The sequence below is a fragment of the Novosphingobium sp. genome, assembly GCF_040079535.1.
GTDB lineage: Bacteria > Pseudomonadota > Alphaproteobacteria > Sphingomonadales > Sphingomonadaceae > Novosphingobium.
In genome coordinates this window covers 1-55,382 of the sequence record NZ_JBEBKB010000006.1, presented here as the reverse complement: position 1 = coordinate 55,382, position 55,382 = coordinate 1, and the positions used below count along the sequence as shown (strand labels likewise).

The window sequence follows — 55,382 nt, the reverse complement described above, 5'->3', positions numbered from 1 at the left end:
GGCGCGATGCCTCACCATGGGCTGGATCCGGTGCCAGTGGCCTGCGAAGTGGTGATGGCCCTGCAAGCGCTGGTGGCCCGCCAGTTTGATGCCCACGATCCGATTGTTGCATCGGTCACCCAGATCGAAGCCGGCACCGCGCACAATGTGATCCCCGATTTTGCCATGCTCAAGGGCACCTTGCGCTCGCTCTCGGCGCGCCACCGTGAAAAACTGCATGCCGCGCTGGCGCAGCTCGCCAAAGGTATCGCAGCGGCCCACGGGGCCAGCGCTGCGGTTGAAATTATCCCAGGATTTCCAGTCACCTATTGCGATCCACGGGCGGTCGATCTGGGCGAAACTGTGGCGCGCGACCTGTTTGGCGTAGCCGCATTTCGGCGCCTTGACCAGCCGATCATGGGCGCGGAAGACTTTTCCTATGTGCTGGAAAAGATCCCCGGGGCGATGTTCTTCCTGGGGGTGGCGCACGAGGGGGTCGATTGGCACAACTGCCCGGCAATCCATTCGCCGCGGATGATGGTTGATGAGGCCGCCCTGCCGCACGGCGCGGCCTTGCTCGCAGGATGCGCGGTGCGGTTTCTGGAGCAAGGCTGGGAGTAGTGGTGCACCCGACAGGATTCGAACCTGTGACCCCTGCCTTCGGAGGGCAGTACTCTATCCAGCTGAGCTACGGATGCGCTGCGCTGGCGGTTAGCAGCGAGTTGGGTGATGCGCCAGAGGGTTTGTGCATTGCGGCGAACCGCAGTTAGCAATTTGGCAAGCGAACCTGCGCTATTGGATTGGACCATGAACGCACATCCCAGCTTTTCCGCGCCCGTCACCGGCTCGTTGCCCACATCTGGCCGGGCAGAATTTGGCCAGGCTTCGGCCAGCGCGATGAGTATGAAGTGGTCGGCACTGCACGATGCCGTCGGAGTCGCCGGGATGCTGGCGGGAATCGCGGCTGAACCGATGCGCGCCGAAGTACGCAATTTTCCCGCGGTAATGCGCGATACCGGAGGCTGGCGCCGCCGGCAGGCCGAAGAGGCGATCGACGATCTGGCCGCGATCATGGAGCCGGGGCTGGCCGCGCTGCTTGGCGTGAACGCCCGCGGTGTCAATCCGGCCGTCCCGGCTTTGGCATTGTGGCAGGAATTCCACGCCGCGCGCTCTGCGTTGTTGGCACTAACCCCGCCGCCCAGCCCGCAAAGCCCGCGGCGCTTCGCGTAGTTTTGTGGCTGACGTCCGGCTGGTGTTGCAAGCTGATCGCCGAGGCGATCAGCGCACCCAACAAACAATTGCAAAGTTCCCATTATGTTCCTAGGCTGGCCGAATGTCTGCCGCGCTGCCACTTCCCGATGACGCCGATCTGAAAGCCGCGCAGGGGGTGGCCCGGGGAATTTGCCGGTTATTTGCCCGCAACGATATCTGGTGCCTATCTGAAATGCCGCTGCGCAATTCGCGCCGCGCCGATCTGATGGGAATCGATGCCAAGGGCCATCTGATCATCGTTGAGATCAAGGTTGCGCGGGCCGATCTGCTGGGCGATGCAAAGTGGACCGACTATCTGGACTATTGTGACCGGTTCTATTGGGGCCTGGCTCCGCAGCTTGATCTCAGCTGCATGGCAGAGGCCGCTTTCATGCCGGAGCGCTGCGGCTTGATCGTGGCCGATGCCTATGATGCCGAGATTTTGCGGCCCGCACCCACCGTGCCGCTGGCCGCCGCCCGCCGCAAAGTTGAAACCGAACGGCTGGCCCGCGCGGCCTTGCGCCGCAACCTGGCGCTGCTCGATCCGCGGATCGGCGCAACTTAACGCTTAATTTACCATGTTGCGCCAGAACCGGGTTTGTAAGGGACACCGGGGATACCACATGGATACTTATCGCGGCAATTTCGGCGATTCTGAAGATCAGGGCGATGATTGGCCCGAGATCAGTTTTGGCATCGATAGCGAAGGCGATGATGATCTGCACGAAGTGCCGCCCAGCCCCGTAGGCCAGGACGAGCGCCGGATGCAGGTACGCGCCTATAACCATTGGGCCAGCCTGCTTGACGGCCGCAATTTTCCTTCGATCGAAGATCTGGACCCCGAGGATTTGCCCGATTTCGGGCCCTTTAGCGTACTTCTCGATTTCACTGGCGGGATCGAAAACCCGTCTATCCAGTTTCTGGGCGATCAGCTGGGCATCGAATGCGGCGCTGACGGCGACATCGAGACTTTGTCCGATGTCCCCGCACGCTCGTTGCTGTCACGGATCACCGATCATTACATGCAGATCATCGCCAATCAGGCCCCGATCGGGTTTGAGGCAGAATTCGTCAACCAGCGTGAAAGCACCATTCTCTATCGCGGGATCCTGCTGCCGTTCTCAAGCGACGATGACACGATCGACTTCATCTATGGGGTGATCAACTGGAAAGAGCTGGCTGACCAGCAGACAACCGATGAATTGATGCTCGAAATCGATGCTGCGCTGGATCAGGTAAGCGCCAAGGGCGCGCACAGCGATCTGCCGCTGACCGACTGGGCCGATGGCCCAGCCGACAGCGGTCAGGAGCCTGATGGCGCGTTTGCCGCACCGCAAGACAGCGCTGCGGAACCGTTCGATCTGGCCGGTTTTGATGCCGAAGAATTCCCCGAAGAAGCTGAAGCAGTGATGTCGGCCGAAGCCGATGACGACATCTACGATCTGGTCATGCCAGAAGGCGATGTGCTTGATCTGGAGGGCGAGGCCGAGCTCGGCCACTTCACGGCCGCCGATCCGGCTGACATGGAATTGGCCGACTGGCTGGCTTCAGCCCGCGAACTGGCCGATGCAGCACGCGGCAGCGAAGACCGGACCCGCAGCGCGCTTTATGCAGCAATCGGCCAGGCCTATGATTTCGCGCTCGCAGCCGAAGCCGCGCCTGAAGACTTTGCCGAACTGGTCGCCGATTCGGGCCTGACCGTGCAAGACCGCGCCCCGATGACCCCGGTGGTCAAACTGGTGTTCGGCGCAGAATACGACAAGACCCGCCTTACCGAATATGCCTCTGCTCTTAGCCATGCCCAGCGCATTGGCCTGCCGCGCGGCGAACTGGCCGCCTATCTGGGCCATGCCGCAGGCGGACTTAAGGGCGTGGTTGCCGAGGAACGCCGGCTCAAACGGATCGAAAGCGGCAAGCCCGACGTGGTCCGCGACGAACCACGCGAAGCGCTGGCCCGCAAGCTGCGCAAGCTTGAATATGCAGCGCTGGATAGTATCAGCGCCGATGGCAGCGAATTCACCCTGCTGGTCGCGCGGCGTTTGCCAAGCGGCGAAGTGGTACTGCTGGGTGAAGTGTCTGATGATATTGCGCTGCTTGAAAAGGCTGCCCGAAAACTGGTTTGAATTTCAACCGAATCTCCCCTCCTCGGGCGCCTGCCGCAGGGCATGGCGCCCGTCTTGTTTGAATGATAGAACCCCCGGCGATGGAATGGCGACTGGGCAAAATGGGCATTACTCTTGTCATTCTGGCGCTTGTCGTAGTGGCGGCGCTGTTGGCCGGCCGCTGGGCAATCAGCAATCATGGGCCAGCCCTGCTTGATTGGGGCGATCGGCAATTTGGCGGCAATTCGGGATATCGGCTGGCTTTGGCTGGCGGCAGCTATGGCCCCGATCCAGCGCACAGAATCGAAGTCATCGTTCCGGCGCAAACCGAAGCCCGGCTGCGCCCGGTGGTGGTGTTCTTTCATGGTGGCGGTTGGGATTCGGGCCAGCCCGGCAACTATCGGTTTGTTGGCCGCCAATTGGCGCGCGAGGGCTATATCGTGGTGTTGCCCGGCTACCGGCTGGGCTCGGCAGGCCGCTATCCCGCCATGCTTGAAGACGGCGCGCTGGCGCTGGCCTGGGTTAAGGAAAATGTTGCCCGGTTTGGCGGCGATCCGGCGCAGGTGATGCTGATCGGCCATTCCGCCGGGGCCTATAACGCGGCAATGCTGGCGCTGGAGCGGCAATGGCTGGGCCGCGCCGGGGTAGAGGATGGATTTATCCGCGGGGTGATTGGCCTTTCGGGCCCATATGATTTTTACCCGTTCACCTCTGCATCGGCCAAGGCCGCGTTTGGCGCGGTGGCAGATCCTGCGATCACCCAGCCAATCCATTTTGCCCGCGGCGATGCGCCGCCAATGCTGCTGATCACCGGCGACCGGGATGAAACCGTCAAACCGCGCAACAGCGCGGCCTTGGCCAAGGCGTTGAGCGCAGCCGGTGCGCCAACCCGGCCGGTCATCATCGCCGGGCTTGATCATGTTGATCCAGTCAAGCTGCTGGCCGCGCCGTTCAATCGCGATCGCCGGGTGATTGAACCGGTGCTGGCGTTCCTGGCCAGTCGTTGCCGACCTTCAGCGCCGGTTCAGGCTGGCGGACGATAGACATGGCAATGGCCCGAAAATTGACCCGCTTGCTGTCTGTCTGCATTGCCATGCTGGCGGCCCTGGCGCTTGGCATAGAACCAGCGCTGGCCCAAGGCGTGCTGCGCGACACCGAAACCGAAGCCCTGCTGCGCGATCTGGCAACACCGCTGGTCGCGGTGTCCGGGCTGGATCCCGATAATGTCGATGTTGTCCTGTATGGTGAGCGGTCGATCAACGCCTTCGTCGCCGGCGGGCAGGTTATCTATATCAACGCCGGGCTGATCGAAGCGGCGGATACGGCTGAAGAGGTCCAGGGCGTGATCGCGCATGAATTGGGCCACATCACCGGCGGCCATGTGGTCAACGATGGCGGCGCCTCTGCCGCGGCCAAGATCAGTATCCTGTCGCTCATCCTGGGCGGAATTGCCGCCGCCGCCGGGGCCGGTGATGCCGCCATGGGCGTAATGATGGCCGGCCAGCAGGCTGCGCTGGGCAAATACCTTGCCTTCAGCCGCGCCCAAGAGGCCACAGCTGATGCAGCCGGGGCGCAGTTTCTTTCCAAGGCCGGGCTTTCCGGACGCGGATCGATCGCTTTTTTCAAGAAGCTGCAAAACCTTGAAATGCGCTCTGGCTTCAGGCGCACGGCCGATAGCGAATTCTATTCCAGCCATCCGATGACATCAGACCGGATCGCGACACTGGAGGATACCTATCGCCTGGATCCGGCCTGGGCCAGACCAGCCGATACCGCAATCGAAGCCCGCTTTCAGCGGATCAAGGCCAAGCTGCTGGGCTATACCGCAGAACCATCGCGGACCTTTCAGGCCTATCCGCAAAGTAACCAATCGGTGCCGGCCCATTATGCCCGGGCCTATGCCTGGCACAAGGAAGCGTTTCTTGATCGCGCCCTGGCAGAGTGCGATGCACTGCTGGCCGGAGCGCCCGATGATCCCTATTTCCTTGAGTTGAAGGGCCAGATCCTGCTCGAATCGGGGCGTCCGCAAGAAGCCTTGGCTTCGCTGCGCCGGGCCAGTGAGATCACCGGCTTTTCGCCCTTGATCGCTACCCTGTTTGGCCATGCCCTGATCGCCACCGAAGACCCTGCCAATCTGGCCGAAGCCGAGCGTGTGCTCAAGGCCGCGCTGGCCCGCGACCGGGACAATCCGTTTGGCTGGTACGAGCTGAGCGTGATTTACGGCCAGCGGGGCGATATGGCCCGCGCGCGGCTTGCTGCGGCCGAACAGCAGGCGCTGCAATTCAACTTTCCGCAGGCGCTGCAAAGCGCCGAGGCAGCAGAGGCAGAACTGCCACCGGGATCACCAGACTGGTTGCGCGCACAGGATATTGCCATGCAATCGCGCGCGATGATTGAACGTTCGGGCAAACGCAGGTAGCGAACCACCGATGGCCGATCCTGCACCGCGCACCACCAACCTGCTCCTCTCGCTATCCGGCCTGCTTTTGCTGGGCGCAGGCGCGGCTGCGGGCTGGGCCTATGAACGGGCCAGCGGCGGCGGACAGGAAGCGTTTGAACAGCGGGTTCGATCCTATCTGGTTGCGCACCCCGAAGTGCTGGCCGAAGCCGCCGATGCCTATCGCAAGCAGAACGAGGGCAAGCAGGTTGCCGATGTTGCGGACCGGCTGGAACAACCCTTCCCCGGCGCGGTTCTGGGCAATCCGGGTGGTAAGCAGGTTCTGGTTGAATTCACCGATTTCGCCTGCACATACTGCCGCACCAGCGTGCCGGTTATCGAAGCCCTGATTGCCGCCAATCCCGATCTGAAAATTGTGATCCGCGAACTGCCGATCATTGCGCCGACCAGCCCCGATGCAGCGCGCTGGGGCCTGGCGGCTGCCCAGCAAGGCAAGTATCCAGCATTTCACAACGCGATGTTCGCCGCCGGCCGCACCGATATGGCCAGCATCGAAGGTGCCGCCCGCGCAGCCGGGCTTGATCTGGAAAGCGCCCGCACCTTTGCCGCTTCGCCCACCGCCACCGCAGAACTCGCGGCCAACCTTGATATGGCGCGCAAATTGGGGATTGACGGCACACCCAGCTGGATCGCCGGAGAACAGCTGGTAACCGGCGCACTGGGCCAGGCCGAACTGGCCAAATTGATCGCTGGCGCCAAGGCCGAGTAATCCATTGGCGGCGCCAACCAGTTTTCTGCTAGGATAGCGGCACCATGGCCGTCCTGCCCTTTCGCCCGATCCCGTTTTTCGCCAACAAGAGCCAGGCCTTCTGGCGCTTGCAGATGGCCGGTTGGGGCGGCGCGCTGTTGCTGCGGACGATGTCGGGCCTGGCCAATGCCAAGACGCTGTCGTTCCTGGTGTTGGTGCTGATTTCAACCATCACCGGCCTTTCGCTGACCTTGATCCTTTCAGTGGTCTATCGCGCACTGATCAATCGCCGCCCGCTGGTGACCTGGGGCGTGACCACTTTGGTGCTGGGCATCGCTGTGGCGCTTTATGCCTTTATCGATGCCTGGGTGAACGGGCTTTACAACGGCGATCAGACGATCGATGTCAGCCGCGTAATCGGCTTGATCTACCTGGATGCCACGCTGCTTCTGGCCTGGTCTGCATTGTATTACATGATCAACTTCTTCCTCCAGATCGAAGAGCAGAACGATCAGCTGATCCAGCTGGAAAACCAGGCAACGCAGGCCCAGCTGGCGATGCTGCGTTATCAGCTCAACCCGCACTTCCTGTTCAACACGCTGAATTCAATATCAACTCTGGTGCTGCTTAAGCAAACCGAGCCTGCCAATGCCATGCTCAGCCGGCTATCCAGCTTTCTGCGCTATACCCTAGTCAACGAGCCGACCGGCCGCGTTACCGTGGCGCAAGAGGTTGAGACGCTAAAACTGTACCTAGAAATTGAACGGATGCGCTTTGAAGAACGGCTGCGCACAGTATTTCGGATTGATCCAGAAACCGAAAAAGCACTGTTGCCTTCGCTGCTACTGCAACCGCTGGTCGAAAATGCGATCAAATATGCGGTAAGCCAGCAAGAAGCCGGGGCGGAAATTACCATCGCAACGCAGCTCGTCGGCCAGAACCTTCGCATCACCGTCTCCGACACCGGGCCGGGATTGCATTCGGGCAGCGCCTCCAACAGATTGAGCGGCGTGACTTTCGACGGCGGCGAACAGGTCTCAACCGGTGTGGGCCTGGCCAACATCCGGGACCGATTGGCCCAGGCTTACGGCGAAGATCACCGATTCGAAACGATGGAGCCGTCCGAAGGCGGCTTTACCGTGTTGATCGAGCTGCCGTTTGAACGCCGTGAAGCTGCACCCGCGGGCACCCAGCCCGAAAAACGCCCGGTATTGGCCGGCTGAACAGGATAACGCCCCATGACCATCCGCACGATCGTCGTCGATGACGAAAAGCTTGCGATTCAGGGGCTGATGCTGCGGCTCGAAAAATTTCCCGATGTTGAGGTAATCGAAACCTGCGCCAACGGGCGCGAAGCGATCCGCAGGATCAAGACCGAAAAGCCCGATCTGGTGTTTCTTGATATCCAGATGCCGGGGTTTGACGGGTTTTCAGTGGTCAAGGGCCTGATGGATGTTGAGCCGCCCTTGATCGTGTTCGTCACTGCATACCAGGAACATGCGGTTCGCGCGTTTGAGGCCAATGCGGTCAACTATCTGATGAAGCCGGTTGATGAGGACAAGCTGGCCGACACGATGGAACGCGTGCGTACCCGTATCGCTGAAAAAGGCGCTGCCGGAGAAGCTGAAAAACTTAAAGCGGTGCTGACCGAAGTTGCCCCCGATGCCATCGAGGCAATGCCGGACGAGACGGATCATGCGGGCCGGTATGAAAAGCTGATCAACATCAAGGATCGCGGTCAGATTTTCCGGGTTGATGTCGATTCGATCGAGCGGATCGAGGCAGCCGGTGATTACATGTGCATCTATACTGCCGACAACAGCCTGATCCTGCGCGAAACGATGAAGGATCTGGAACGGAGGCTTGATCCGCGGGTATTCCAGCGGGTCCACCGCAGCTGGATAGTCAATCTCAACAATGTTCGCCAGGTCAAGCCGCACACCAATGGGGAGTGCTTCCTGGTGCTGGAAAGCGGCGCCGACGTGAAAGTAAGCCGTTCCTACCGCGACGTTGTTGCGCGGTTTGTGCACTAGGGCGAACTGATGGGGGGGTTTTCCTTGGCAGGCTTCGATCTGTCCCAATTCGTTCGCGCCACGCTGGATGAGGACCTGGGTTTGGGCCTGCCCGGTGGGGGGCGCGATGTGACCAGCGAAAGCGTGATTCCCGCCGCTGCGCGCTTTTCTGGCGTGATGGATACGCGCGATGCCATCGTGGTGGCGGGGTTGCCGATTGCCGAGGCCTTTTTCCGCGCGCTCGATCCCGATATGGAAATCGAAATGCTGGTGGCCGAAGGAGAGAAGGTCCCCGCCAAAACCGACCTGATGCGCCTTTCGGGCAACGCCAGGGCGATGCTGACTGGCGAGCGCTCAGCGCTCAACACGGTCCAGCATTTATCAGGGATCGCCACCATGACCCGCCAGTATGTCGATGCGATGCAAGGCAACGCTACCTTGCTGGATACCCGCAAGACTATCCCCGGCCTGCGCCATCTGGAAAAGTACGCAACCCGGATGGGCGGGGCCCGGAACCACCGGATGGGGCTGTGGGATGCCGCGATGATCAAGGATAACCATGTGCTGGTGGCCGGCGGCGTCGCCGAAGCGGTGCGGCGCGCCATGGCCGCTGGCGTGCAGAATATTATCTGTGAGGTTGACCGGATCAGCCAGATCGAGCCTGCCCTGGCTGCCGGGGCCAGCCATATCCTGCTCGACAATATGCGCCTTGATGAGCTTCGCGAATCGGTCGCGCTGATCGCCGGGCGGGTGCCTGCAGAAGCATCGGGCGGGGTCAGGCTTGATACCATCGCCGCGATTGCGGCCACCGGGGTCACTTACGTTTCGGTTGGCCGCCTTACCCAAAGCGCCCCCGCCGCCGATGTTGGGCTTGATTTCACGCCGCTATGATCCCCCGCGCACCGGTCCTGATTGCACTGGCCCTGATTGCGCTGGTCCCGGCGGCCCCCGCGCTCGCTCAAGCCTATCAGTGCCGCGCCCCGGCCGCTATCGACGTGCCGCCGCCGCCGCGCCAGGATGGCCCCAGCACGCGGGTGCCAATCACTGGCTATACTCTGGCGATAAGCTGGTCGCCCGAATTTTGCCGCGGCGGCAAAGCAGCCAGAGATCCAGGCAATTTCCAGTGCAACGGCCAGATCGGCCGATTTGGCTTTGTCCTTCATGGGCTGTGGCCCGAAGGCGGCAATGGCAAATATCCCCAGTGGTGCGCGGTATCGCCCCGCCCGACGCTGCAGGATTATCAGGGCAATCTGTGCATGACCCCTGTGCCCTGGCTGCTTGAGCATGAATGGGCCAAGCATGGCAGTTGCATGGCCAAGACCCCGGAAGGTTATTTCAAGGTCTCGCGGATCCTGTGGCAAAGCTTGCGCCTGCCCGATGCCGATCGCCTGTCGCGCCAAAGCGGATTGACTGCGGGCCATCTGCGCCGTGAATTTGCGGCACGAAACCCCGGATTTCCAGTGGCAGCGGTTGGGCTGGTGGTTTCTGGCGGCGGCTGGCTGCGCGAAATTCTGCTGTGCTATGGCAAGGACTTCAAACCCAAGGCCTGTTCCAGGCGCAGATTTGGCCCCAAAAACGATCTGCCGCTAAAGATCTGGCGCGGGCTTTAGGGCCTGTTTCGGTAAGGCTGAAGCAAGCTCTAACGCCGTGCGGCGAAAAACGCCTTGAGCATTGCGCTGGCCTGATCCTCGCCCATACCCGAATAGACCTCAGGCCGGTGCAGGCTCTGTTCGTGCTCAAACACCCGCGCGCCGTGCTCTACCGCGCCGCCTTTGGCGTCTGCGGCGGCATAGTAAAGCTTCGCAATCCGGGCATGGGCGATCGCACCGGCGCACATCGCGCAAGGCTCCAGCGTCACCCACAGCTCGCAGCCATCAAGCCGTTCATTGCCCAGCACTGCTGCCGCTGCGCGAATCGCCAGCACTTCGGCATGGGCGGTGGGATCGTTGAGACCACGCGGCTGGTTGTGGGCGACAGAAATAACCCTGCCACCCTTGACGATCACCGCACCGATTGGCACTTCACCGGCAGATTCGCCCGCCTGCGCCGCATCAAGCGCCAGTTGCATCGGTTCGGGAAGCGGCCAACGGCTCATTTAAGCCGAATTGGCCGCAATACCTTGACCATACAAGGGTGAATCGCTATGCGCGCGCCTTCCCCATCTTGGGCAACGAATTTTTGAAGCGAGATTAGCGATGTCCCGTATTTGCGAACTGACCGGAAAAGGCCGCCAGGTTGGCCACAACGTCAGCCACGCCAACAATAAGACCAAGCGCGTTTTCCTGCCCAATCTGCAGAACGTCACGCTGATGTCTGAAGGGCTTGATCGCAGTTTCAAGTTCCGCGTTTCAACCCATGCCCTGCGCTCGGTTGAACACGTCGGTGGGCTCGACAACTGGCTGATGAAGACTTCGGATGAGAAGCTTTCGACCGGAGCCCAGAAGGTAAAGCGCGATCTGAAGAAGAAGGCTGCGGCCTGATCTTCAGCGCTTAACGCTGGAAAATCAAAAGGCGCCCGAAGCGATTCGGGCGCCTTTTGCTATGGGCGAAAGGTGGGTGGCCATTGGCCGGCGTTACTTCCGCCCAGAATCAGCGGAAACCCTAACCCTTCGAATCAATCCCGCGCTGCACTTGGGTGCGTTCGATCATCTGCTTGTTTTCCTGCTTTTGGCGCTCCCATTCGCTGCGGCGCATGCAAACCCGCTTGCGTCTGAGCCGCGAGCCAATCTGCTCGGACGATTCGCAAACCATCGGATCATGCGATTCGGTAGTTTCAGGAGGCTTTGCCGTAGCGGGTTGTGAGGCGCCTTGACCGGCTGAGGCCAGAATAAACAGCGTTGCAGCGATTAGGCTCATGTCATGTCTCCACCGAATGGCCGTGCAGTATCGAAGGCAATCGTCATCCGTTCGCCTTTGCTGAATGGCAGAGTAGCATGCCACATCGTCGATGGAAAGATTACCAGCTTTCCAGGGCTTGGCGCGAACTGCCTGAACGCAGCAAGATCAAGGCCCAGCTCTGGCGGGGGGGCACCCAGCACCAGCTGGCCCTCTTCGCCGGCCAATTCTGGCGGAGCGGCCAGATAGAACACTGCGCTGAACCAGCCGAGCGGATGATGGTGGCTGGTGTGAAAGCCCTGATCGACCAGCCGGACCGACCAGCTCCCCGAATAGCGCACCGGCCGATCCCGCCGCTCAGCCAATTGCGGATGACGCCTATCAATCGGTGGCAGCGCGGCAAGATGCGTTCGCATCGCCCGGCTGATTTCGCGCCGGGCGGCCGCAACCTCTGGCTCTATCCGGGAGAACAATGGCCCATCGGTCTGCGTGCCGCCGCGCACCGACTGATCAACGAAGCGTCCCGATCCGGCATGGACCCGGCGCAGGCAATCGGCCAGCGCGGCAAGATCGATCTTGCCGGCCAAATCAGCTGTGCCGATCAGGCCAGGCTGCGCTTCCAGCCAATCGGCTTGCGGATCGTCCATCATCCGCCAGGCCAGCGCCACGTATGGCCAGACCTGGGTGGCTTGCTCGTGCCGCAGCCAGGGCTCGGCCACAACCAGCGCAGTCGCTGGATCGCCGCGGCGCAAGTGGTGCCGCAGCAACCAGCAAGCATGCGCGCAATCGGCGGCCGGGCCTGCCTTGCCAAAGATCGCTGCCGCGTGAGCTGATTGGCCCAGCTCATCCAGCGCTGCGGCCTGATCGACCAGCAGAACGGGCAAATCCCCCAATCGGGCGATTGATGCCTCAGCCAGCGCCAAAGCGCGTTCGAAGTGGCCGGCTAGCAGCAGGATCTTGAGCGCCTGGATCCGGAATTCGAGGTGATCGGGGAAGCGATCAATCGCGGCCAGCAAGGTATCGAGCCCGCGCCCGGGTTGGCCAATCAACGTGGAAAGCTGGGCGAACTGCGCATGACCTGCGATCCAGCCGGGGTTCGCTGTTAGCGCACCTTCCAGCAGATCGAGCGCCATCTGGCCCTTCCCTGCCGCGAAATAGGCCGAAATCAGCCCCAATCGGCCAACCGAGCTGGCTGGATCGAGCTGAAGGGCCCGTTCAAACAGCGTGTCTGCCGGGAGCCCGGCTTCCAGCGAAACCTGCGCCAGGCTTTGCGCGATGGATGGATTTTGCGGATCAGCCGCGGCCGCCCGGCGCAACAGATCGGCCGCCTCGCCGTGCCGATCAAGCGCACGAAGCAGCAAGGCCCGCCATTGCAGCGCCCGTGGAACCGGGCCGTTTGTGATGATCCAGGCTGCCACAAGGCGTTCGGCCTCGGCCTCGGTCTGGCTCAGCAAGGCCTCATTGGAAAATTGATCGACGGATTCGATCGTCGCGCGCGGGCCGCTCACGGCCCTTCGTCCTGGCCGCCATCGGCGGCAACCACTGCGGCTACGGCTTGTTTTTCCGGTGGGCTAAGATCGGGATGCCAAAAATCGAAAATCATCACTACGCGCAATTGGTCGGCCGGGTTCATCGCTTCGTGCTCAACAGTATCATCAAACACAAGCCCCTCACCCTCTCGCCAATAGCGCGTTTCACCGCCAACACGGAACCAGCAGCCTTCGGGGACGATGAGCGGCAGATGACACAGCAGCCGGGTGTTGTTGACACCGACATGCGGCGGAATTGCAGTCTGCGGTGCCAGCAGTGAGAACATGGCGTTTGGCGACGCGCCGGGGATCTGCGGCTGATCGATTTTGCTTAGCAACGCCATGGTCTGGGGACAGAGCGCCGCGTTGGCCGAAACGATTTCACCCTTCCGAATCAGATGGACCGCAGTCCAATCGGGATTGCGGTTGAGCGGCCGCCACTGCTCCATCGCTTCGTGTTCGGAATATTCAATATAGGGCACCAGTTCGGCCCGGCTGGAGGCAATTGCCGCCTGCATTTCGGACCGGATCACTGCGGTGGCGGCTTCGATTTCGGCCAGCCAGGGAAACCGTTCGCGCGGGTGAAATTCGCGTTCAGTCAATCCGGGGTAGTGGTAATGGGTTGGTTCGCTGTGCCAGATTCGGGTCTTGCGCAGCACGTTGCTGCGGAAACGGGCGATCTTCCATGCCTGATCGTTGCCGGCCTGCTCCTCTGCGTCAGCGGTCGCATGGGCATAGGCAGCGTCTCGGGCGGCCAACCAGGCATCGCGCAATTGCGTGCCGCGACTGACAATTTCGGCCATGCCGTGCGGCAGATCCCCTTCTGGACGCTGGGCCAAAGCCTCGGCCCAGGCTTCCCCGGCCCACGCCGGCTCGAGCTTTTCCAGCAGGCCAGCACGCAGCGATAGCGCGATGAAATCAAAGGGCATCTGGGCCAGCGCACGGTGCACCGCATCCAGTGCCTTGCGCGGCTGGCGCAGCGCGCGTCTGAGACCAGCCAGCCTCAGCCAGACGTCCGGTCCAAGGTCTTCGGCAGAGAGCGCCTGGTCAAGCAGGCCAGCAGCCTCTGTCAGATTACCCCGCGCGACGGCCGCATCGGCGTTTGCCAAAAGGTCAGTCGGAGCCGCCGCTGCAGTCATGGTGCCTTGTCCATGCCTTCTGGCCAGCCTGGGATCCGGCCATCTTCGAGCGAGTAGCCGAATTTCTCGGCCCAAGGTGCCAGGATGGGCAAGATCGGCTCAAGATGTTGTCTGTAATTCTGCCAGCGGCCGCGTGAGCGCTGGTAAATCGGTTCGGTGACTTGGGCATAGCTTGCTGTGCGCACCACGCCGCGTGATCGGGCAGTGCTGGTGTGGTCTGTTGCACGCTCTGACCAATGCAAGTCCAGCCAATCGAACAGTGGGCGCAATTCACGGTCGGGATCATCAACCAAACGTTCGTATGCGATCGTGTACGTCTGTAATTTGAAGAGAGCGGCGGCCTTCTCCCAATTCTTGAAGGTGAGATCGTATAGCGCCGCCGCGTCGGCCAGTGTCAGAAAGTTGGCCATCGCAGCATTGGTTCGAAAATTTGTTATGTAACAGCTAAGCAGCACATCGCAGGGGTGGCGCATTGCAAGAATAAATCGCGCGTCTGGGAAGAGACGCTTGATCGCGGGTACGTTGTTTGTGTGCAAGGGCTGCTTGTCGATTACCAATGTGTCATCTGTGAGTGGGCCGTAGGCGGCAACACGTTGCCAATAGGCTTCTCGCGCTTTGGCAAGGTCAGATTCACTCATTGTATCCAGAGCATCAAGGCCGCCCGCTTCCTGTTCCATCAACGCGATGAAGGGCTGCTCTTCAAGCACCAGTACGTTGGGGGATCCCATAAGCATGGTATCAAGCAAGGTCGTGCCAGATCGTGGAAAGCTTCCAATGAATGCCGGTGCGGGCCGTGCCCCTGATGGCACTTCAGGCCAGTTCTCGAACCAGCCCGAACTTAGCCGATCAATTGAATGCTTCACCATCGCGACGTATTGGCGAGCCCGCTCTAGCGGTTGGTCCATTTGTCCGGCTGTTGCGACGTTCATCGCTTGGAAGGTTTCGAACGCTTCGTCGTAGCGTTCGAGGCGATCGAGAATAGCGCCGCGGATCGGGCGGCTGTGGCCGGCCAGAGGCAACTCACCAGCCCGTTCTATCGCTGCGAAGGCCTCCTCGAAACGACGCTCGCGCCGTAGCCGCATGGCATCAATATAATCGAGCACTTGCGGATCGGTGCCACTGTCTTTGGCTTGCTCGTACAATTCCTCGAAGCGGTGTTCCTGATTGGCGCGTTCGAAGTTGGAAGCAAGGCCGATGAAGACCTGGGCGAAGTCTGGACGAAGGCGAAGCGCGGTACGGTAAGCCGCTTCCGATTCTTCGTAGAAGGTGTGTTTCGCGGCTTCGCGGCCATGTTCGGCGTGGATTTCGGCATCGTCAGGCGCGAGGCGGACAGCCTCTCGAATAGCTTCAAGTGCGGCTTCATCGCGACCAATCTTGGAGAACTGATCGAACAGGGTTCGCAACGGAACCGGGTCAGACGGATCGAGCCGGGCGGCCTCGCGCAGTAATGCCTCGCCACTCCCAGGATCACCGCCGTGAAAATAGGCATTGGCAAGGTTGATCCGGATTGCCTGCGCCGAGGGCTGAAGCTGTGCCGCCTTGACCAATGCTTCGATGGCCCTTGGGTAGTCACACAGCGCGCGAAGGCTGTTGCCGAGATTGTTCCAGCTAGACCAGTCGCTCGGCTTGAGTTCTACAATTTGTGAATAGAATTCAACGGCACGCTCGTGATCACCGTTCTCCTGCGCTAAGTAGGCAGCCAGCTGCAGCAGCCGCGAGCTTTTGTCAGCGGCTATTGCCTTTGCATCGCATAGCGCAAGCGCCGCCTCAATCGCACCACACTGAAATTTGGCTTCGGCCAGATTGGCTCGAATTGTAGAGTCATCCGGATTGGCCGCCAATGCCGGCTCAAGTAAATCGATCGCACGCTGGAACTGGCCGCGGCGTAGCTCAATGGCACCCCCCAATGCGAGGATACGATCGTCATCAGGATAGTCGACCAGCGCTTTGGTCGACGCGATCGCCGCCTCATCAAAACGTTGGCTGCGTGCAGCAACCAGAATGCGGTTGAAGGTTTCTGGCGGCGCAACTTGGGACATGGTTCAATCAAGCACCAGCTAGGAGTTAAAACAAGCACGGCGGCCACCCGGTTAGGGGGGCCGCCGCCTGTTTAGTCGACTTGAGCCGGACTTAGAAGTCCAGGGTCACGCCGGTGTAGATGTACCGGCCGAGCGCATCGTAGGTGCCCGGATAGGTGTTGCCGTTGCTACCACCGGCACTGGCGCCGAAGGCACCGCTACCCGAAGTCACCAAAGGTGGTTCCTTGTCGAGCAGGTTGTTTACGCCCAAGCGCCAGCTGAAATTACGACCCACGTTCGCGGTCATCGACAGATCAAAATAGCTCTGCGACTGGATCGTCGAACTGAAGTTGTAATAGTTGCCGGAAAGGCTCGAGCTCGGGTTCTTGTAGTCCACGTCGACCGGGCCGAAGTAGCGCCATTGACCCGACAGACTGATGCCCATCTTGGTGTTGAGCGTCATCCGCAGCTTGTGGCGCCATTTCGGAGCCGGGCCGCCGCAGGTGGTGCCATAGTAACCGGCGCAGTTGTAAAGCTCGGTCAGACCGTTATCGGTTTCGAACTTCTCAAGACGGGTGCCCACGAAGTTGAGGTTGAGCGTGCCCATGCCGCCGATTTCAGTGGTGTAGCTGCCATTGAATTCGAGACCACGGGTGCGCATGCCGCCGACGTTCTGCGGAAGATCGGTGACGTAGCCGTCCGAGGTCAGCCACAGCGAACCGGCTGCGTTACGGTTGATCAATGCGCAAGCCGGGTTGGCCAGAGCATTGGCAAGCGAAGTCGAAGCACCGCAAGCGTTGAGGATTGCGTCAGCGCCATAGCCCTGGATCGCGTTCTTGATCTCAATGTCATACCAATCGATCGACAGCGACAGACCCGGGATCACCCGTGGCTGGATCACCACACCAATGGTCTTGGTGGTAGCAATTTCCGGCTGCAGGTTTGGGTTACCGCCAAGCAAGCCGTTGTACTGCGCGGCTGGGTTGCCGGTGACATTCTGACCAACGACCAGGCCCTGAGCAAGGCACCCATACTGGGTCGCCACGATCGCAGCGCCAGTGCACGGATCGGTTGAGCCGTCGAGACCCACGAACTGCGTTGCGAACAGTTCCTGGATGTTCGGGGCGCGAACAGCGCGGTTATAGGCAGCGCGGAAGCGGATATCGCGAACCGGCGCAAAGTCCAGACCGAGCTTGTAGGTATCGGTGTTGAAGGTGTTACCACCCGAGATCGAGTAGTGCGAATAACGATAGCCGCCGTTGAAGCTGAGATTGTAGATCCCGTTTTCCTGAACGATCGGCACTTCGATTTCGCTGATGAACTCGGTCACCGAATAGCTGCCGTTGATTGGCAGGGTCGGAGCGCCCTGGCCGGTGAGATCACCGGTGGCAAAAGCGTTATCGACCTTCAGTTCAAGCCCTTCACGGCGATATTCACCGCCAATGGCGATGCTGACGCCGTCTTGAGCCATCGGCGACTTGATGCCGTAGGAACCAAGATCACCGTTGAACATTGCGCTGACGATCTGCTCGCTGACGATCCCCTTCTGCAGGCCGGTGGCCGACAGATAGTTGAGCGCGGCTTGCGAGATCGGAGCACCCGATAACACATCAAAGGGAACGCAGTTTGGATCCTGGCCGGTCAGCGCAACGCGGCAGATCGCCTGAACGCCGGCAACGCGCGGATCATCAACTACGTCAAGCGCGTTGGTGAGGCGGGAGGTCGAGAACTCGTTGCTGTAGACTTGCGAGTAGTTCATCCGTCCATACTGGTACGAAGCGTCGTACGACCAGCTTGCGCCAAGATCGCCCTTCATGCCCAGCACCGCACGGAATGCAGTGTGCTGCAGATCGTTGATGCGCGGTCCACCTTCAACGTTGCGGCGCAGCAGCTGGAAGAAACCCTTGTTATAGGTGTGCCCATCGAACGGATCGATGAAATTGATCGCCGGGCCGCCCGGGCTGAAGCTCGCCGCCGATGCCGTCGGGAAAGTTCCGACAAAGCCGTTAATCAGATTTGGAGCGGCGCAGATTACGGAAGCTTGCTGTGCAGACAACAGCGGGTTATCGCAGTTGACCGTCAGCGTGTTGCCAAAGTCACCCGAGGGGGCAATCTGGGCCAGCGTGCGATCGTCCATGAACATGAATTCCATGTACGGATGCAGCGCCGGGCTGATTTCGTAATCTACGAAAGCACCCGCAGTGTAGCGTTCATCCGGACGCTGGAAGTAGTTCAGCGGCGCGAAGTTGTAGCGGTTGGAAGTGAACGGGGCGATCGTGCCTGCGCCAAGCGCAGCCACGGTCGAGGTGTAAAACGTGCCGGGCGTGGTGGTGGTGGTGTACGACGCGAACACGACAGCGTTGTTAGACGTGGCCGAACCACCGCACTGCAGCGGCGCCGCTGGGTTGAGGCGGCGAGGATTTAGCGGGTCGCCACGGACGCCCAAAGAGGCGCCTGAGTTCTGGATGGTGCAAGCGCTGTAATCGCGGCGAGACTGCAGCACCGGTTCGGCCTTGCGGTAGCCGAAATAAGCCGAAGCGTGGCCACGACCTTCATCAAACTTGGTGCCGAACGAGATGGTGCCATCAAACTGACCACCATCAACAACGCTGCCCTTGGGATAACCGTAACCAGGGAAACGCGCAGCGCGTGCATCGAGCAACGGGCGAATGGTCAAGTTGCGGTTGTTGTGCTGATACATGCCGTAGTTGGCATCGATCCGCAGACCGGTGAACTCGGTGTCCATCACGAAGTTGACGACGCCGGCGATAGCATCGGCGCCATAGGTTGCCGAAGCACCGCCGGTCAGCACGTCAACACGCTTGACCATCGAGGCCGGCACGAAGTTAAGATCGGCGGCCGAGCTTGATACGTCGCCCGGCATCAGGCGGCGGCCGTTGATCAGCACCAGGGTGCGCTGCGAGCCAACGCCGCGAAGATCGACCGTGGCAGTGCCGGTGGCACCGTTCGACAGGGTCGACGACTGGGCAGCGAACACCTGCGGGAGCGAGTTCAGCAGATCTTCCGTGCGCTGGTTGCCCGACTGCTTGATGGCCGCATTGTCAATCGAGGTGACCGGCGAAACCGCAGTCAGGTTGACGTTCTGGATGCGCGTACCGGTTACGACGAGCACGGGTTCATCGGCAGCAGCTTCGGTCTGATCGTCAGCGGCGGCGGAATCCTGCGCATAGGCGGGGGAGGCTAGCAGCGCGATGCCAACCGCGAGCGGGGCAGCGCTGATCCGGAGAGTCGAGAATTTTTTCACGATATGTCAGTCCCTTATCGTAGAAGCCTGGCGGCCTCTCGTGGAATATCAAGGGGCCGTGCGCAAGAAAACCACGCAAAACCATCCAAGAATGTCGCTCTGTTGTCTGCTGGGCAGCCCGGTGTAAAGTTAATCTGGCCGTAATCCGTGGGATTCCGCGCCAGGTGTAGCCTTTTTGCAACTATCGGATCGGCCTGCCCTTGTGCCGGGCGACAAGGGCTGTAATCCTTGGCCACCAACCTAAGGAAACGCCCACATGGAACCCTTGAAAGCAGGCTATCGCGGATGGGCCGCTGCCGTAATCGGCCTTTGCGCAGTGGCGGCGCAGCCGGCTTTGGGCGAGGACAAGCGGCCGCCTGCCCCGCCCAAGGTGCTGACTGACTTGCTGGCCTGCCGCCAGATTGCCGATCCGCCGGCCCGGCTGGCTTGCTTCGATGCGCAATCGACTGCACTGGCGGGCGCGGCCGAGCGTAGCGATATCGTGGTGGCAGAGCGCAAGGAAGTGGAACGGGCCCAGCGCGGCCTGTTTGGCCTGGCAGTGCCTTCTTCCCAAATTCTGGGCACCGGCCCGGGCCAGGAGGAGGTCAAGCGGCTGGAAACCAAGGTCGCTTCGGCCCGGCGCAATCGCGATGGCGGCTGGATCATTGCGATGGCTGAGGGCGGAGTATGGGAACAGACCGATTTCAAACCACTCGCACTCTCGCCCAAGCCGGGCCAGAAGGTCGTGCTGACCAAAGGCTCGCTCGGCAGCTTTTTCGTGAGTGTTGATGGCCAGGCCGCGATGAAGATGCGGCGCATTCAATAGCGCCTTACCGGCCCGGCAAGGCCCCGACAAACAGCAGCGGATCAAGCCGGGCATCGCGCCATTTGACCGACCAGTGCAAGTGCGGTCCCGTGGCCCGGCCGGTCGCCCCGATCCGTCCGATGAACTGGCCCTGGCAGACCATGTCACCTACTTTTACGGCATGGGCAGAGCAGTGCAGAAAGGCGCTGTTCAGCCCCATCCCGTGATCGATCATCAGCAGCCGCCCTTCGAGCGAGAATGAGCTTGCAGCGGCAAGTGTCACGATTCCATCAGCCGGAGCCACAAACGGCGTTCCGCTGGCCCCGGTGGCGATATCCATCCCCGAATGATAGCTGCCCGGGGTGCCATTGTAGATCCGCTGCGATCCGAATCGGCCCGAAATTCGGCCATAGACCGGCCAGATGAATTTCTGACGCCAGCCTTCGCTGTTGTGATCGATCCGCCGGGCTGCGTTGATCTGGGTGGTTTCGCCTTCGCGGCGGCGCGCATATTCCGCGCTGAGAGGGCTACCTGGCCGCGGACCGATTGGGATCCGTTCGATCTTCCAGGCGCGCGGCGCGATGTTAAGAACACCGCGGGTAGCAGTGCCATCGGCAAGTTCGGCCAACAGCTCGGCCCGGCCCGGCGCATCGCGATCAAATGCGATAAAGAAGCTGCGGTCAGGCGCAATCAGCACCGGGCGGCGCCCAAAGCTGAGCGCGCGGGTGGAGGCGGGCGCCTTGCCCCGCGCCCAGCCGCCCTGGGTAAGCTGGCCGCTCAAGGCAAAATCAGTGGCCGCATCATATCCGGCCGCCTCAGCGGCAAGCCCGCGGATCTGCCACAGCCCAAGGCCCAGGCCCAGGCCGCCACCAGCCAACAGCAATCGCCGGTCGATCATTGTTTCAAGCATGGCATTGCTTCAAGCATGGCATCGCTTCAAACCTGGCACTGGTTCAGGCCTGGCCCAGACTTCGCGCGGTAGCCTCACGCGGCCCAGCGTAGGCTTCCTGACGGTCAACACTCCAATACCGCAAGGCCTCAAGCGCAACCGTTTCCCCGCTGACCGCGCAGACCACATGGTTGCCCGGGCTAAGCACGCGAAAACCATTGTGCTGGTAAAACAGCATAGCGGGGCGATCGGCAGAATTCATCAACATCGCCCCCGCTTAGCGCCGCAATGCTTTCAGAGCAATTGACCCTGCGATCCGGCACTGCCGGTTGGTGCGGGTTTCGGTTTGGCGGCGGCGCGCCCCGGCGCTGGCCCGGCCGCGCCGACCGTCAATTCACCATCGCGGAAGTGCAGGGTCAGCATTGGTTCTGCCGCTGCTGCCGCGCGATCAACCAGCGTCCGTCCATCTGCTGCGCTGACCCTGGCATAGCCGCGCTGAAGCACCCGATCAGGATCGAGTGAGGCGAACAGCCGCGACAGCCCTTCAAGCCGCCCGCGCGCCTGATCCAGCCGGGCGCTGACCAGCGGCAGCGATAGCCGCGCGGCGCTGCGTTGAAGCTCTCCGCGCGCCAGCTGAGTGCGATCGACCAGCGCCCGCCGGAGCCGTTCTGCCTCGCCATCAAGCCGCTGAACATAGGGGCCTAGCAAAGCCTGCGGTTTGGGCAGGCGTTCGGCCCGCGCCGCCAGCCGTTCCCGCCCCAATTGCAACGGACGCTGCACTGCACGGCGTTGGCGTAGGGCCAGCTCGGCAATTTGCTGGGCCAGTTCGGTGCGCACCGGCACGGCCAGTTCGGCCGCAGCCGTCGGCGTGGGTGCGCGCAGATCGGCGGCAAAATCGGCCAATGTCGTATCGGTTTCATGACCCACAGCCGAAATCACCGGAATTGTGCATTCGGTAATCGCACGAACCACGTCTTCTTCGTTGAACGACCACAGATCCTCGATTGCACCGCCGCCGCGCGCGACGATCAATGTATCAGGGCGCGGCACCGGACCATCGGTGCCCAGTGCCGAAAATCCGCGCACGGCGGCGGCAACCTGTGCAGCGGCCCCCGGCCCCTGGACCAGCACCGGCCAAACCACCACCCGGACCGGAAACCGATCAGCCAGGCGGTGCAGGATGTCACGGATAACTGCACCGGTCGGCGAAGTGACTACGCCGATCGTGCGCGGCAGGAACGGGATTGGCTGCTTGCGTGCGGGCGCAAACAGCCCTTCAGCTTCGAGCCGAGCCTTGGTCTTGGCCAGCAGCGCCAGCAATGCGCCTTCGCCGGCCACTTCCATCCGTTCGATCACCAGCTGATAGTTCGATCGCCCAGGGTAGGTGGTCAACTTGCCGGTGGCGATCACTTCGAGCCCGTCTTCGCAAGCGAAATTGAGCCGCCCGGCGGTGCCGCGCCACATCACCGCATCCAGCCGGGCGTTCTCATCCTTGAGGCCAAGGTAGAGATGCCCCGATGCCGCGCGCTTGAACCCGGTAATTTCGCCGCGAACGCGCACGAAACCGAACTGATCCTCGACCACACGCTTTAAGGCGGCGGAAATCTCGCTGACCGAAAGCGCTGCGGCGTTGTCGCCCGCGCCTTCCTTCGCTACCAGCCCGGCGGGTTCATCATCTGGGTAAGGCGAAAACGGCATGAATATCCTGTTGCTGGGATCGGGCGGACGCGAACATGCGCTGGCGTGGAAGCTGGCGCAATCCCGATTGCTTGGAAATTCGGGCGACAAATTGTTCGCCAGCCCGGGCAATCCCGGTATCGCCGATCATGCAGAGCTAGTCACGCTCGATCTGACCGACCATGCTGCCGTCGTGGGCTTTTGCGAGGCCCAGCGCATTGGCCTGGTGATTGTGGGCCCCGAAGCGCCCCTTGTGGACGGCCTGGCCGATAGTTTGCGCGGCGCAGGCGTGGCAACCTTTGGCCCTTCAAAAACCGCAGCCCAGCTTGAAGGCAGCAAGGCTTTCACCAAAGAGCTTTGCGTCCGCCACAACATCCCAACGGCCGGTTTCAAACGCGTTGCCAGCGCCCACGAAGGCCTGACTGCGCTGGACGATTTTTCAATCCCGGTGGTGGTCAAGGCAGACGGCCTGGCCGCCGGCAAAGGCGTAACCGTCGCCCTGACCCGCGCAGAGGCTGAGGCCGCGATTGCAGAAATCTTTGACGGCCGGTTTGGTGCCGCCGGGGCCGAAGCCGTGATCGAGGAGTTCATGCAAGGTGAGGAAGCAAGCTTCTTTGCCCTGACCGACGGGCACACCGTGGTGCCATTCGGGTCTGCCCAGGATCACAAACGGGTCGGCGATGGGGATGTTGGGCCAAACACCGGCGGGATGGGTGCCTATAGCCCAGCCCCGGTATTGACACCGCTGCTTGAAGGTGAAGCACTGGAACGGATTGTGGTGCCCACGGTCCGCGGCATGGCGGCTGAAGGCATGCCATATTCAGGCGTGCTCTATGCCGGTTTGATGCTGACCCCGGACGGCGTCAAATTGATTGAATACAATTGCCGCTTCGGCGATCCTGAATGTCAGGTCCTGATGATGCGGCTGGAAGGTGATTTGGGTGAATTGCTGCTGGCCACAGCCGAAGGGCGGCTGGGTACGCTGCAGCCGCCGCGCTTTTCGGCCGAAAGCGCGCTTACCGTTGTAATGGCTGCCCAGGGTTATCCCGGCACGCCCAGGTCTGGCGGGGCGATCAAGGCAATTGCTGAAGCTGAAGCAAATGGCACCAAGGTGTTCCACGCCGGAACCGCGCTTAAGGACGGCCAGCTGGTTGCCAGCGGCGGGCGCGTGCTCAATGTAACGGCGCTCTCGCCAAGCGTGAGTGAAGCGCAGGCTGCAGCTTATGCGGCGGTCGATGCGCTTGATTTCGCCGACGGGTTTTGCCGCCGCGATATCGGTTGGCAGGAAATCGCTCGGGAAAAGAGTGCGGTTGGCAGGCCCTGATCCTAGGCGCTGACAGCAGCCGTCCCGGCCCAATCCCCAACCGATTCGAGCAAGCTATCGCTTGCCTGCGCGAAGTCGAGATCGAGATCATCTATCAAAGCATCAAGCTCGCTCAAGGCGATCGGTTTGCTGCGCGCAAGGTCTGGAATGCGGCGCAGATCAAGGTGCGTCAGCCCAAGCAGGAACAGTTCTCGATAGGCGACCCGTTCTGAAAGCCCCGCGCCAAGGCGGAATTCCAGCCGCGGTGCCAGCCGCCGCAGCGCGGCATCAACCTTGTCCTGATTGCGGCTGGTATCGCGGCGCTTGCGGTTTTGCAGCACTAGCCAATCGAGCGCAGGCATGCCTGCCTCAGCCCGGGCCTGACGCAGCTCTGCCACCATCACCGCAAAGCAGCCGGGGCCAAGCAGCCGCCCGTTGACCGGATGAAACCGGCCGAGCAGATCAAGATCGACAAAGCTTGAATTGACCGGCGAGACCAGCAGTTCGGCCATGGCGATCGCGCGCCGGGCAATTGGCGAATCGTGGCCGGCGGCATCGATCACCACATAGTCACAATCCCACCCCGCCCGGGCGATTTCCTGGCACAGTTGCGCGCCCGAATGTTGTTGCAACAACAAGTGGCGCGGCATCGGCAGACGCACACCCAGCCGCTTGGCCGTGCCGCCCCGCCCGACCAGCGTGCGGGTCAGGGTTTGCTGGCGGCGATCAAGATCAATTGCCAGCACCTTGTGCCCGCAATCAGCCAAGGCAACCGCAAGATGGAACGCAACGGTCGATTTGCCGACCCCGCCCTTCTCGTTCGCAACGGTGATGATCCGGGCATTTGCCTTGGGTCGTGAGGCAATATCAGCCACCACCACGCGTGGATGTTCGCCATCCACAGCTATATCACGGCGGACCGCAAATTCCCCTATCGGCGTGACAACGTTCATGCGCCCGATTCCCTATTTTCCGCGCCGAATTGAACCCGGTGCGAATCGCCCAAGGTTCCCACGCTAGTGGACAAACCTGTGGATATCGAATCTAGGAAATTATCATTAACGAATTGCGACCGGCCTTAGCCGAATCGTGCGTCAATCAGGTCTTTGAGATTCGCTTCGGGCCGTGCGCCATAGTGCGAGATGATTTCGGCCGCGCAGATCGCCCCGATTTCCAGACATTCAGCCGGCGGGCGCCCCTGGACATGGCCGTGCAGAAAACCTGCGGCAAACAGATCGCCAGCGCCGGTCGTATCGATCACCTGTTCGACCGGCTCGGCCCGAACTTCAAACAATTCACCGCCGCACGCCGCAACCGCGCCGTGTTCGCTGCGGGTCACGACCAGCATCGGCACTTTGGACTTCAGCGCATCGATCCCGGCGTGGAAATCATCCTGCCCGGTCAACGCCGCCAGTTCGATATGATTGGCGAACAGGATATCGATTTCGCCCGCTTCAATCAGGCTGCGGAAATCATCGCCATGGCGCGCGATAACGAACGCGTCAGACAAGGTGAAGGCCACCTTTCGGCCAGCATTCCGGGCGGCGGCAATTGCCCGGCGCATGGCTGAACGCGGCTCTTCCGGATCCCACAGATAGCCTTCCAGATAGAGCACTTGCGCTGCGGCAATGGCAGCCTCGTCAAGCGCGGCTGGCGGCAGGAACTGTGACGCGCCAAGGTAGGTGTTCATGGTGCGCTGGCCATCGGGGGTTACGAAAATCAGGCACCGCGCCGTGGGCGGATCACCGGCGCGGGCCGGGGTTTCAAAGGATATCCCCCCGGCGCGGATATCATGCGCAAAGACTTCGCCCATCTGATCCTGGGCAACCTGGCCAATGAAGGCGCAGCTGCTGCCCAGCGCCGCCAGGCCAGCCAGGGTATTGGCCGCCGAACCGCCCGAAATCTCGCGCGCGGGGCCCATCGCGTCATAAAGCTCCTGGGCGCGGTCGGTATCGACCAGCGTCATCCCGCCGCGCACCAGGCCCAGCCGCTCGATCAGGGCATCCGCGCACGGAGCCATAACATCGACGATAGCATTGCCGATGGCGATAACCTGCAAACTGGATGCCGGGCTGCTGGGGTTGGACACGCGGAACTCCTTGGCTGGTAGGGGAATGGGACTGGTAGGGGCTTGGGGGCCGCGCCTAGCGAGTTTCGCGCCGTGATGGAAGCGGGCGTTGACAGCGCGCGCCGGTATGGCAATCCCGATCAGGACATGCTCGCTGCGTTAACCCTTGCCCTGGCCGACCTGTTTGATCGGCGGCTGCTGCCGATCTGGCTCAAAAGCGTACTTGCGACGGTGCTTGCGGTTGTCGTGTTTGGGATCGCGGCATTCTTTGCCCTTCGGTTGGCCGCACAGCAGCTGGCGCCCGGTTCAGAAGCCGCCGAAATTCTGGTTGTGATGCTGGCATTGTTCGGGCCGTGGCTGCTGTGGCGGATTGTTGCGCTGGCGGTGCTGCAGTTCTTTGCCGATGATGTGGTGGCCGCGATCGAGCAGCGCCACTATCCCGAAATGGCCAAAACCGCACGCAAACTGGGTTGGCGCGAAGAGGCGCGGCGCAGCCTGGGCGGCGCTGCGCGGGCCGTGCTATTCAACCTGCTGGCCCTGCCGGTCGCGCTGGCTCTGCTGGTTACCGGCCTGGGTGCGCCGCTGGTGTTCATTGCCGTCAACGCCATACTGCTGGGACGCGAATTGCAGGATATGGTGTGGCTGCGCCATCGCCTTACCGTGCAGTCCGCCGCGCCGCTGGGCCCAGCGCAGCGATTGGCGCTGGGCGCGATCACGGCGGTTCTGCTGACCGTACCAGTAGTGAATTTCGCCGCACCTTTCCTTGGTGCGGCTTGCGCAGTGCACCTGATCCATCGCAAGGGGCGCAAGTGATATTGCCCCGCCTTCTGATTGCCCTGCCGCTGCCGCTTGTGCTGGCCGCCTGCAGCACCACTGCCGCGCCCCCGCCCAAACGGCCGACCCAGGCCGCCCCGATCCGGCCATCGCTGCGCACGCCGCCGCCTGTGGCGCGGGTGCAGGCGGCGCCCGGGCTTGAAGGGGTTGTTGGCGCCAATCGCGATGCATTGATCCGCCAGTTTGGCACACCGCGGCTGGATGTTTGGGAAGGTGATGCCCGCAAGCTGCAATTTGTGGGCGGACCGTGCGTCCTTGATATCTACCTGTACCCCCCCGCCAAGGACCGCGATCCCGAGGCAACTTTTGTCGATGCCCGCCGGGCCAGCGATGGTCAGGATGTCGATCGGGCGGCCTGCGTCGCGGCGCTGCGCAAAAGGTAACGCGGCGAACCGGCGGATAACGGCAGAACACAGGTAACCGGGTTTTAAGGATAGTCTGGCACCACGCGTCTGAGTTTTTTGACCGGGGGCAGCTTTGCCATGAGTATGGAATTTGGAATTCTGGCCGCAGATGCCGCGGCAGACGGGGCTATTTCAGCCGAAGAAGTGCTCGAACTGCGCCGGCTCGGCTGGGCCGATGGCAAGATGGAGCCTGAAGAGGCCGAAGCCCTGTTTACCGCCAACGATGCCTGCGACGCGCCGACCAGCGAATGGTGCGATTTCTTCGTCGAAGCGCTGAGCTGCTTTGTTGTCGATACGGTAGAGCCCAAGGGCTATGTTGACGACGAAATGGCTGACGAGCTGATTTCACGGATCGATCGCGATGGCCGGGTCGGAACAGTGGCCGAGCTCGAATTGCTGGTCAAGGTCTGCGAAACGGCGATCAACGTTCCCGAAAAGCTGAAGGCCTATGTCCTCACGCAAGTTGAAGCTGCGGTTGTGAACGGCGATGGCCCAACCCGCAGCGGTGAACTGGATCCGCACGGTATCAATCTGGCCGAATGCATCCTGCTGCGCCGGTTGATCTTTGCACCGGCCAGCGATCGCCCCGCCGCCGTTAGCCAGCGCGAGGCTGAAATGCTGTTCCGGATCAAGGATCAGACGCTATACGATGTAAACAATCCGGAATGGGAAAAGCTGTTTGTCCAAGGCGTTGCCAACTATCTGCTGGGCTTTGGCGGACACGAACCGCTTAGCACTGCGCGCGCAGCCGAGCTTGAGATCTTCATGAGCCAGCAAGCCTCCGGAATTGGGGGGTTTTTGGGCCGGATGTTCACATCCAAGCCAGATTTCGAAGGCGCTTTTGGCAGCCTGCTTGATATCAATCCGAACGCGCCCGACATAGAGGCCGAGGCCGCAGAAGCGGCTCAGCTGACCGACGAGGAAAGCCATTGGTTGACCGACCTGCTTGAGGCTGATGAAGAGCTGGATCCGATGGAAAAGGCATTGCTCGCCTGGATCGCAGAAGACACTGGCGAAATGTTCGGGGTCAAGATCTGAGCCCGGCCCTAGACCGTAAAGCTTTCTCCGCAGCCGCAGGCCCCTTTGGCATTGGGGTTCTGAAACACGAAGCCTGCGGTGAAATCGTCTTCCTGCCAATCCATCGTGCTGCCGATCAGGTAGAGCACTGATGCACCATCGATAAAAAACAGGCCGCCCGAAGTCTCGATCCGCTCGTCCATCGCATTCGCATCGCTGACATAGTCAACCGAATAGGCCAGCCCCGAACAACCCCGGCGCGGCGTTGAAAGCTTGACCCCGATCGCGTCTGCGGGCGCTTCGGCCATCAGCTTTGCGACCCGCGCTTGGGCAGCGGCGGTCAGGATCACGGCAGCAGGCCGAGCTCTGCCGGCTTTCTGTGGAGGGGTTGTGGTCATAACATTCCAAGCTCCAGCCGGGCTTCATCGCTCATCTTGCCCGGGTCCCACGGCGGATCCCAGACCAGATGCACTTCGGCGTCGCGCACCCCGGGCACCGCGCTGACCCTAAGCTCAACCTCGCCGGGCATTGATTCGGCCACCGGGCAATGCGGGGTGGTAAGGGTCATCGATACCATAACCCCGCAATCTTCATCCACTTCGACGCCATAGATCAGCCCCAGATCGTAGATATTGACCGGAATTTCGGGATCGAAAATATCCTTCAGTGCCGCGATCACTGCTTCGTAAAGATCACCGCCTGGGGCAGTTGGATCAGCAGCAACAGGCTTCTCTTCAAGAAACCCGGCGAGGTAATCGCGCTTGCGCCCAAGCTTGTCGGCCGGCGCCTCTGCATCCTCCACGCGCGCGCGCGGCGGCGGCGCAACGCTGTCCACTTCCTCAACCTTGAATTTCGGTTCCCCGATATTCTCAGGAGCGCTCATCCGAAAATCCTCCGTGTCCGTTCGATGCCCGCGATCAGCGCGGCAATATCGCTTTCATCCGAATAGATCCCGAAACTGGCCCGCGCGGTGGCGGGCACCCCAAGGTGCTCCATCAGCGGCTGGGCGCAGTGATGCCCCGCCCGGATCGCAACACGGGTTCCATCCGGCGCCTGCTCGTCCAAGATGGTGCCCAGATCGTGCGGATGCACCCCATCCATCGCAAAAGAAACGATCCCGGCTGCATCTTCCGGCCCAAACAGGGTGATATCGTTGCGCATCTGCAATGCCGCACGCAACTGGCCAACCAGCCGCGCTTCATGCGCCTGGATTGCCTCTATCCCAATGCCTTCAACAAATTCGATTGCCGCGCCAAATCCGATCGCCTCGATTATCGCCGGCGTACCAGCTTCAAACCGGCCGGGCGGCAAGGCAAACGTGGTGCCGGCAAAGCTGACCTTGTCGATCATCGCACCGCCGCCCTGCCATGGCGGCATGGCCGCCAGCAGGCCCGGCTTGCCCCACAGCGCCCCGATCCCCGTCGGACCATAAAGCTTGTGGGCCGAAAAGGCATAGAAATCGCAGCCCAGCGCGGTCATATCCACCGGCAGCCGCGCCGCCGCCTGGCACCCATCAAGCAGCAGGCTGGCGCCAACCTTGTGCGCCAGCGCAGCCGCGCGCGGCACGTCGAGCAGCGAGCCGAGCACATTGGAAACGTGGGCCACGGCAACCATATCGAAATCAGGGGTTAGCATCGCCTCGGCCGCATCAAGATCGATCCGTCCATCAGCAGTCAGCGGACAGACATCGATCTGCCACCCGGCCAGCTGCCACGGCACGATGTTACTGTGGTGCTCCAGCTGCGACAGCAACACCCGGCGCGGCTTTTCCCCGCAAGCTGGAAAACTGCGGGCAACCAGATTGATCGCCTCGGTTGCGCCGCGGGTAAAAACCAGCTCGTCCCCTGCGCCGCCGATCAATCCCGCAACCTTGGCCCGGACCGCTTCATAGGCCAGGGTCATTTCGGCCGATCGGGCATAGACCCCGCGGTGGACCGTAGCATAATCCGCGCCCATCGCCCGCACAGTCGCATCGATCACCGCCTGCGGTTTTTGCGCCGTGGCGGCGGTATCCAGGTAATGCCAGCCGCCAGCCAGCCCCGGAAACTGATCGCGCAGCGCCGCCATCACAGCATCGCCTCAAGCGCGGCAACCGCCTGTTCCAGCAGCGCCTCCTGATCCTCAGCCCCGGCAAAAGCTTCTGCCAGAAAGGCTTGCAACATCAATCGCTTGGCCATTTCGGGAGGAAGCCCGCGCTGGGCCATATAGAACAGCGCCGAGGCATCAAGTTCGCCCACCGCGCAGCCATGTGCGCATTTCACATCGTCGGCGAATATTTCCAGCTCCGGCTTGGCATTGGCCGCGCTGTGCCGGTCAAGCAGCATCGCGCGGACCGATTGCGATCCATCGGTGCCGTCGGCCCCTTTGGCAACATGGACCTTGCCCAGATAGTTCGCGGCCGAGCCGCCGCCCGCGACTGAGCGCACCACCTGTTGGCTGGCGGCACCGGGGCCAAGGTGCGCCACCTGGGTGACCACCTCAAGCACCTGCCCGCGGCCCGCAAGCTGCGCGGCGCCAAACGTGAACTTCGAGCCCGCGCCCAATTCGGCCCGCAACGAAAGGCGGCCATAACCTTGCCCTGCGTTGAGCACGTGCAGATCGAGCGAAGCGCCCGGCGCCAGCACAATCGCCAGCTCGCCCACCCCCATATTGACCATGCTTAGTGCGCGATGTTCGCCTTCGCCCAACAACATCGTCTCGACCGCGACGGGCCAGACGCGCGCTAGCGATTCGATATCGGCATAGCGGAAGTCCTCGTCCTTGCGGGTGGGAAGAAGGGCTGCGGCAGTGGTCACCCTGCAACTTCCTCATAACCATGCTCTTCCAGCTCATGCGCGAGTTCCGGCCCGCCGGTCCGCACGATCCGGCCGCCCGCCAAAACGTGGACAAAGTCTGGCTTCACATAATCGAGCAGCCGTTGGTAGTGGGTGATCAGCAGCACCGCCTTGCCCGCGCTGCGCATGGTGGCATTGATCCCATCGCCGACAATCCGCAGCGCATCGATATCCAGGCCCGAATCGGTTTCATCAAGCACCGCCAGCGCGGGATCAAGGATCCCCATCTGGACCATCTCGGCGCGCTTCTTCTCGCCGCCCGAAAAGCCGACATTGACCGGGCGCTTGAGCATTTCCATGTCCAGCTTAAGCAGCGCCGCCTTTTCGCGGGCGAGCTTGAGGAAGTCGCCGCCCGACAGCGGCGCATCCCCGCGCGACTTTCGCTGGGCATTGAGGCTTTCTCGCAGGAATTGGACGAAGGATACGCCGGGGATCTCAACCGGGTACTGGAAGCCCAGAAACAGGCCGGCCGCCGCGCGCTCGTAGGGTTCAAGCGCCAACAAATCCAATTCACCACCGTCATTCCCGCGAAGGCGGGAACCCAGCTCCGAACCTTGCGTTTGGGACGAGGCCCCAGATGGATCCCCGCCTTCGCGGGGATGACGAGAGGGGGGTGTGAAAGTTACCGAACCCTCGGTCACCTCATATCCGGGCCGCCCGCCCAGCACATAGGACAGCGTTGATTTGCCCGCACCATTGGGGCCCATAATCGCATGGACTTCGCCGGCATTAAGCTCAAGCGACAGGCCCTTGAGGATCGGCTTGTCGGCGACGGTCGCGTGAAGGTTTTCGATTTTGAGCATGGCCATTCCTGCTAGCGTCGCGGCGCGCCGGGCGACTGATATTGCGGTTTATGGGCGCGGCCGCGCTCGCCATAGCGGGCCTTCATCGCTGCAACGATCTCTGCCACCACCGCGTCGCTCTCTTCCAGCACGCGCGCAGCGGTGAAGCGCAGCAGGTGCACGCCAACCGCCTCAAGGCTCTTGTCGCGCCGCGCGATCACTGCCGGATCACCGCCCTCGTCGATCGAGACCGCAACCTTCAGCGGGTTGCAGGCAAAATCGAGGATGGCAGAGCCGATCACTTGCTGGCGGGACAGCTTGAACTTGCCGAGATTGGCCTCGTTCAGCTTTTCGCCCAGCAGCTTCTGCGCCTCGGTCGGCTCCATCTTGTTGCGCCGGGCCTGATCGTGGATCTTGTCGAGCCGCTTGTCCGAAATAGCCCACCCGCGCCCGCGCCGCTCAAGCTCGGGGGCGTCGGTGCGCTCGTCGAGCGGGAGGACGGTGAGAGTTTTTTTGGTCATCCGACCGATCCTTCAAGTGAAATGCCCAGCAGCTTCTGCGCTTCGACCGCAAACTCCATTGGCAGTTGTTGCAGCACTTCCTTGGCGAAGCCGTTGACGATCAGCGCCACCGCCGCTTCCTGATCCAGCCCGCGCTGCATCGCATAGAACAGCTGGTCGTCCGAAATCTTCGAAGTTGTCGCCTCATGCTCGATCTGGGCCGAAGGATTGCGCACTTCGATATAGGGCACAGTGTGCGCGCCGCAGTCTTTGCCGAGCAGCAGCGAATCGCACTGGGTGAAATTGCGCACGCCTTCTGCGCCCGGCGCGACGCGGACGAGGCCGCGATAGGTGTTCTGGCTCTTGCCGGCCGAGATGCCCTTGGAGATGATGGTCGAGCGGGTGCCCTTGCCGTTGTGGATCATCTTGGTGCCGGTATCGGCCTGCTGATAATTGTTGGTGACGGCGACCGAGTAGAACTCGCCGACCGATTCTTCACCATTGAGCACGCACGAAGGATACTTCCATGTCACCGCAGATCCGGTCTCAACCTGGGTCCACGAAACCTTGCTGCGCTTGCCCTGGCACAGTGCGCGCTTGGTAACGAAATTATAGATCCCGCCCAGCCCTTCGGCATTGCCGGGATACCAGTTCTGCACGGTCGAATACTTGATCTCTGCATCATCCAGCGCGACCAGTTCGACCACCGCAGCGTGAAGCTGGTTTTCATCGCGCATCGGCGCGGTGCAGCCTTCTAGGTAGCTGACGTAGCTGTCTTTTTCGGCAATGATCAGCGTGCGTTCGAACTGTCCGGTGTTTTCAGCATTGATCCGGAAATAGGTCGATAGCTCCATCGGGCAGCGCACGCCTTCTGGGATGTAGACGAAGGTTCCGTCGGAAAAAACCGCACAGTTGAGCGCGCTGAAGAAGTTGTCATGCATCGGCACGATCTTGCCGAGCCACTTCTTGACCATCTCGGGATATTCGCGAATCGCCTCCGAAATCGAGAGGAAGATCACCCCGGCGCGCTTCAGCTCTTCGCGGAAGGTGGTGGCGACCGAAACCGAATCGAACACCGCATCGACCGCAACCTTGCGTGCGCCTTCAACGCCCGCGAGCACCTTCTGCTCCTCAAGCGGGATGCCCAGCTTTTCGTAAACCCGCAGGATCTCTGGATCGACCTCGTCCAGGCTGGCCAGCTTGGGCTTGGCCTTGGGCGCGGCGTAGTAATAGGCATCCTGGTAATCGATCGGCGGAATGTTCAGCTTGGCCCAATCGGGCATCGGCATAGTCTGCCAGTGACGGAACGCCTTGAGCCGCCATTCGAGCATCCATTCAGGCTCGTTCTTCTTGGACGAAATGAACCGGACAGTGTCTTCGTTGAGGCCCTTTTCGGCAAATTCAGTCTCAATATCGGCCGACCAGCCGTGTTCGTAATCGGCCACTTTCGCCGCCGCATCGCGCGCGGCCTGATCTTTGATCTGGGTGTCAGTCATCGCACCGCTCCCGCCAACTGGATCAGCGACACCCCGGCCAGCGCGCTGCGCATCGCGTCGTTGACCAGCGGCCAGTGCGGGCGCACCAAACAGGCGCTTTCCATGCCGCAATCGTGGCGGCCCTGTTCGACACAGGCGGTCAGCGCGATCGGGCCTTCGACCGCTTCGATGATTTCAGCCAGTGTGATCGCAGCAGCCGGCCGGGCCAGTTTAAGCCCGCCACCAGCCCCGCGCGTGCTGCGCAGCAGCCCCGCAGCGGTCAACCGGCTGACCAGCTTTTGCACGGTGGGCGCAGGCAGGCCGGTTTCTTCGGCCAGCTGCGCCGCTGATACCCGTGCAGCACCGCAATGGCGCGCGGCGGCGCTCATCGTGACGACAGCATAATCGGCCATGGAAGACAGGCGCATTGGCAAACCTTAATCGGACTGATTCGTTCCGAATTGCCCCTAGGCCTGCCGGGGAGCGCTGGCAAGCCGCGCGATATGCAAAAAAAAGCGACCTTCGGGTCAAGCCTGAAGGTCGCCTTTGAAGTTAGGAGCCTGTCTTGCATGCAAGGCAGTTCCTTCGGGTCGCACCATCTTGGTAGGGCAGCGGCACTGCCGCGAATTGTATGGATTCGTCAGTTTTCGTTCAGCTTGGCGAATCGACAGTTTGCCCTGCCAATGCCATAGCCGCGCGATGTTCTATTCGCTGTTGCGCCCGGCGCTGTTCCTGCTTGATCCGGAAACCGCCCACACGGCCTCGCTCGCTGCCTTGAAGCTGTTGCCGGGCGGGGCGCAGACCCCCGGGCCGCTCGCCACCACTGTTGCAGGCCTGGCGTTTCCCAATCCGCTGGGCATGGCGGCCGGCTATGACAAGGATGCCGAGGTGCCCGACGCGCTGCTGGGGCTTGGTTTCGGGTTTGCCGAGGTAGGTTCGATCACCCCTTTGCCGCAATCGGGCAATCCCCGCCCCAGGATGTTCAGGCTGCTTGAAGACCGCGCGGTGATCAACCGAATGGGCTTCAACAATGGCGGAGCAGAAGCCGCCGCGGCCCGGCTGGCGCGGCGCAAGGGGCGCGGCGGGATCGTGGGGATCAATGTTGGCGCCAACAAGGATTCGCTCGATCGGACGGCTGATTATGCGACCATGGTGCGACTGATGGCGCCGCTTGCCAGCTATCTGGCAATAAACATATCCAGCCCCAACACCCCGGGCCTGCGGGCCTTGCAAGATGAAGCGGCGCTGGCCGCGTTGCTTGATGCGGTGCTGGCCGCCCGGGGGAATGGTGCTGTATCCAATGGCGCCCAGCGGCCTCCGATCTTCCTGAAGGTTGCACCCGATCTGGAACCGGCCGATGTCGATGCGATCGCCCGGATCGCCATGGACAAGGGGATCGATGCGCTGATCGTTTCCAACACCACCATCAGCCGCCCGCCAATGAAATCGCGCCACGCCGCAGAAACCGGCGGTCTATCGGGCGCGCCGCTGCACGATCTGGCGCTGGAACGGTTGCGGACCTTTCGCAAGGCTACCGGCGGGGCGCTGCCCTTGATCGGGGTGGGCGGAATTGCCAGCGCCGATCAGGCCTGGGCCCGGATTCGGGCCGGGGCCAGCCTGGTCCAGCTGTATAGCGCAATGGCTTATGAAGGGCCTGGGATCGCCCGCAAGGTAATCGCGGGCTTGGAACGCTTGATGAAGCGCGATGGCTTTACCTCCATTGCCGAAGCGGTTGGAAGCGAATAGCGTGGAGCCCATGACCATGAACCCATTAAGCCGCATCGCCTTTTTGCTTGCCCCGCTGGCGCTGACCAGCTGTGCTCCTGCCGTGCAGACTGCGGCCCAGACGGCCCCCGCTGCCGCGCAATCGCTGGATGCCGGCATGGTCAGCGCGGCCGATCCGCGCGCCGCCGATGCCGGGGTGCAGATGCTGCGGCAGGGCGGCAATGCCACCGATGCGGCAATCGCGACGATGCTGGCCTTGACCGTGGTTGAGCCGCAGAGCTCGGGAATTGGCGGGGGCGGGCTCTATGTAGCAACCACCCGGCAAGGCCAGGTGGTGACGATCGATGGGCGTGAAACGGCCCCGGCTGCGGCGCACCCGAAATGGTTTTTCAAGGACGGCAAGCTGATGAGTTTTGCCGAGGCCGTTCCAGGCGGGACCAGCGTGGGGGTGCCCGGCAATGTCGCGCTGGCCGCCCGCGCCCATGGTGATCGCGGCCACTTGCCCTGGGCGCGGCTGTTCGCCCCGGCGATCAAGCTGGCGCGCAATGGCTTTCAGATCACCCCGCGAATGCTTGAGATGCTGGAAGGCAGCAAGCAGATCGCCGCCTCAACGGCAGAAGGCCGCGCGCTCTATTATGGGGCAGATGGCAGTGCCTTGCCGGTGGGCGCCGTAATCAGGAACCCGGCACTGGCCGATACCCTGCAAGCGATTGCGGACAAGGGCCCCAAGGCCTTCTACGATGGTGCCAATGCCAAAAGCATCGTCGCGCGTGTTAGCACGGCGGCGCGCAATCCTGCACCCATGGTTCTGGGTGATGTGACCGGTTACAAGTCCAAATATCGCGTCCCAGTCTGCGCCGAATACCGGGGCTACAGGATTTGCGGAATGGGTCCGCCCAGCTCTGGCGGGACAACGGTGATTGCAACGCTGGGCCAGCTGGAGCGGTTTGATCTGGCTGCGCTGGGCAAGGATGCGCCGACCGCCTGGCACCTGATCGCCGAAAGCGAGCGGCTCGCCTATGCTGATCGCGCACGCTATTCTGCCGATGCCGATTTTGTGCCGGTGCCGGCCGAAGGAATGGTTGACGCAGGCTACCTCAGCCAGCGATCGGCACTGATCGATCCGGCCAGATCGATGCCCAATGTCAGCGCCGGGACGCCGCCGGGGGCAGAGAAGCTGTCTTTCGCCGATGCTCCGCTGGCCGAGGAATATGGCACTTCGCATATTTCGGTCGTCGATCGCGATGGGATGGCGGTGGCCTATACCTCTACAATCGAAAGCTCGTTTGGATCGGGACTGATGGTTGGCGGCTATTTCCTGAACAATGAACTGACCGATTTTGATATGAACCCGGAAAAGGACGGGCGGATTGTGGCCAACCGGGTTGAAGGCGGCAAACGTCCGCGCAGCTCGATGTCGCCCACGCTGGTCTTCGCCCCCGATGGCCGGCTGGTCATGGTGGTTGGTGCGGCAGGCGGGGTAACGATCCCGGCGCAGGTGATCCGGGCCATTATCGGGATGGTCGATTGGCGGCTTAGCCCGCAGGACGCGCTGGCACTGCCCGTAATTTTCGCGCCCGGCACGAATACCGTCTATGTTGAGAAAGGGTCGGCACTTGAAGCCATGATCCCGGCGCTGATCCAGCTTGGCCACAGCGATGTTCAATCGCGCAGGCTTCCGCTTAAGGCGCAGGCTATCCTGATCAATGGGCGCTTGGCCGTGGGCGGAGCCGATCCGCGCAGCGAAGGGGCCGTTATCAGCGAATAGTCTGGAGGAGCCGCTTGGCCGGCCAGCGAAAAACTTCAGAAACGATGCGCCGCGGTAACTTCAAATAAACCATTTGGCGCGCATTTTCCTCGCTAGCCCAGCTCCGGGGAACAGTTTGTGACGATCATCACTATTGACGGCAAGAACGAAGAGGACTTTCGCCGCGAGGTTGAAAGCGATCTGCGCCATGGCCGCGAGGCCGCGGCTGCGGCACGCCTGCGCGAACTGCTGGTGCCCTATGCAGGGCAGGCAAATGTCCTGCCGGAACGCTTTCTGACAGTCGCCGCCGAAGAGCTTTCGCTGCGCGGCTGGGACTATCTGGGCGATTGCATTTCCCGTCATGATCGGCCCGGACGCCCGGTAACGGCCCTGTCGATCGCATTTGGCTGGGCCGGCGAGGAAGTCCCCACGGTTGATGAGCAGGGCTATCTCCACCCGCACATCGAAACCGGCTATTTCAACGATGCCGCCTATCCGTTTTCGCAAAGCGGGCGCGATGATCTGCTGGACGGCTATTCAATGCATGGCTGCACCTGGTCTGCTGATTGCGAGGCCAGTGACAATGCCCTGTCGCTTGACGGAGCCGATGACCTTTGTGGCGCGCTGGCCCAGCTGGAAGCCCGGCTATTGGCCTGCGAAGAACCCGATCCCGAAGAAATTCAAGCCGGATCGTTGGGTGCCTGCCTGCTTTCAGTGCTGCTGTTCCAAGTGGTGAACCAAAAGATCAAGCAGGATGGCTTGCCGCGTCCGGTCTGCGTTACGGCTGGCAGCAGCGGGGTCTATCCGTATTTCGATGCCCCGGTTGTGGGCATGCCCGAAAATGTCCGCCGCGCTGCCGCCCAGGCAGAGGAAGACGAAGGCGAGGCGGATGTTGCAATCCCCGGCCCGCGCTATTCCAGCCTGCTGATGACCGGCATCCCGCGGGCCCAAAAGCGCGCCGTGCTGGTCCTGGCTGAAACCGAACAGGAAATGTCAGTGCGGATCTCGCGGCTGCGCGGTCACGGCGATGGTCCGGCACCAACCGGGCCTGAACTGGAGGCCGAGGCGCTTGTGCCCGAAGCGCCCGTGCCGCCTGTGCTTGACGATCTTCCCGAGAGCCCGCTGATGACCAAGAAACCATCCGGTCAAAGCTGGGATTTCCGCGACATGCTGAGCCCGGCTCAGTCTGGCACTGAGGCCTTTGATCAACCGGACGAAGATTTCTGGCCAGAAGATGCCGATCCAGAAGATGCCGGTCCTGAAGAGCCGGCCGGCGCCGCAAGTGAGGAGGCCCAAACCGCCCCGCCCGAAGCCGCCGATGAACCCGGCCCGGCCGCTGTGGCAGACGCACCCAGCCTGTTCGAACCCGCCAGCGAAGGCGCGGCGGCGGCTGAGCCAGGCTTTTCGTTACTTGGCGAATCGGTGCAAGGCCGGCTTGAAATACTGCTTTCACCCGCTGTTCCGGCCGCTCAGAACGATCCGGTTCAGGCCCAGCCATGGCCGGCCGAGCAAGCCGGGCCGATCTGGCCGTTTGGGTTTGAGCTTATCGCCGGCAACGACGCAGCAGAACCCGATCCGGTTGCGCCACCCGCAGCCGAGCCCATTCAGGGATTGTGGGCCAGGCTGCGCCACTGGATCCGCCCGGCGCGATAGATTTGCGCAAATTTGATCGGTCTGCGCGGGCAAGATTGCCCGTTTCAGGCGCTGCGGGCAGAATTTGTTGTTGGCTGCGCAATTTCCAAATCGACAAATGCCGCGAAGCCGTGCAGACACGCGCGCGGTCCGCTTTGAGCGGACACGGGTAACGTTAAGGGGATTCCCAATGAAGAAGATTGTTATGGTTGCAGCTATCGCTGCTGGTTCGCTCGCTCTCGCCGCTTGCGGTGAAAAGAAGGAAGAAGCTGCACCGGTTGCTGAAGAATCAGCTGCTGCTCCGGTTGATGCCGCTTCGGGTGACGCTGCTGCTGCTTCGAGCGAAGAAGCCAAGATGTAATCTGGCCTAACCGCCAAATTCATCGGATCAAGGCCGGCCCAGCGGGGGTGGACCACCGCTTGGCCGGCCTTTCCTATTGGGGCTTGGCCTATTGGGGCTTTGCACCCCCAGACGCCGGGTCTGGCACGATGCGTTCAAAGATCAGATAGGTCACCGGGGTCGCGCCGATATTGATCACTTCATGCCACGGCGTGCCTGCGCTGGTATAGCTTGATCCGGCCGCCAGCACCTGATCGCGGGTGCCCTTTGCATCGGTGATCCGCATGATTCCGCCTTCCAGCGCATAGCCGATATGGGCCGGGTGAAAATGGCGTTCGTGGCCGATGCCGGGCGCAAACGTGCAGCGCAGCAGCCGGTTGGTGTGATCGCTGCGCAGCAGTGTGCAGACCGGCGCGCCCTTCCAGCCCGCGCGTAACGCATCTGGCAGCAGCGGGGTATCGGACATTGGCACATCGGCGGCCAGACCGGCGGCCAGAAACGCGGCCGGCAACATAAGCCGGGCAAAAACTGGCATCAGCTTTTGTACAGCCCATCAAGCCGATCGCCATAACGGGCCTTCAGCTTGTGTCGGCGGATCGACTGCTTGGGGGTCATTTCCTCATTATCGATCGAAAACGCTTCATCGGCAAAAGTGAACTGGCGCACTTTTTCAATCACTGAAAGATCCTGATTGACCCGGTCAATCGCGGCCCGCATCGCGCTGCGGAAAGCCGGCAGCCCCTGCAAGGCTGCAATATCGAACTTTTCGCCATTGGCGCGGGCCCATTCCAATGCCCATTCAGGATCGGGCACAACCAGCCCGACCACATATGGCCTCCGATCGCCGACCACCATCGCCTGGGCAATTTCTGCCTGCAGCGTCAGCAACCCTTCAACCCGCGCGGGCGATACGTTATCGCCCTTGTCATTGATAATCATGTCTTTCTTGCGGTCGGTAATAACAACCCGGCCGGCGGCATCGATATGGCCGATATCCCCGGTGTGGAGCCAGAAACCCTTTTCCGGTTCATGCGGATCTGCCTGCAGCGCTTTTTCGGTTTCGCCTTTGTTGCGCCAATAGCCTTGCATCACCAGTTCGCCGCGAACCAGAATTTCCCCATCTTCGGCGATCTTCACTTCAACGCCGTGCAGCGGCGGGCCAACCGTATCCATCTTGAGCCCTGCCGCCGGGCGATTGCATGAAATCACCGGGCCGGATTCGGTCTGACCATAGCCTTGCAGCATGGTTAGCCCCATCGATTCGAAGAACACGCCGACTTCGGGGTTTAGCGGCGCTCCGCCTGAAACCATGGCCTTCAAGCGCCCGCCAAAGCGTCCGCGGATTTTGGGACGAAGCGTCCGTTCCAGCAGCAGATCGACCGGCTTGTCGCGCCAGCGGTGCTTGCCCTGGGCCTTGGCGGAACCAATCCCCAGCGCGCGATCCAGCAGGAAATTGGCGATTTTGCCTTGCTTCTCGATCTGCTTGATGATCCGCATCCGCAGAACTTCGAACAGCCGCGGCACCACCACCATCACGGTTGGGCGGGTTTCCTCGATATTGCTGGCGAGCTTTTCCAGCCCCTCGGCATAGTAGATCTGCGCGCCGACCGCGATTGGCAGCATTTGCCCGCCGGTATGCTCATAAGCATGGCTTAGCGGCAGGAACGATAGAAAGGCGTCATCGTCATCCAGTCCGAAATCTTCGGCAAGGATTCGCGCCGCTCCATCCGCGTTCATCAGCATTGATCCGTGATGCTGCATTACCCCGCGCGGAGATCCGCCGGTGCCGCTGGTATAGATCAGGCACGCGGTCTGGCTGCGTTCAATCTTGGCAATCCGGGCTTCAACCGCCTTGCGCTGCGCCGCGCCATCGCCTGCGATCAGGGCCTGCCAATCGTGGTAATCAAACGAGCCAGCCTGCGAAATGCGCAAGGGCTCTATCCCGATCACATGTTTGGCAATTCCGGATCGGACCACCGCGCCCAGCAAAGGCTTGGCCAGCTTGTCATTGGCAACGATCACCGCCGCTGCGCCCGAATCTTCCTGGATGTGCAAGTGATCGCGTTCGGTGTTGGTGACATAGGCCGGCACCGTTATGCAGCCCGCCGCCATGATCGCGAAATCGGCGATGCACCATTCGGGTCGGTTTTCCGAGACCAGCATCACCCGGTCTCCATCTTTCAGCCCCAGCGCGCGCAATGATTGAGCCAGGCAGCAGATCTGCCGCGCCACTTCGGCCCAGCTTAATGCCTGCCACTTGCCATCATGCTTGGCCCACAGGAACGGCGCATCACCTTTGGCATCGGCCCGGCTGAGGAACAGTTCGACCAGATTTCTGCACTTCGGCAGATCCGAAATATCAACCACCCGCACCGCCCCTTTCGCAGTACCTCATCCAACCCAAGGGCTTGATTAGGACGCTGCCGCAGTTGGGGCAAGTCATTCAGGATTATTGCAAGGCGAAGGGTATCGGGCCAACGGCCCAAAGCTAGGCGGCCTCTTTCTCAACCCATTCGGGATAGAAACTGGGCTCACGCGCGGACCAGCCCGGCGCGGTCGCGGCCGCTTCGCTGATCGATTGCAGCAGATGCTTGCGCCGGTCGGGGCGGATTTGCGGCAAGGCTGCCCCGGCGCAAAAGGCGGATGGCAGGAACGGCCGAACATCGGCCCCAAGCAGCCGCTCATACAAAAACCGGAATGCCGAAAAGCAGGTCAGGCGGTCTTGTGCCAGATCGAAGGCCGCAACCCGCACCAGTTTGCCCATAAAGCTTTCCAGTGCATCAAAGCCGGTTTCCGCCGGGATCATCCCGCGCAGGGTCTTGAGTTCCTGATAGGCGACATATTGGCTGCGGATCGCCGCGCTTTCCTGGGCATCGCGGGCCCACAGCTTGAACGCGTCCTGCCGGCCCAGGCCGATATCAAGACTGCGCTTGATATAGCGCTGCTCACCCGCCGAAAAATTGGCAAATTCGCGCAGTTCGGCGATTGTCAGCGATGCAGTACCTGTATTGGCCATATGAGCCCCCGTTGGATCGGAGACAAAATTGCCGCAATATGGTTATGATCGCGTTAACCACGATGGCGAATGGCGCGTGACTGGGCTGCTAGGGGACACCACCAGGCAGTAGCGCCGGTACGCTTGACACTTGCTGGCGTCAGGCAGATTCCAGCGCCATGATCGGACATGATCCTCGCACTCTCGAATTCTATGCCGATGAAGCGCCGGATTATCATGCCCGCTGTCAAAGCGGGATCAACTGCGATCTTCCGCGTTTTCTTGATCTACTGGCAGCGGGCGCCTCAATTCTCGAGTTGGGGTGCGGGGCAGGGCGGGATGCGGGCTACATCGAAAGCAGGGGCTTTTCGGTCGAGCCAACCGATGGCGTAGCCCAGATGGCGGCGCTTGCTGCGCAGCGCCTTGGCCGCCCAGTCAAAGTGATGCGGTTTGGCGATTTGGCGGCGATTGAAGCGTATGATGCGGTCTATGCCAGCTATTCCTTGCTCCATGTCCCGCGCAGCGGACTGGCCGATGTTTTGGCCCGAATCTGGCGCGCACTGAAGCCCGGCGGCTGGCATATGGCAACTTATAAGAGCGGCGGAGTCGAAGGGCGCGATCGCCTCGATCGCTATTTCAACTATCTCTCACCCGAGCAAGCCGAGGCATTCTACCGCGAGGCTGGTGAGTGGCAAGCGCTTGAACTTACCCAAGGCGAGGGTGCTGGTTACGACGGGCGCATCTCGCCCTGGGTCAACGTGATCGTCCGCAAGCCCGGTTAGATCAGCCCCGCCAGCGGGCTCGACGGATCGGCATATTTGCGAGTCTGCATCCGGCCCGAAAGATAGGCGTGGCGCCCGGCTTCTACCGCCAGCTTCATCGCCCGGGCCATGCGTAGCGGGTCCTTGGCCTCGGCAATCGCGGTGTTCATCAGCACCCCGTCGCAGCCAAGCTCCATCGCCACGGCGGCATCGCTGGCAGTGCCGACCCCGGCATCGACCAGCACTGGAACCGAAGCTCCTTCCACAATCAGGCGGATCGTTACCCGGTTCTGGATCCCCAGACCCGATCCGATTGGTGCACCCAGCGGCATCACCGCGACCGCCCCGGCGCTTTCCAGCTGCTTGGCTGCAATCGGATCATCGGTGCAATAGACCATCGGCAAAAAGCCTTCGCCGGCCAGCACTTCGCAGGCCTTCAGCGTTTCACGCATATCAGGATAAAGCGTTCGCGCCTCTCCCAGCACTTCCAGCTTGACCAGATCCCAGCCGCCAGCTTCGCGCGCCAGCCGCAGCGTGCGGATCGCGTCATCTGCGGTAAAGCAGCCAGCGGTGTTGGGCAGGTAGGTGATTTTCTTGGGATCGATAAAGTCCGTCAGCATCGGGGCCTTGGGATCCGATACGTTTACCCGGCGCACCGCAACGGTCACAATCTCTGCACCCGAAGCTTCAAGCGCCGCGGCGTTCTGCGCAAAGTCCTTGTACTTGCCGGTGCCGACAATCAGGCGTGAGCGGAATGTGCGGCCGGCAACCGTCCAGCTATCGTCTTGCCCGCCGCCAGCCTGCCCGCCGCCAACGAAATGCACAATTTCCAGCGCATCGCCGTGGCCCAGCATCACCGTATTCAACGCTGAGCGAGGCACAATATCGCCGTTGCGTTCAACCGCGACCTTGGCCGGATCGAGATCGAGACTGCGCACCAGATCGGCAACGCTGCCAGGTGCAGTGCGGCGGGTTTCGCCATTGACGGTAAGGGAAAGAAGATCGGTCATCGCTGACCGCAGATAGCGATCAGAACGAATGGCGCAAGTTGCGCAAGTGAGCCCAGCCAACCATGCCCACACCAACTATCGTCAGCACAGCTTCTTCGGTGCCGTGGCCAACGAACAGCGCCAGCCCCATTAGGCCCAGCCCAGCCGCGCCAACCTGAAGCGGAACCGGATCGCCATGGCGCATCACGCCCATCGCCAGCGTAACCGCACCAACCGCGATCGCCAGGGCCAGTCCAGCCCGGTGAATCGCCGGGGCCAGCAGCACTTCGCCGCCCAGTCCCAGACCCGCCACCAGCAACAGGCCCGCCAGGCAATGCAGCGCGCAGAGCCCCGAGAGCAGTACGCCAACCCGGTCCAGCCGGTTGCGAATCAAAACGAGAGCCTGACGCATCGTGAGCTGCATGTATGAGATAGTGTAACGTATTTCAAGGGACCTTCACCGACAGACACTTGCGCTTCGTCGCGATTGGCAGCAGGGGCCGCTGATGGTCCATGCGCCGCTCGCTCCGCCGCCCTACCGCCCCCTGCTGCTGGCCCGCTGGCTGTGGGTGGTTGTATCCTGCCTGATCGTGGTGCTGGTGGTTGGCGGGATTACCCGCCTGACCGAATCGGGGCTTTCAATCACCGATTGGAAACCGGTAACCGGGGTGATCCCACCGTTGGACCAGTCCGGTTGGCTGGCAGAGTTCGAAGCCTACAAACTGATCCCCCAATATACCCAGATGAACGGCCCGGCCGGCATGACGCTGGAGGAATACAAGTGGATCTATTTTTGGGAATGGCTTCACCGGTTTCTGGTGCGGATGGTGCTTGGCACGTCCTTCGTTCTGCCGCTGGCCTGGTTCTGGCTGCGCGGGGCGATCCCGCCGCGCTTCAAGCCGCGCTTGCTGGGCCTGTTGGCATTGGGCGGCGCGCAAGCGGTGGTTGGCTGGCTGATGGTCCGCTCTGGCCTGTCCGCCGGCGCCGATGTCAAGGTCAGCCACTATTGGCTGGCAACCCACTTGATGCTGGCGCTGGGATTGCTGGGCTGGCTGGCCTGGACCGCGCTTGATCTTGCTGCGGTAGCGCGCGGGCAAAAGCCGGTCCGGCCCCGCGGGATCGGACTGGCGGCATTGGCGGCGGTGTTCGTTCAGCTATTCTATGGGGCGCTGCTGGCGGGCCTGCGCGCTGGGCCTGTGGCGGGCGGCGGCTGGCTTAACTGGGATGCCTGGCCGCTGATGCAGGGCAAACTGGTACCCGGCGGAATCGATTGGGACCGAGGTTTGGGCCACGTCTTGCTGGCAGATCCGTTCCTGATCCACTTCATCCATCGCTGGTGGGCGTGGATCGCAGTGGGGGTTCTGATCGTCCTGGCGCGCCGCCTGCGCCAGCATGATCGGCGCATTTCGATTGCGATTCACAGCGCCTTTGGGTTCCAGATCATATTGGGAATCGCCGCGGTGATGAGCGGGATCGCGCTGTGGCTGGCGGCGCTGCATCAACTGACAGGGGCTTTGCTGCTGATCGCAACCATTTGGGGTGCACACCGCATTGCAAGCAAAAACCACGATTTGGCAATTGGATAGACCAATCATTGGCCCAAACCCCGCCGAAAGCGTTACGGCAAGACCCTTACAATTGCTTGACGAAAGGCCTTTGCCCTGCGCCAATACTGACAATCCGAACTGACCAGCGCCGGTTGTTCATTTCGGACGAGGAACAGGAGGCAGGGGTGCCGTTCGAATTGAAGATTGCGACTTGGTCGGGCGCGGTCAGCTGCAAGGCAGTGCTGCAACCGTGAAACTGGCGGCTACATTCATGGCAACCGCGGCCGCGCTGGGGCTGGTTCCGGCGCAATGGTCGTCAAGCCACCCGGCCAGCGCAGCAGCGGCGCGGCGATTTGTTCCGCCAAGCACCGAATTCGTGATTTCGCGCAGCATTTTCCGGCTGTTAAGCGATGGCAAGCAGATCATTGTAAAGCGCAGCTACCGGGTCCAATTTGTTCCCGATGGCGAAGGATTTCGGCTTGATGGCGTGCTTATCGCGGTTGATGTGGATGTGCCGCCGGTCCTTGCCAAACTGGCTGAGGTTGAGCGAAAACGGTTGGATAACGGGTTGTTTCCGATCCTGCTTGGCGGCGACGGGGTAATCCACGATCAGACTGCGCGGGCGATTGATCGCGACGCCAGGCAGGATGTCGTCAGCCTGGGCGGGGATCTTTTGCGCAATCGCGAAGCCGATTCGCAGCGCCGCGATGAAGGCACCACGCTGATCGGCAGGCTTGCAACCAGCACGCCTGGTTCGCCCTGGCCGGCTGATCTGTTTTTTGCCCAACCCGGAGAGCGGCGGCTATCACGCCAGGTTACCCTGGCCGATGGCAGTGAGGGGTCGGTTGAAGTTGTAATGCGGGTTTCCGCGCTGCTGCCGTGCGGCCTGCCGCAAAGCGTTGAGCGGATCGTAACAACGCACCTGGCCGGAACCAGCAGAACCTCGCGCGAGGTTTTTACCATCACCTTTCCTGGGCCCTAGCCGGGCGCATCTGGCCGGGCGGTATTATTTTACCTCTCTGGAAACCCGCAGCAACGCTTGACTTAGCGCGCCATTTCGCAGAAAGGGCCGCTTCTTCGCGCTTCGGTGCGGATTCGTTTTCTTCAGGGCTTTCTATGGTCCTGGGAATTTGACCCTAAGGAATCATGCCCATGAAGGCGCTCAGCAAGGTCACCCGGTCAATCAAACCGGCCGAGGTGGAAAAGAAATGGCATCTGATCGATGCCGAAGGTCTGGTGGTAGGCCGGCTCGCGGTGATCATCGCCAATCATCTGCGCGGCAAGCACAAGCCGAGCTTTACCCCGCACGTCGATTGCGGTGATCACGTTGTGGTGATCAATGCCGACAAGGTGAAGTTCACCGGCAAAAAGCGCGATGGCAAAGTGTATTACAAGCACACCGGTTATGCCGGCGGGATCAAGGAAGTTACCGCAGCCAAGGTGCTCGACGGTCGTTTTCCGGAACGCGTGCTTGAAAAGGCAGTCGAACGCATGGTTCCGCGCGGGCCGCTGGGCCGTGCACAGATGCGCGCGCTTCACCTCTACAACGGCACGGAGCATCCGCATGGTGGCACCCAGCCCCAGCCGCTCGATGTTGCTGTCCTCAACCGCAAGAACAAGGTGGGTGCATGATGTCTGACACTACCGTCACCGATCTCGCCGATCTCGGCGAACACACCGAGGTTGTCCCGGCCGCTCCGACGATGCCGCTGCGCGAGCAGATCATCGATGCGCAAGGCCGCGCCTATGCCACCGGCCGCCGCAAGGATGCCGTTGCCCGCGTCTGGATCAAGCCCGGTTCGGGCAAGGTCACCGTCAACGGCCGCGATCAGGAAGTCTATTTCGCGCGGCCGACGCTGCGTCTGGTGATCGATCAGCCGTTTCAGGTTGCCGATCGTGCAGGCCAGTATGATGTGGTTTGCACCGTCAAGGGCGGCGGGCTTTCGGGCCAGGCTGGTGCGGTCAAGCATGGCATCGCCCAGGCGCTGACCAAGTTTGAACCCGCGCTGCGCGGCACGGTCAAGACTGCCGGCTTCCTGACCCGCGATAGCCGCGTGGTTGAACGCAAGAAGTATGGCCGGGCCAAGGCCCGCAAGAGCTTCCAGTTCTCGAAGCGCTAGGCGTTTCGCTTTTGCCAATACGAAAGGGCGGCTCTGCGGGGCCGCCCTTTTGCTATCCGGCCATTGTTTGCGGGGTTGCCCGAAGCGTTTCGCCATCCCAGTCAAGCCGGTTAAAGCTGGGTTGGGTGGCGCGCAGGCGCTGTGAAAGGGTGCCGGCCCCGATCAGCCTGATCGGCAAGCCATCGGCATCGATGTCAAGATCGAATGGATCGTGGACATGGCCCGAAAGGACCGCTTGCGCGCCGGCTTTGGCCAGCGCAGCCAAGGCGCCCCTGCCGCCCTGGGTAGAGCCCGAACCTTGGGTATCGGCATCGACCAGCGGGTGATGGCCGATCACCAGCCGCAGCGGCTTGGCCCGCTGGCGCTCAAGTCCGGTCAGCGCTGCATCAAGATCCTTGCCGGCGACGCGGCCCTTTGACCAGTTGAGCCGGAACTGGGCCCGGGCGATGGTTTTCAGCGGCACTACGGCTAGATCCAGCGGGACCGGCGCGGCGCAAAGCGCCTGATCCAATGCGTTGAAGCGCTGATAGGGCTGGATCATTCGCCGCACCATGTGGTGGTAATAGGGCACATCGTGATTGCCCGCGACCATCCTGAGCGGGGCTGGCAATGCGGCCAGCCAATCGCGCGCCAGCGCAAATTCACGGGCCGACCCGCGCATCGTGAGATCGCCGGTGCACAGGATCGCCGCCGGACGTTCGCGGCACGCTTCGGCCATGAACCAATCGAGCGCTGCCCGGTCCTCATACCCGAAATGAAGATCGCTGACATGGAACAGGGTAAGCATCAGACCCGCCCGCTGCGGATCAGCCAGGCGGAAAGCAGGTTCACACCGCTGTAGAGGGCATAGAAGAATACCCAGCCGGCCGATCCATTGGCGACCACCAGCATGGCGCCGACCAGCATCGCAAATTCCACCGCAAGCGAGAACCGCCCGCCCAGCATATAGAAGAACGGCACCCGGTCCAACAGCGGATGGCGGCTGTCGAGCACTGCTTGGTGCGCGGCAAAATTGGCTATGCCCAGAAGAAAGATCAGAAACAGACCCATACCGTTGGCTGTAGCGGGTGTTTGCCGGGCGCGAAAGGCGTGTCAGCCTGGCTAGAAGCTGCAACAGGGCAACACCGGCCCGCTCCCCCTCCCGGCCACCCACTCCTGGGGTAAACTATGCGTGGCCGGGAGGGGGAGCGGGCTGGTGTTGCTTCCGCGTAAGCAGATAGGCTCAGCGGCCCGCCATCGCCTTGGCCCGTGAAAGATAGGTTCGGCCGATCCGCACCTGGCTGCCGTCTTGCAGTTCGGCTGACCACACCCCCAGCCCATCATGGCGCAGGCCCGTGATCCGATCGCGCCGCAGGATGGTTGAGCGATGCAGGCGGATGAACAGGGCCGGATCCAGCCGGGCTTCAAGCCCCGATACGGTTTGCAGCAAAAGATAGCTGCGGCTGGCTTCGTCACCCTGGCTGACGTGGAGCCGGACGTAATCACGCTCGGCATCTATCCGGTCAACATCGGTTGCGGCGATCCGCAGCAGTTCAGAGCGATAGGGCACCCAAAATTCGCTGAGCCATTCCCGGACCCCGCGTGCACGGGTGCTGCGCCGGGCAGCAGCGCGTGCAACAGCGCGTTCAAGCCGATCGGGCGTGACCGGTTTGAGAACGTAATCAACCGCCTCAAGATCAAAAGCCTCAACCGCAAAATTGTCATGCGCGGTTACGAACACGACCGCAGGAGGATTTTCGCTGCGCAGCAGTACGCGCGCCACCGCAATCCCGTCCAGTTCGGGCATGGTCATATCCAGCAGCACCAGATCCGGGGCCAGCCCCTCGATCAAGGCCAGTGCCGTCTTGCCATCGCGGGCAGTGCCCACCACGGTGAGGCTGTCGAGCGCGGTGCAGATCAGCTCCATCCGCTCAAGCGCCAGCGGCTCATCATCGACAATCAGGGTGGAAAGCGGCGCTTCAGCCATGGCGTTCCAGCGGCAAGCGGATCAACGAACGCCAACCCCCGCCTTCCCTTGGTCCGGCGGTCAGGCTGGCGGCATCGCCATAGCGCGCGGCCAGTCGATCACGGACATTGGCCAGCCCGATCCCGAAACCGCCGGCACTTTCGCCAGCCTGGCCCGGACCATCATCGCTGACTTCGATCACCAGCCGGCCAAAATCCTCGCGCGCGGTAATCGTCACTGTCACTGCCCGGCTGGTGGAAGCCACGGCATAGCGCACCGCGTTTTCAACCAGCGGCTGAAGGATCATTCCGGGCACGCTGATTTCAGCCAGCTCGGCCGGCAGATCAAAGCGGGTTACAAGCCGTTCGGGAAACCGCACCGCCTCAATCTCAAGATAGGCGCGCTGCAGGGCCACTTCCTGTTCCAGCGCGACATCGCCGGTGGGGTCCTCGGCCAGGCTGCGACGATAGAACGAGGACAATGTCTGGATCATCCGCTCTGCCGTTTCAGCCTTGCCGGTCATCACCAGTGCGGAAAGCGAATTGAGCGTGTTGAACAGAAAGTGCGGGTTCACCTGATAGCGCAGCGATCGCAGCTCTGCCGCCTTGGCCGCACGCTTGTATTCGCCTTCGCGGCGCTCTGCCGCGCGCGCCGCTTCGGCGTTGACCATCGCAAAATACAGCGCCGCCCAGGCGAGCAGCAGGAAATAGCGCCCGATCGCGATATCGGTCAGCTGGCGCCACAGGCCTTCCTTGGCAAATTGCTTTTGCAACGAGGCGAGCTGCTCGGGGGTCAATTCGGGCGGATCGGGAACATCAACCAGCACGTTTCCGGCCGTATCGTGGCGCAGCTGCACATCCTTGGGATTGCGCTGTTCCTGAAAGTTGCGCTTGTCTATCCCGGCAAAAACCTGCGTGTTGATCAAGGCCAGCGCCAGTGCCGCTGGCAGCATCACCACTGCGGCTATTGTCATCCGCACGCCAACCCGGTGGTGATCGAACAGCCGCAGGATTGACCAGGCCATCGCTGTCACCGCGATCCCGGCCAAGGTTACCAGCGCGCGCAGGCCCAGCATTTCGGCGAAATAGGCCGGATCGATCAAGGCTGATCGCAGTGTAATCAGGACCAGATAACACAGCCACAGGCCGACAATCGAAAGCAGCACGCTGCGTGTGGGCACGCGGGTAGGCTGGGGGGCTAGAACGTCCATCAGAGCATCTGCCATAGCCAGACTGGCACTGCCATGGCCAGCGGGTTGGTCGAACGCAGTCTGGCCTTGGTCGAAGCGCCGATCACCCCAGCAAATGCTCCCTGGCGATCTTTTCGCGCCAGACCAGCGGGGCGAGCTGGTGAACATTGTTGCCTTCCGAATCGACCGCGACCGTCACCGGCATGTCCTCAACCGTGAATTCATAGATCGCTTCCATGCCAAGATCCTCGAACGCCACAACCCTGGCTTCGCGAATCGCCCGGCTAACCAGATAGGCCGCACCGCCAACTGCCATCAGATAGGCGGTCTTGCTTTGCGCGATCACTTCGGTGGCGCCTTGGCCGCGTTCGGCCTTGCCGATCATCACCAGCAGGCCAAGCTCGCACATCATGACCGTGAACTTGTCCATCCGGGTGGCAGTGGTGGGCCCGGCGGGCCCGACCACTTCGCCCAGCACCGGATCGACCGGCCCGACATAGTAGATCGCCCGGCCCTTGAAATCGACCGGCAGCGCTTCACCTTTTGCCAGCATGTCCTGGATCCGTTTGTGCGCGGCATCGCGCCCGGTCAGCATCTTGCCATTCAGCAGCAGCCGATCGCCCTGTTTCCAGCTGCGCACAATTTCTGGAGTAAGCGCATCAAGATCAACCCGGATGGCAGCCTTGTCTGGCGTCCATTGAACATCGGGCCACTGATCCAGCCTGGGCGTTTCCAGAAAAGTTGGTCCCGATCCGTCAAGCGTAAAATGGGCGTGGCGGGTGGCGGCGCAATTGGGGATCATCGCCACCGGCTTGCCCGCGGCGTGGCACGGCGCATCGAGGATCTTGACATCGAGGATGGTCGAAAGCCCGCCCAGCCCCTGCGCGCCAATCCCCAGCGCGTTGACCTTGTCGAAGATCTCTATCCGCAACGCTTCGATATCGTTATTGGCCCCGCGCGCCTTAAGCTGGGCCATGTCGATCGGCTCCATCAGTGCCTGCTTGGCCAGCAGCATGCAGTGTTCGGCGGTGCCGCCGATCCCGATTCCCAGCATGCCCGGCGGGCACCAACCGGCCCCCATCTGCGGCAGCATTTCCAGCACCCAGTCGACGATATTGTCGCTGGGGTTCATCATCTTGAATTTCGATTTGTTTTCACTGCCGCCGCCCTTGGCCGCAACATCGATCGAAACCTTGCTGCCCGGAACCATCGTAACGTGCAGCACACACGGGGTATTGTCGCGGGTGTTGCGGCGGGTGAAGGCAGGATCAGCCAACACCGAGGCGCGCAGCTTGTTTTCGGGGTTGAGGTAGGCGCGCCGCACCCCTTCATCGACCACATCCTGCAGCGATTGCTTCGAATCGAGCCGGCAATCCTGGCCCCATTCGACGAACACATTGACGATGCCGGTATCCTGACAGATCGGGCGATGCCCTTCGGCGCACATCCGGCTATTGGTCAGGATCTGGGCGATCGCATCCTTGGCTGCCGGGCCGGCTTCGGCCTGATAGGCATCCCCCAGCGCGCGGATATAATCCATCGGATGATAGTAGCTGATGAATTGCAGCGCATCGGCCACGCTTTCGATCAGGTCTGCCTCGCGGATGGTCACCATGTCTGTCATCGCCCGAATTCCTCTTGAACAACTGGCCGCGCCCCCATAGGCGCTGCACAGCCATGTCGTCAAAGCTGGCGTTATGATACTTGGCACAACATTAGCAATCGCTTATAGATGGGCGATTGCCTAACCGTTTTGTATGTGTAATGCTGTTTTGTATGTGTAATACAGTGCGCGAAAAGGGCCTGATTTCATGACTGTTGCTGCCGCTATTGACAGTTCCGCTGCTCGCCGGGCGATGATCGACGGCCAATTGAGAGTCAGTGGAATCAGCCAAAGCCCGGTTCTGGCGGCCATTGCCGCTGTGGCGCGCGAAAATTTTGTGCCCGCGGCGGCGCGGGGCCATGCCTATATTGACCGGGCGATTTCCCTCGATCAAGGCCATGCCCTGCCCGCGCCGCTGGTTCAGGCCATGATCCTGGAAAATGCCGATCTGGCCCCGGCTGATCGGGTCCTCGTGGTCAGCTGCGGCAGCGGCTATCTGGCGGCGTTGGTCGAGGCGATGGGGGCGTCGGTCGAAGTCTCGGATGCAGCCGATGCAGCAGCCGGTAAGCCCGGTGGAACCGGCTACAGCCTGATCCTGATCGATGGTGCAATTGAACATCTGCCGGCGGGATTGGTTGATCTGCTGGGCGAAGGTGGCCGGGTGGTAACGGGGCTGGTCCGCGGCGCGGTTACCAGCCTTGCAACCGGCCGCAAGCAGGCTGGAGCGGTTACGCTGCTGCCGATTGCCGATATTGGTATTCCGGTGCTGCAAGAATTTGCCGCACCTACAAGCTGGAGTTTCTAAGGCATGGTAAAGCCAGGTGTTTCGCGCGGGGGCCGCTTCCTTTTGCTGGCAGGCTGCGCATCGCTGCTAGCCGCCCCCACCTTTGCCGATGATCTGCGTGAGGCGCTGGTCCTAGCCTACAATACCAATCCCACGCTGCAATCGGCCCGGGCCCAGCAGCGCGCGACTGACGAAGGCGTGCCGCTTGCCCGGTCAGCGGGGCTGCCCAGCGCATCGGGCAACATCAGCCACACCGAATTCACCAGCCGGACCGGCAGCGCCATCAACCCGAACTCGCCAGAGCGCAATTTCGATGTCGGCGTTTCGTTCAGCGTGCCGCTCTATTCCGGCGGTTCGGTCAAAAACTCGGTCCGGGCGGCGGAAACCCGCGTTGTCGCGGGCCAATCTGACCTGCGCGGAACCGAAAGCGAGATCTTTGTTCAGGTCGTGGCCGCCTATATGGATGTGCTGCTGGCACAGGAAGTGGTCAAGCTGAACCGCGGCAATGTCGAACGGCTTGATGTGAACCTGCAGGCTACCAAGGACCGGTTTGAAATTGGCGATCTGACCCGGACCGACGTGGCCCAATCGGATTCGCGCCTGGCGCTGGCCCGCGGCCAGCTGCGCAGTGCCGAAGCGAACCTGATCGGCGCGCGCGAACGTTATATTCAGGTTGTCGGCAAGGAGCCGACCGACCTCAAGGCGCCGCCGCCGCTGCTGGGCCTGCCCGAAAATGCCGAAGCGGCGATGGCCTATGCGCTGGATCACAACCCCGATCTGCTGGCTGCACAGCAACGTGCCAAAGCGGCCGGATACGATGTCCGGGTGGCCGGAGCATCGCGGATGCCGCGGGTCAGCCTGTTCGCCGGGGCGGACTATACCGATTACTTCGGCACGCTGGGCGGGGTAAATTCCGCCTCGTTCGATCAAAGCGGCACTTCGACCCAGGCCGGGGTCCGCGCAACCATTCCGCTGTTCCAGGGCGGTGCCCCTTCGGCCCAGCGCCGCGCAGCCCAGGCCCGGCAGGATTCCGCGATGGAACAGGTGATCGGGATTGAACGTGGGGTGATTGCCAATGTTCGATCAGCCTTTGCCCAGTGGCAGGCTTCGCTTTCGCTGATTTCCTCTTCGCAGTCCGCAGTTGATGCCGCGATGCTGGGCCTTGAAGGGGTCCGCGCCGAAAATACCGTTGGCAACCGGACGATCCTCGACATCCTCAACGCCGAGCAGGAACTGCTTTCGGCGCAGGTCCAGCTCGAAACGGCCAAGCGCAATGCCTATGTTGCCGGTTTCAATCTGCTGGCCACAATGGGCAAAGCCGAAGCCCGCGATCTGGGCCTTGATGGCGGGATACTCTATGATCCCGAAGTCAATGCCGGCCGGGTGAGCGGAAGGATCTGGGACTGGAGCAACGATCCCGATCCAGCCACCGAATCAACACGAACCGTTGACACGCGCGCGCAGGACGGTTCAGTAACGGGTCAGTGATTCTGTCCCGCAACGGGACTGGTCAGACTTGAGTGCTTGGAGTTTGGGCGATGCGCCAGGTTGGCGAACCTTCGGTTGAGGAAATTCTTGCTTCGATCAAGAAAGTGATCGCGCGCGATAACCGCGAAGGCGCGGCTGTTGAGCGGCGCGAACGCGAAGAACGCGGACTGATCGAGGATCGCATCGCAGCACCCGGCGCTGAGGACGAGGAAGTGCTCGATCTGGCCGAGATGGGCGAGGAAGTTGATGGTGATGCCGATCTGGGCGACGCCGATCTGGAAGAGGCCGGTCTAGGCCAGCTGGTTGGCAGCGAAACCGTCAGCTCGATCAGCGAATCGCTTGCTGCTTTGGCGATGATGGCGCAGCCGCCAGCCGCGCCGCAAATCGTCCGTTCGGGCGAAACCTCGCTTGAAGGCATGGTTCGCGATCTGCTTCGCCCGGAACTGGCCAGATGGCTTGATACCAATCTGCCGCCGCTGGTTGAGCGCCTGGTTGCCACCGAAATCGCCCGGATCGTTGGCAAGAAGGGCTAGGATCGCAGCCTGTCTGGCGCTAACCAAAGCGCCATGACCAAAACCCGCACCGCGCTTGGCGCAATCGCCTTTGTCCTGACAGCTTCTGCGCTTCCGGCCCAGACCGGGGTGCAGACCATGACCCCGCAGGATCTGGTGACG

Annotated in this window: 57 protein-coding genes and 1 tRNA gene (1 of these 58 running past the window's edge); 29 read left to right on the top strand and 29 right to left on the bottom strand. The window is 61.8% G+C overall.

Annotated features, from left to right (window positions below):
- Positions 1-600: the end of a M20 family metallopeptidase gene (locus ABL914_RS03515; RefSeq protein ID WP_391561771.1), read on the top strand. 615 nt of this gene lie to the left of the window's left edge; only the last 600 of its 1,215 coding nucleotides appear in the window; its start codon lies off the left edge, out of view; it ends in the stop codon at positions 598-600.
- Here the strand turns inward: ABL914_RS03515 and ABL914_RS03510 are convergent.
- Positions 601-677: transfer RNA gene (locus ABL914_RS03510), tRNA-Arg, on the bottom strand.
- Between the two features lie 109 nt (positions 678-786).
- Between ABL914_RS03510 and ABL914_RS03505 the strand changes: the two genes are divergently transcribed.
- From ABL914_RS03505 to ABL914_RS03460, 10 genes are all read left to right on the top strand, one after another.
- Entirely contained in the window at positions 787-1,209 is a 423-nt protein-coding gene (locus ABL914_RS03505; protein WP_391561770.1) for a hypothetical protein, read from the top strand.
- 103 nt (positions 1,210-1,312) lie between these two features.
- The gene (locus tag ABL914_RS03500; protein ID WP_391561769.1) at positions 1,313-1,795 is read left to right on the top strand and encodes an MmcB family DNA repair protein; all 483 of its coding nucleotides are present in this window, start codon (positions 1,313-1,315) and stop codon (positions 1,793-1,795) included.
- Between the two features lie 58 nt (positions 1,796-1,853).
- A complete protein-coding gene (locus ABL914_RS03495) occupies positions 1,854-3,353 on the top strand; it encodes a hypothetical protein (protein WP_391561768.1) in 1,500 nt (499 codons plus the stop codon).
- A gap of 62 nt (positions 3,354-3,415) precedes the next feature.
- Positions 3,416-4,375, top strand: coding sequence for an alpha/beta hydrolase (locus ABL914_RS03490; protein ID WP_391561767.1), 960 nt, complete (start codon positions 3,416-3,418; stop codon positions 4,373-4,375).
- Positions 4,376-4,383: 8 nt separating this feature from the next.
- Complete coding sequence (locus tag ABL914_RS03485) at positions 4,384-5,751, top strand: M48 family metalloprotease (RefSeq protein ID WP_391561815.1); 1,368 nt, start codon at positions 4,384-4,386, stop codon at positions 5,749-5,751.
- A 10-nt stretch (positions 5,752-5,761) separates the two neighbouring features.
- Positions 5,762-6,499: a DsbA family protein gene (locus ABL914_RS03480; protein ID WP_391561766.1), complete on the top strand. Its 738-nt coding sequence runs from the start codon at positions 5,762-5,764 to the stop codon at positions 6,497-6,499.
- Between the two features lie 44 nt (positions 6,500-6,543).
- Positions 6,544-7,701, top strand: a complete 1,158-nt coding sequence (locus ABL914_RS03475; protein ID WP_391561765.1) for a sensor histidine kinase — start codon at positions 6,544-6,546, stop codon at positions 7,699-7,701.
- Between the two features lie 15 nt (positions 7,702-7,716).
- Positions 7,717-8,511: a LytR/AlgR family response regulator transcription factor gene (locus ABL914_RS03470; RefSeq protein WP_391561764.1), complete on the top strand. Its 795-nt coding sequence runs from the start codon at positions 7,717-7,719 to the stop codon at positions 8,509-8,511.
- A 9-nt stretch (positions 8,512-8,520) separates the two neighbouring features.
- Positions 8,521-9,381, top strand: a complete 861-nt coding sequence (gene nadC, locus ABL914_RS03465; protein WP_391561763.1) for a carboxylating nicotinate-nucleotide diphosphorylase — start codon at positions 8,521-8,523, stop codon at positions 9,379-9,381.
- Positions 9,378-10,100, top strand: a complete 723-nt coding sequence (locus ABL914_RS03460) for a ribonuclease T (protein ID WP_391561762.1) — start codon at positions 9,378-9,380, stop codon at positions 10,098-10,100. The genes nadC and ABL914_RS03460 overlap by 4 nt, the downstream gene beginning before the upstream one ends.
- A 29-nt stretch (positions 10,101-10,129) precedes the next feature.
- On the opposite strand, the gene ABL914_RS03455 is transcribed toward ABL914_RS03460, so the two are convergent.
- A complete protein-coding gene (locus tag ABL914_RS03455) occupies positions 10,130-10,585 on the bottom strand; it encodes a nucleoside deaminase (protein WP_391561761.1) in 456 nt (151 codons plus the stop codon).
- A 100-nt stretch (positions 10,586-10,685) separates the two neighbouring features.
- Here ABL914_RS03455 and rpmB point away from each other — a divergent pair, with 100 nt between their 5' ends.
- Positions 10,686-10,970, top strand: a complete 285-nt coding sequence (gene rpmB / locus ABL914_RS03450) for a 50S ribosomal protein L28 (RefSeq protein WP_391561760.1) — start codon at positions 10,686-10,688, stop codon at positions 10,968-10,970.
- A gap of 372 nt (positions 10,971-11,342) precedes the next feature.
- Here the strand turns inward: rpmB and ABL914_RS03445 are convergent, their stop codons facing one another.
- The 4 genes from ABL914_RS03445 to ABL914_RS03430 form a co-directional block, all read right to left on the bottom strand.
- On the bottom strand, positions 11,343-12,833 hold the full coding sequence (locus tag ABL914_RS03445) for a 2OG-Fe(II) oxygenase family protein (RefSeq protein WP_391561759.1): 1,491 nt from the start codon (positions 12,831-12,833) through the stop codon (positions 11,343-11,345).
- On the bottom strand, positions 12,830-13,993 hold the full coding sequence (locus ABL914_RS03440) for an aspartyl/asparaginyl beta-hydroxylase domain-containing protein (protein WP_391561758.1): 1,164 nt from the start codon (positions 13,991-13,993) through the stop codon (positions 12,830-12,832). Before ABL914_RS03440 ends, ABL914_RS03445 begins: the two co-directional genes overlap by 4 nt.
- Positions 13,990-16,032, bottom strand: a complete 2,043-nt coding sequence (locus tag ABL914_RS03435; RefSeq protein WP_391561757.1) for a sulfotransferase — start codon at positions 16,030-16,032, stop codon at positions 13,990-13,992. Before ABL914_RS03435 ends, ABL914_RS03440 begins: the two co-directional genes overlap by 4 nt.
- A 91-nt stretch (positions 16,033-16,123) precedes the next feature.
- Complete coding sequence (locus tag ABL914_RS03430) at positions 16,124-19,276, bottom strand: TonB-dependent receptor domain-containing protein (protein WP_391561756.1); 3,153 nt, start codon at positions 19,274-19,276, stop codon at positions 16,124-16,126.
- Between the two features lie 256 nt (positions 19,277-19,532).
- On the opposite strand from ABL914_RS03430, the gene ABL914_RS03425 reads away from it, so the two are divergent.
- Positions 19,533-20,081 (top strand): hypothetical protein, encoded by a 549-nt coding sequence (locus ABL914_RS03425; RefSeq protein ID WP_391561755.1) that lies wholly within the window; start codon positions 19,533-19,535, stop codon positions 20,079-20,081.
- Between the two features lie 4 nt (positions 20,082-20,085).
- Here the strand turns inward: ABL914_RS03425 and ABL914_RS03420 are convergent, their stop codons facing one another.
- From ABL914_RS03420 to xseA, 3 genes are read right to left on the bottom strand one after another with little or no spacing between them, the layout of a single operon-like run.
- Entirely contained in the window at positions 20,086-20,970 is an 885-nt protein-coding gene (locus ABL914_RS03420) for a M23 family metallopeptidase (RefSeq protein WP_391561754.1), read from the bottom strand.
- Between the two features lie 43 nt (positions 20,971-21,013).
- On the bottom strand, positions 21,014-21,217 hold the full coding sequence (locus ABL914_RS03415; RefSeq protein ID WP_391561753.1) for a DUF2093 domain-containing protein: 204 nt from the start codon (positions 21,215-21,217) through the stop codon (positions 21,014-21,016).
- 26 nt (positions 21,218-21,243) lie between these two features.
- Positions 21,244-22,647, bottom strand: a complete 1,404-nt coding sequence (gene xseA / locus ABL914_RS03410) for an exodeoxyribonuclease VII large subunit (RefSeq protein ID WP_391561752.1) — start codon at positions 22,645-22,647, stop codon at positions 21,244-21,246.
- Between xseA and purD the strand changes: the two genes are divergently transcribed.
- The gene (gene purD / locus ABL914_RS03405; protein ID WP_391561751.1) at positions 22,646-23,950 is read left to right on the top strand and encodes a phosphoribosylamine--glycine ligase; all 1,305 of its coding nucleotides are present in this window, start codon (positions 22,646-22,648) and stop codon (positions 23,948-23,950) included. The genes xseA and purD overlap by 2 nt on opposite strands.
- A 2-nt stretch (positions 23,951-23,952) precedes the next feature.
- On the opposite strand, the gene ABL914_RS03400 is transcribed toward purD, so the two are convergent.
- Together ABL914_RS03400 and ABL914_RS03395 are read right to left on the bottom strand one after the other, a co-directional pair.
- The gene (locus ABL914_RS03400) at positions 23,953-24,882 is read right to left on the bottom strand and encodes a division plane positioning ATPase MipZ (RefSeq protein WP_391561750.1); all 930 of its coding nucleotides are present in this window, start codon (positions 24,880-24,882) and stop codon (positions 23,953-23,955) included.
- Between the two features lie 125 nt (positions 24,883-25,007).
- A complete protein-coding gene (locus ABL914_RS03395) occupies positions 25,008-26,018 on the bottom strand; it encodes an adenosine kinase (RefSeq protein ID WP_391561749.1) in 1,011 nt (336 codons plus the stop codon).
- Between the two features lie 75 nt (positions 26,019-26,093).
- On the opposite strand from ABL914_RS03395, the gene ABL914_RS03390 reads away from it, so the two are divergent.
- From ABL914_RS03390 to ABL914_RS03380, 3 genes are all read left to right on the top strand, one after another.
- A complete protein-coding gene (locus ABL914_RS03390; RefSeq protein ID WP_391561748.1) occupies positions 26,094-26,810 on the top strand; it encodes an EI24 domain-containing protein in 717 nt (238 codons plus the stop codon).
- Complete coding sequence (locus tag ABL914_RS03385; RefSeq protein WP_391561747.1) at positions 26,807-27,214, top strand: hypothetical protein; 408 nt, start codon at positions 26,807-26,809, stop codon at positions 27,212-27,214. Before ABL914_RS03390 ends, ABL914_RS03385 begins: the two co-directional genes overlap by 4 nt.
- Before the next feature lie 99 nt (positions 27,215-27,313).
- Entirely contained in the window at positions 27,314-28,273 is a 960-nt protein-coding gene (locus tag ABL914_RS03380; RefSeq protein WP_391561746.1) for a hypothetical protein, read from the top strand.
- An 8-nt stretch (positions 28,274-28,281) separates the two neighbouring features.
- Here ABL914_RS03380 and ABL914_RS03375 read toward each other — a convergent pair whose 3' ends face one another.
- The 8 genes from ABL914_RS03375 to ABL914_RS03340 are packed head-to-tail and all read right to left on the bottom strand — an operon-like array spanning position 28,282 to position 34,271.
- On the bottom strand, positions 28,282-28,650 hold the full coding sequence (locus ABL914_RS03375; RefSeq protein ID WP_391561745.1) for a HesB/IscA family protein: 369 nt from the start codon (positions 28,648-28,650) through the stop codon (positions 28,282-28,284).
- Complete coding sequence (locus tag ABL914_RS03370; RefSeq protein ID WP_391561744.1) at positions 28,647-29,135, bottom strand: SUF system Fe-S cluster assembly protein; 489 nt, start codon at positions 29,133-29,135, stop codon at positions 28,647-28,649. The genes ABL914_RS03375 and ABL914_RS03370 overlap by 4 nt, the downstream gene beginning before the upstream one ends.
- On the bottom strand, positions 29,132-30,319 hold the full coding sequence (locus tag ABL914_RS03365; RefSeq protein ID WP_391561743.1) for an aminotransferase class V-fold PLP-dependent enzyme: 1,188 nt from the start codon (positions 30,317-30,319) through the stop codon (positions 29,132-29,134). Before ABL914_RS03365 ends, ABL914_RS03370 begins: the two co-directional genes overlap by 4 nt.
- Positions 30,319-31,047, bottom strand: a complete 729-nt coding sequence (locus ABL914_RS03360; protein WP_391561742.1) for a SufD family Fe-S cluster assembly protein — start codon at positions 31,045-31,047, stop codon at positions 30,319-30,321. Before ABL914_RS03360 ends, ABL914_RS03365 begins: the two co-directional genes overlap by 1 nt.
- Positions 31,044-31,889: a Fe-S cluster assembly ATPase SufC gene (gene sufC / locus ABL914_RS03355; RefSeq protein WP_391561814.1), complete on the bottom strand. Its 846-nt coding sequence runs from the start codon at positions 31,887-31,889 to the stop codon at positions 31,044-31,046. Before sufC ends, ABL914_RS03360 begins: the two co-directional genes overlap by 4 nt.
- 11 nt (positions 31,890-31,900) lie before the next feature.
- The gene (locus ABL914_RS03350) at positions 31,901-32,389 is read right to left on the bottom strand and encodes an endonuclease domain-containing protein (RefSeq protein WP_391561741.1); all 489 of its coding nucleotides are present in this window, start codon (positions 32,387-32,389) and stop codon (positions 31,901-31,903) included.
- The gene (gene sufB, locus ABL914_RS03345) at positions 32,386-33,864 is read right to left on the bottom strand and encodes a Fe-S cluster assembly protein SufB (RefSeq protein WP_391561740.1); all 1,479 of its coding nucleotides are present in this window, start codon (positions 33,862-33,864) and stop codon (positions 32,386-32,388) included. The genes ABL914_RS03350 and sufB overlap by 4 nt, the downstream gene beginning before the upstream one ends.
- Positions 33,861-34,271, bottom strand: a complete 411-nt coding sequence (locus tag ABL914_RS03340) for an SUF system Fe-S cluster assembly regulator (RefSeq protein WP_391561739.1) — start codon at positions 34,269-34,271, stop codon at positions 33,861-33,863. Before ABL914_RS03340 ends, sufB begins: the two co-directional genes overlap by 4 nt.
- Before the next feature lie 271 nt (positions 34,272-34,542).
- On the opposite strand from ABL914_RS03340, the gene ABL914_RS03335 reads away from it, so the two are divergent.
- From ABL914_RS03335 to ABL914_RS03320, 4 genes are all read left to right on the top strand, one after another.
- Positions 34,543-35,589: a quinone-dependent dihydroorotate dehydrogenase gene (locus ABL914_RS03335; RefSeq protein WP_391561738.1), complete on the top strand. Its 1,047-nt coding sequence runs from the start codon at positions 34,543-34,545 to the stop codon at positions 35,587-35,589.
- Between the two features lie 10 nt (positions 35,590-35,599).
- The gene (gene ggt, locus ABL914_RS03330) at positions 35,600-37,336 is read left to right on the top strand and encodes a gamma-glutamyltransferase (RefSeq protein ID WP_391561737.1); all 1,737 of its coding nucleotides are present in this window, start codon (positions 35,600-35,602) and stop codon (positions 37,334-37,336) included.
- Positions 37,337-37,453: 117 nt separating this feature from the next.
- Positions 37,454-38,968, top strand: a complete 1,515-nt coding sequence (locus ABL914_RS03325) for a hypothetical protein (RefSeq protein ID WP_391561736.1) — start codon at positions 37,454-37,456, stop codon at positions 38,966-38,968.
- Positions 38,969-39,137: 169 nt separating this feature from the next.
- Positions 39,138-39,308 carry a hypothetical protein gene (locus tag ABL914_RS03320; RefSeq protein WP_391561735.1) on the top strand — a complete coding sequence of 57 codons (171 nt, stop codon included), beginning with the start codon at positions 39,138-39,140 and terminating at the stop codon, positions 39,306-39,308.
- Between the two features lie 88 nt (positions 39,309-39,396).
- Here the strand turns inward: ABL914_RS03320 and ABL914_RS03315 are convergent, their stop codons facing one another.
- From ABL914_RS03315 to ABL914_RS03305, 3 genes are all read right to left on the bottom strand, one after another.
- Positions 39,397-39,822 carry a cupin domain-containing protein gene (locus ABL914_RS03315; protein WP_391561734.1) on the bottom strand — a complete coding sequence of 142 codons (426 nt, stop codon included), beginning with the start codon at positions 39,820-39,822 and terminating at the stop codon, positions 39,397-39,399.
- Positions 39,822-41,654, bottom strand: coding sequence for an AMP-dependent synthetase/ligase (locus ABL914_RS03310; protein ID WP_391561733.1), 1,833 nt, complete (start codon positions 41,652-41,654; stop codon positions 39,822-39,824). Before ABL914_RS03310 ends, ABL914_RS03315 begins: the two co-directional genes overlap by 1 nt.
- A 121-nt stretch (positions 41,655-41,775) precedes the next feature.
- Positions 41,776-42,303: a hypothetical protein gene (locus ABL914_RS03305; RefSeq protein ID WP_391561732.1), complete on the bottom strand. Its 528-nt coding sequence runs from the start codon at positions 42,301-42,303 to the stop codon at positions 41,776-41,778.
- A 158-nt stretch (positions 42,304-42,461) separates the two neighbouring features.
- Between ABL914_RS03305 and ABL914_RS03300 the strand changes: the two genes are divergently transcribed.
- Positions 42,462-43,064: a class I SAM-dependent methyltransferase gene (locus tag ABL914_RS03300; protein ID WP_391561731.1), complete on the top strand. Its 603-nt coding sequence runs from the start codon at positions 42,462-42,464 to the stop codon at positions 43,062-43,064.
- Here ABL914_RS03300 and thiS read toward each other — a convergent pair.
- The gene (thiS, locus tag ABL914_RS03295) at positions 43,061-44,053 is read right to left on the bottom strand and encodes a sulfur carrier protein ThiS (RefSeq protein WP_391561730.1); all 993 of its coding nucleotides are present in this window, start codon (positions 44,051-44,053) and stop codon (positions 43,061-43,063) included. The genes ABL914_RS03300 and thiS overlap by 4 nt on opposite strands.
- A gap of 19 nt (positions 44,054-44,072) precedes the next feature.
- The gene (locus tag ABL914_RS03290) at positions 44,073-44,444 is read right to left on the bottom strand and encodes a MerC domain-containing protein (protein WP_391561729.1); all 372 of its coding nucleotides are present in this window, start codon (positions 44,442-44,444) and stop codon (positions 44,073-44,075) included.
- A gap of 94 nt (positions 44,445-44,538) precedes the next feature.
- Here ABL914_RS03290 and ABL914_RS03285 point away from each other — a divergent pair, with 94 nt between their 5' ends.
- The 4 genes from ABL914_RS03285 to rpsI all read left to right on the top strand — a co-directional run bounded on the left by ABL914_RS03285 (position 44,539) and on the right by rpsI (position 47,699).
- Complete coding sequence (locus ABL914_RS03285) at positions 44,539-45,618, top strand: COX15/CtaA family protein (RefSeq protein ID WP_391561728.1); 1,080 nt, start codon at positions 44,539-44,541, stop codon at positions 45,616-45,618.
- Between the two features lie 232 nt (positions 45,619-45,850).
- Entirely contained in the window at positions 45,851-46,561 is a 711-nt protein-coding gene (locus ABL914_RS03280) for a hypothetical protein (protein WP_391561727.1), read from the top strand.
- A gap of 170 nt (positions 46,562-46,731) precedes the next feature.
- Positions 46,732-47,211 (top strand): 50S ribosomal protein L13, encoded by a 480-nt coding sequence (gene rplM, locus ABL914_RS03275; RefSeq protein ID WP_391561726.1) that lies wholly within the window; start codon positions 46,732-46,734, stop codon positions 47,209-47,211.
- The gene (rpsI, locus tag ABL914_RS03270; protein ID WP_391561725.1) at positions 47,211-47,699 is read left to right on the top strand and encodes a 30S ribosomal protein S9; all 489 of its coding nucleotides are present in this window, start codon (positions 47,211-47,213) and stop codon (positions 47,697-47,699) included. The genes rplM and rpsI overlap by 1 nt, the downstream gene beginning before the upstream one ends.
- A gap of 52 nt (positions 47,700-47,751) precedes the next feature.
- On the opposite strand, the gene ABL914_RS03265 is transcribed toward rpsI, so the two are convergent.
- The 5 genes from ABL914_RS03265 to ABL914_RS03245 all read right to left on the bottom strand — a co-directional run bounded on the left by ABL914_RS03265 (position 47,752) and on the right by ABL914_RS03245 (position 52,457).
- Positions 47,752-48,486, bottom strand: coding sequence for a metallophosphoesterase family protein (locus ABL914_RS03265; RefSeq protein ID WP_391561724.1), 735 nt, complete (start codon positions 48,484-48,486; stop codon positions 47,752-47,754).
- A complete protein-coding gene (locus ABL914_RS03260) occupies positions 48,486-48,749 on the bottom strand; it encodes a hypothetical protein (protein ID WP_391561723.1) in 264 nt (87 codons plus the stop codon). Before ABL914_RS03260 ends, ABL914_RS03265 begins: the two co-directional genes overlap by 1 nt.
- A 172-nt stretch (positions 48,750-48,921) precedes the next feature.
- A complete protein-coding gene (locus ABL914_RS03255; protein WP_391561722.1) occupies positions 48,922-49,665 on the bottom strand; it encodes a LytR/AlgR family response regulator transcription factor in 744 nt (247 codons plus the stop codon).
- Positions 49,658-50,854 (bottom strand): sensor histidine kinase, encoded by a 1,197-nt coding sequence (locus tag ABL914_RS03250; protein WP_391561721.1) that lies wholly within the window; start codon positions 50,852-50,854, stop codon positions 49,658-49,660. The genes ABL914_RS03255 and ABL914_RS03250 overlap by 8 nt, the downstream gene beginning before the upstream one ends.
- 82 nt (positions 50,855-50,936) lie before the next feature.
- Positions 50,937-52,457: a fumarate hydratase gene (locus tag ABL914_RS03245; RefSeq protein ID WP_391561720.1), complete on the bottom strand. Its 1,521-nt coding sequence runs from the start codon at positions 52,455-52,457 to the stop codon at positions 50,937-50,939.
- Between the two features lie 187 nt (positions 52,458-52,644).
- Here ABL914_RS03245 and ABL914_RS03240 point away from each other — a divergent pair, with 187 nt between their 5' ends.
- The 3 genes from ABL914_RS03240 to ABL914_RS03230 are packed head-to-tail and all read left to right on the top strand — an operon-like array spanning position 52,645 to position 55,241.
- Positions 52,645-53,241: a protein-L-isoaspartate O-methyltransferase gene (locus tag ABL914_RS03240; protein ID WP_391561719.1), complete on the top strand. Its 597-nt coding sequence runs from the start codon at positions 52,645-52,647 to the stop codon at positions 53,239-53,241.
- Positions 53,242-53,244: 3 nt separating this feature from the next.
- Positions 53,245-54,708 carry a TolC family outer membrane protein gene (locus ABL914_RS03235; protein WP_391561718.1) on the top strand — a complete coding sequence of 488 codons (1,464 nt, stop codon included), beginning with the start codon at positions 53,245-53,247 and terminating at the stop codon, positions 54,706-54,708.
- A gap of 50 nt (positions 54,709-54,758) precedes the next feature.
- Positions 54,759-55,241, top strand: coding sequence for a DUF2497 domain-containing protein (locus ABL914_RS03230; RefSeq protein WP_391561717.1), 483 nt, complete (start codon positions 54,759-54,761; stop codon positions 55,239-55,241).
- Positions 55,242-55,382 lie beyond the last annotated feature (141 nt).

Bases quoted from the DNA above. Each gene is read 5' to 3' on its own strand.
- ABL914_RS03505 (WP_391561770.1), top strand. From the start codon at position 787: ATGAACGCACATCCCAGCTTTTCCGCGCCCGTCACCGGCTCGTTGCCC.
- ABL914_RS03500 (WP_391561769.1), top strand. From the start codon at position 1,313: ATGTCTGCCGCGCTGCCACTTCCCGATGACGCCGATCTGAAAGCCGCG.
- ABL914_RS03495 (WP_391561768.1), top strand. From the start codon at position 1,854: ATGGATACTTATCGCGGCAATTTCGGCGATTCTGAAGATCAGGGCGAT.
- ABL914_RS03490 (WP_391561767.1), top strand. From the start codon at position 3,416: ATGATAGAACCCCCGGCGATGGAATGGCGACTGGGCAAAATGGGCATT.
- ABL914_RS03485 (WP_391561815.1), top strand. From the start codon at position 4,384: ATGGCCCGAAAATTGACCCGCTTGCTGTCTGTCTGCATTGCCATGCTG.
- ABL914_RS03480 (WP_391561766.1), top strand. From the start codon at position 5,762: ATGGCCGATCCTGCACCGCGCACCACCAACCTGCTCCTCTCGCTATCC.
- ABL914_RS03475 (WP_391561765.1), top strand. From the start codon at position 6,544: ATGGCCGTCCTGCCCTTTCGCCCGATCCCGTTTTTCGCCAACAAGAGC.
- ABL914_RS03470 (WP_391561764.1), top strand. From the start codon at position 7,717: ATGACCATCCGCACGATCGTCGTCGATGACGAAAAGCTTGCGATTCAG.
- nadC (WP_391561763.1), top strand. From the start codon at position 8,521: ATGGGGGGGTTTTCCTTGGCAGGCTTCGATCTGTCCCAATTCGTTCGC.
- ABL914_RS03460 (WP_391561762.1), top strand. From the start codon at position 9,378: ATGATCCCCCGCGCACCGGTCCTGATTGCACTGGCCCTGATTGCGCTG.
- ABL914_RS03455 (WP_391561761.1), bottom strand. From the start codon at position 10,585: ATGAGCCGTTGGCCGCTTCCCGAACCGATGCAACTGGCGCTTGATGCG.
- rpmB (WP_391561760.1), top strand. From the start codon at position 10,686: ATGTCCCGTATTTGCGAACTGACCGGAAAAGGCCGCCAGGTTGGCCAC.
- ABL914_RS03440 (WP_391561758.1), bottom strand. From the start codon at position 13,993: ATGACTGCAGCGGCGGCTCCGACTGACCTTTTGGCAAACGCCGATGCG.
- ABL914_RS03435 (WP_391561757.1), bottom strand. From the start codon at position 16,032: ATGTCCCAAGTTGCGCCGCCAGAAACCTTCAACCGCATTCTGGTTGCT.
- ABL914_RS03425 (WP_391561755.1), top strand. From the start codon at position 19,533: ATGGAACCCTTGAAAGCAGGCTATCGCGGATGGGCCGCTGCCGTAATC.
- ABL914_RS03420 (WP_391561754.1), bottom strand. From the start codon at position 20,970: ATGCTTGAAACAATGATCGACCGGCGATTGCTGTTGGCTGGTGGCGGC.
- ABL914_RS03415 (WP_391561753.1), bottom strand. From the start codon at position 21,217: ATGTTGATGAATTCTGCCGATCGCCCCGCTATGCTGTTTTACCAGCAC.
- purD (WP_391561751.1), top strand. From the start codon at position 22,646: ATGAATATCCTGTTGCTGGGATCGGGCGGACGCGAACATGCGCTGGCG.
- xseA (WP_391561752.1), bottom strand. From the start codon at position 22,647: ATGCCGTTTTCGCCTTACCCAGATGATGAACCCGCCGGGCTGGTAGCG.
- ABL914_RS03400 (WP_391561750.1), bottom strand. From the start codon at position 24,882: ATGAACGTTGTCACGCCGATAGGGGAATTTGCGGTCCGCCGTGATATA.
- ABL914_RS03390 (WP_391561748.1), top strand. From the start codon at position 26,094: ATGGAAGCGGGCGTTGACAGCGCGCGCCGGTATGGCAATCCCGATCAG.
- ABL914_RS03380 (WP_391561746.1), top strand. From the start codon at position 27,314: ATGAGTATGGAATTTGGAATTCTGGCCGCAGATGCCGCGGCAGACGGG.
- ABL914_RS03375 (WP_391561745.1), bottom strand. From the start codon at position 28,650: ATGACCACAACCCCTCCACAGAAAGCCGGCAGAGCTCGGCCTGCTGCC.
- ABL914_RS03370 (WP_391561744.1), bottom strand. From the start codon at position 29,135: ATGAGCGCTCCTGAGAATATCGGGGAACCGAAATTCAAGGTTGAGGAA.
- ABL914_RS03365 (WP_391561743.1), bottom strand. From the start codon at position 30,319: ATGGCGGCGCTGCGCGATCAGTTTCCGGGGCTGGCTGGCGGCTGGCAT.
- sufC (WP_391561814.1), bottom strand. From the start codon at position 31,889: ATGCTCAAAATCGAAAACCTTCACGCGACCGTCGCCGACAAGCCGATC.
- ABL914_RS03350 (WP_391561741.1), bottom strand. From the start codon at position 32,389: ATGACCAAAAAAACTCTCACCGTCCTCCCGCTCGACGAGCGCACCGAC.
- sufB (WP_391561740.1), bottom strand. From the start codon at position 33,864: ATGACTGACACCCAGATCAAAGATCAGGCCGCGCGCGATGCGGCGGCG.
- ABL914_RS03340 (WP_391561739.1), bottom strand. From the start codon at position 34,271: ATGCGCCTGTCTTCCATGGCCGATTATGCTGTCGTCACGATGAGCGCC.
- ABL914_RS03335 (WP_391561738.1), top strand. From the start codon at position 34,543: ATGTTCTATTCGCTGTTGCGCCCGGCGCTGTTCCTGCTTGATCCGGAA.
- ggt (WP_391561737.1), top strand. From the start codon at position 35,600: ATGACCATGAACCCATTAAGCCGCATCGCCTTTTTGCTTGCCCCGCTG.
- ABL914_RS03320 (WP_391561735.1), top strand. From the start codon at position 39,138: ATGAAGAAGATTGTTATGGTTGCAGCTATCGCTGCTGGTTCGCTCGCT.
- ABL914_RS03315 (WP_391561734.1), bottom strand. From the start codon at position 39,822: ATGCCAGTTTTTGCCCGGCTTATGTTGCCGGCCGCGTTTCTGGCCGCC.
- ABL914_RS03305 (WP_391561732.1), bottom strand. From the start codon at position 42,303: ATGGCCAATACAGGTACTGCATCGCTGACAATCGCCGAACTGCGCGAA.
- ABL914_RS03300 (WP_391561731.1), top strand. From the start codon at position 42,462: ATGATCGGACATGATCCTCGCACTCTCGAATTCTATGCCGATGAAGCG.
- thiS (WP_391561730.1), bottom strand. From the start codon at position 44,053: ATGACCGATCTTCTTTCCCTTACCGTCAATGGCGAAACCCGCCGCACT.
- ABL914_RS03290 (WP_391561729.1), bottom strand. From the start codon at position 44,444: ATGCGTCAGGCTCTCGTTTTGATTCGCAACCGGCTGGACCGGGTTGGC.
- ABL914_RS03285 (WP_391561728.1), top strand. From the start codon at position 44,539: ATGGTCCATGCGCCGCTCGCTCCGCCGCCCTACCGCCCCCTGCTGCTG.
- ABL914_RS03280 (WP_391561727.1), top strand. From the start codon at position 45,851: ATGGCAACCGCGGCCGCGCTGGGGCTGGTTCCGGCGCAATGGTCGTCA.
- rplM (WP_391561726.1), top strand. From the start codon at position 46,732: ATGAAGGCGCTCAGCAAGGTCACCCGGTCAATCAAACCGGCCGAGGTG.
- rpsI (WP_391561725.1), top strand. From the start codon at position 47,211: ATGTCTGACACTACCGTCACCGATCTCGCCGATCTCGGCGAACACACC.
- ABL914_RS03265 (WP_391561724.1), bottom strand. From the start codon at position 48,486: ATGCTTACCCTGTTCCATGTCAGCGATCTTCATTTCGGGTATGAGGAC.
- ABL914_RS03260 (WP_391561723.1), bottom strand. From the start codon at position 48,749: ATGGGTCTGTTTCTGATCTTTCTTCTGGGCATAGCCAATTTTGCCGCG.
- ABL914_RS03255 (WP_391561722.1), bottom strand. From the start codon at position 49,665: ATGGCTGAAGCGCCGCTTTCCACCCTGATTGTCGATGATGAGCCGCTG.
- ABL914_RS03250 (WP_391561721.1), bottom strand. From the start codon at position 50,854: ATGGACGTTCTAGCCCCCCAGCCTACCCGCGTGCCCACACGCAGCGTG.
- ABL914_RS03245 (WP_391561720.1), bottom strand. From the start codon at position 52,457: ATGACAGACATGGTGACCATCCGCGAGGCAGACCTGATCGAAAGCGTG.
- ABL914_RS03240 (WP_391561719.1), top strand. From the start codon at position 52,645: ATGACTGTTGCTGCCGCTATTGACAGTTCCGCTGCTCGCCGGGCGATG.
- ABL914_RS03235 (WP_391561718.1), top strand. From the start codon at position 53,245: ATGGTAAAGCCAGGTGTTTCGCGCGGGGGCCGCTTCCTTTTGCTGGCA.
- ABL914_RS03230 (WP_391561717.1), top strand. From the start codon at position 54,759: ATGCGCCAGGTTGGCGAACCTTCGGTTGAGGAAATTCTTGCTTCGATC.